Origin of the sequence: Micromonospora sp. NPDC048843, from assembly GCF_040649965.1 — a bacterium.
Lineage (GTDB): Bacteria > Actinomycetota > Actinomycetes > Mycobacteriales > Micromonosporaceae > Micromonospora > Micromonospora hortensis.
In genome coordinates, this window is record NZ_JBEZGJ010000004.1 from 1 (window position 1) to 57,045 (window position 57,045).

At 70.0% G+C, this 57,045-nt stretch carries 53 protein-coding genes and 1 pseudogene (1 of these 54 only partly in view); 19 read left to right on the plus strand and 35 right to left on the minus strand.

Features of this window, described 5'->3' with window-relative positions:
• Window positions 1-90: 90 nt before the first annotated feature.
• Window positions 91-486: an STAS domain-containing protein gene (locus tag AB0C20_RS01705; protein ID WP_357566994.1), complete on the minus strand. Its 396-nt coding sequence runs from the start codon at window positions 484-486 to the stop codon at window positions 91-93.
• 257 nt (window positions 487-743) lie between these two features.
• Here AB0C20_RS01705 and AB0C20_RS01710 point away from each other — a divergent pair, with 257 nt between their 5' ends.
• Both AB0C20_RS01710 and AB0C20_RS01715 read left to right on the plus strand, forming a co-directional pair.
• Window positions 744-1,301 (plus strand): HPP family protein, encoded by a 558-nt coding sequence (locus AB0C20_RS01710; RefSeq protein ID WP_357177438.1) that lies wholly within the window; start codon window positions 744-746, stop codon window positions 1,299-1,301.
• Between the two features lie 326 nt (window positions 1,302-1,627).
• Window positions 1,628-2,342: pseudogene (locus tag AB0C20_RS01715) on the plus strand (GAF and ANTAR domain-containing protein).
• Window positions 2,343-2,367: 25 nt separating this feature from the next.
• Here AB0C20_RS01715 and AB0C20_RS01720 read toward each other — a convergent pair.
• From AB0C20_RS01720 to AB0C20_RS01740, 5 genes are all read right to left on the minus strand, one after another.
• Entirely contained in the window at window positions 2,368-2,583 is a 216-nt protein-coding gene (locus AB0C20_RS01720) for a hypothetical protein (RefSeq protein WP_357566995.1), read from the minus strand.
• Window positions 2,584-2,929: 346 nt separating this feature from the next.
• Window positions 2,930-3,313 (minus strand): VOC family protein, encoded by a 384-nt coding sequence (locus AB0C20_RS01725; protein ID WP_357177444.1) that lies wholly within the window; start codon window positions 3,311-3,313, stop codon window positions 2,930-2,932.
• A gap of 88 nt (window positions 3,314-3,401) precedes the next feature.
• Window positions 3,402-5,048 carry a thiamine pyrophosphate-binding protein gene (locus tag AB0C20_RS01730; protein ID WP_357566996.1) on the minus strand — a complete coding sequence of 549 codons (1,647 nt, stop codon included), beginning with the start codon at window positions 5,046-5,048 and terminating at the stop codon, window positions 3,402-3,404.
• Between the two features lie 12 nt (window positions 5,049-5,060).
• Complete coding sequence (locus AB0C20_RS01735) at window positions 5,061-5,822, minus strand: cyclase family protein (RefSeq protein ID WP_357177448.1); 762 nt, start codon at window positions 5,820-5,822, stop codon at window positions 5,061-5,063.
• Between the two features lie 47 nt (window positions 5,823-5,869).
• On the minus strand, window positions 5,870-6,307 hold the full coding sequence (locus AB0C20_RS01740) for an ATP-binding protein (RefSeq protein WP_357566997.1): 438 nt from the start codon (window positions 6,305-6,307) through the stop codon (window positions 5,870-5,872).
• 117 nt (window positions 6,308-6,424) lie between these two features.
• Between AB0C20_RS01740 and AB0C20_RS01745 the strand changes: the two genes are divergently transcribed.
• The 3 genes from AB0C20_RS01745 (at window position 6,425) to AB0C20_RS01755 (ending at window position 10,934) form a co-directional block, all read left to right on the plus strand.
• Window positions 6,425-7,681, plus strand: a complete 1,257-nt coding sequence (locus AB0C20_RS01745) for a GAF domain-containing SpoIIE family protein phosphatase (protein WP_357566998.1) — start codon at window positions 6,425-6,427, stop codon at window positions 7,679-7,681.
• A gap of 100 nt (window positions 7,682-7,781) precedes the next feature.
• Window positions 7,782-9,074: a protein kinase gene (locus tag AB0C20_RS01750; protein WP_357177454.1), complete on the plus strand. Its 1,293-nt coding sequence runs from the start codon at window positions 7,782-7,784 to the stop codon at window positions 9,072-9,074.
• Window positions 9,075-9,158: 84 nt separating this feature from the next.
• Entirely contained in the window at window positions 9,159-10,934 is a 1,776-nt protein-coding gene (locus tag AB0C20_RS01755; RefSeq protein WP_357177456.1) for a substrate-binding and VWA domain-containing protein, read from the plus strand.
• A gap of 68 nt (window positions 10,935-11,002) precedes the next feature.
• On the opposite strand, the gene AB0C20_RS01760 is transcribed toward AB0C20_RS01755, so the two are convergent.
• The 10 genes from AB0C20_RS01760 to AB0C20_RS01805 all read right to left on the minus strand — a co-directional run bounded on the left by AB0C20_RS01760 (window position 11,003) and on the right by AB0C20_RS01805 (window position 21,425).
• Complete coding sequence (locus AB0C20_RS01760; protein ID WP_357177458.1) at window positions 11,003-12,019, minus strand: hypothetical protein; 1,017 nt, start codon at window positions 12,017-12,019, stop codon at window positions 11,003-11,005.
• A complete protein-coding gene (locus AB0C20_RS01765; RefSeq protein WP_357177460.1) occupies window positions 12,016-12,897 on the minus strand; it encodes an ABC transporter ATP-binding protein in 882 nt (293 codons plus the stop codon). Before AB0C20_RS01765 ends, AB0C20_RS01760 begins: the two co-directional genes overlap by 4 nt.
• Window positions 12,894-13,283, minus strand: coding sequence for a GntR family transcriptional regulator (locus AB0C20_RS01770; RefSeq protein WP_357177462.1), 390 nt, complete (start codon window positions 13,281-13,283; stop codon window positions 12,894-12,896). Before AB0C20_RS01770 ends, AB0C20_RS01765 begins: the two co-directional genes overlap by 4 nt.
• Window positions 13,284-13,372: 89 nt before the next feature.
• Complete coding sequence (gene iolB, locus AB0C20_RS01775; protein WP_357177464.1) at window positions 13,373-14,197, minus strand: 5-deoxy-glucuronate isomerase; 825 nt, start codon at window positions 14,195-14,197, stop codon at window positions 13,373-13,375.
• 45 nt (window positions 14,198-14,242) lie between these two features.
• Complete coding sequence (locus AB0C20_RS01780) at window positions 14,243-15,430, minus strand: glycoside hydrolase family 88 protein (protein WP_357177466.1); 1,188 nt, start codon at window positions 15,428-15,430, stop codon at window positions 14,243-14,245.
• A gap of 84 nt (window positions 15,431-15,514) precedes the next feature.
• A complete protein-coding gene (locus AB0C20_RS01785; RefSeq protein ID WP_357566999.1) occupies window positions 15,515-16,198 on the minus strand; it encodes a hypothetical protein in 684 nt (227 codons plus the stop codon).
• 3 nt (window positions 16,199-16,201) lie between these two features.
• A complete protein-coding gene (locus AB0C20_RS01790) occupies window positions 16,202-17,098 on the minus strand; it encodes a carbohydrate ABC transporter permease (RefSeq protein ID WP_357177470.1) in 897 nt (298 codons plus the stop codon).
• Window positions 17,098-17,961 (minus strand): sugar ABC transporter permease, encoded by an 864-nt coding sequence (locus AB0C20_RS01795; RefSeq protein ID WP_357177472.1) that lies wholly within the window; start codon window positions 17,959-17,961, stop codon window positions 17,098-17,100. Before AB0C20_RS01795 ends, AB0C20_RS01790 begins: the two co-directional genes overlap by 1 nt.
• Before the next feature lie 116 nt (window positions 17,962-18,077).
• On the minus strand, window positions 18,078-19,280 hold the full coding sequence (locus tag AB0C20_RS01800; protein ID WP_357567000.1) for an extracellular solute-binding protein: 1,203 nt from the start codon (window positions 19,278-19,280) through the stop codon (window positions 18,078-18,080).
• Between the two features lie 144 nt (window positions 19,281-19,424).
• Entirely contained in the window at window positions 19,425-21,425 is a 2,001-nt protein-coding gene (locus AB0C20_RS01805) for a DUF2264 domain-containing protein (protein ID WP_357567002.1), read from the minus strand.
• A 400-nt stretch (window positions 21,426-21,825) separates the two neighbouring features.
• On the opposite strand from AB0C20_RS01805, the gene AB0C20_RS01810 reads away from it, so the two are divergent.
• The gene (locus tag AB0C20_RS01810; protein WP_357567004.1) at window positions 21,826-22,965 is read left to right on the plus strand and encodes a substrate-binding domain-containing protein; all 1,140 of its coding nucleotides are present in this window, start codon (window positions 21,826-21,828) and stop codon (window positions 22,963-22,965) included.
• A gap of 659 nt (window positions 22,966-23,624) precedes the next feature.
• Here AB0C20_RS01810 and AB0C20_RS01815 read toward each other — a convergent pair.
• Complete coding sequence (locus AB0C20_RS01815; protein WP_357177480.1) at window positions 23,625-23,801, minus strand: hypothetical protein; 177 nt, start codon at window positions 23,799-23,801, stop codon at window positions 23,625-23,627.
• Window positions 23,802-24,493: 692 nt separating this feature from the next.
• On the opposite strand from AB0C20_RS01815, the gene AB0C20_RS01820 reads away from it, so the two are divergent.
• A complete protein-coding gene (locus tag AB0C20_RS01820) occupies window positions 24,494-25,102 on the plus strand; it encodes a response regulator transcription factor (protein WP_357177482.1) in 609 nt (202 codons plus the stop codon).
• 119 nt (window positions 25,103-25,221) lie between these two features.
• Window positions 25,222-25,806 carry a response regulator transcription factor gene (locus AB0C20_RS01825; RefSeq protein ID WP_357177484.1) on the plus strand — a complete coding sequence of 195 codons (585 nt, stop codon included), beginning with the start codon at window positions 25,222-25,224 and terminating at the stop codon, window positions 25,804-25,806.
• 29 nt (window positions 25,807-25,835) lie between these two features.
• Here the strand turns inward: AB0C20_RS01825 and AB0C20_RS01830 are convergent, their stop codons facing one another.
• The 5 genes from AB0C20_RS01830 to AB0C20_RS01850 form a co-directional block, all read right to left on the minus strand.
• Window positions 25,836-27,608 (minus strand): ABC transporter ATP-binding protein, encoded by a 1,773-nt coding sequence (locus tag AB0C20_RS01830; protein ID WP_357177486.1) that lies wholly within the window; start codon window positions 27,606-27,608, stop codon window positions 25,836-25,838.
• Window positions 27,605-29,329 carry an ABC transporter ATP-binding protein gene (locus AB0C20_RS01835; RefSeq protein ID WP_357177488.1) on the minus strand — a complete coding sequence of 575 codons (1,725 nt, stop codon included), beginning with the start codon at window positions 29,327-29,329 and terminating at the stop codon, window positions 27,605-27,607. Before AB0C20_RS01835 ends, AB0C20_RS01830 begins: the two co-directional genes overlap by 4 nt.
• 72 nt (window positions 29,330-29,401) lie before the next feature.
• Complete coding sequence (locus AB0C20_RS01840) at window positions 29,402-29,521, minus strand: SapB/AmfS family lanthipeptide (protein ID WP_013734295.1); 120 nt, start codon at window positions 29,519-29,521, stop codon at window positions 29,402-29,404.
• A gap of 5 nt (window positions 29,522-29,526) precedes the next feature.
• Entirely contained in the window at window positions 29,527-32,124 is a 2,598-nt protein-coding gene (lanKC, locus tag AB0C20_RS01845) for a class III lanthionine synthetase LanKC (protein WP_357177490.1), read from the minus strand.
• Between the two features lie 133 nt (window positions 32,125-32,257).
• Window positions 32,258-32,803: a carboxymuconolactone decarboxylase family protein gene (locus AB0C20_RS01850; protein ID WP_357177492.1), complete on the minus strand. Its 546-nt coding sequence runs from the start codon at window positions 32,801-32,803 to the stop codon at window positions 32,258-32,260.
• Between the two features lie 473 nt (window positions 32,804-33,276).
• On the opposite strand from AB0C20_RS01850, the gene AB0C20_RS01855 reads away from it, so the two are divergent.
• The 3 genes from AB0C20_RS01855 (at window position 33,277) to AB0C20_RS01865 (ending at window position 35,958) form a co-directional block, all read left to right on the plus strand.
• Window positions 33,277-33,852 (plus strand): hypothetical protein, encoded by a 576-nt coding sequence (locus AB0C20_RS01855; RefSeq protein ID WP_357567005.1) that lies wholly within the window; start codon window positions 33,277-33,279, stop codon window positions 33,850-33,852.
• 268 nt (window positions 33,853-34,120) lie between these two features.
• A complete protein-coding gene (locus AB0C20_RS01860; protein ID WP_238680842.1) occupies window positions 34,121-34,726 on the plus strand; it encodes a lytic polysaccharide monooxygenase in 606 nt (201 codons plus the stop codon).
• Window positions 34,727-35,022: 296 nt separating this feature from the next.
• The gene (locus AB0C20_RS01865) at window positions 35,023-35,958 is read left to right on the plus strand and encodes a DUF4394 domain-containing protein (RefSeq protein WP_357177497.1); all 936 of its coding nucleotides are present in this window, start codon (window positions 35,023-35,025) and stop codon (window positions 35,956-35,958) included.
• Between the two features lie 9 nt (window positions 35,959-35,967).
• Here the strand turns inward: AB0C20_RS01865 and AB0C20_RS01870 are convergent, their stop codons facing one another.
• From AB0C20_RS01870 to AB0C20_RS01890, 5 genes are all read right to left on the minus strand, one after another.
• On the minus strand, window positions 35,968-37,623 hold the full coding sequence (locus tag AB0C20_RS01870) for a serine/threonine-protein kinase (RefSeq protein ID WP_357567006.1): 1,656 nt from the start codon (window positions 37,621-37,623) through the stop codon (window positions 35,968-35,970).
• Window positions 37,624-37,742: 119 nt separating this feature from the next.
• The gene (locus tag AB0C20_RS01875; protein ID WP_357567007.1) at window positions 37,743-38,471 is read right to left on the minus strand and encodes an anti-sigma factor; all 729 of its coding nucleotides are present in this window, start codon (window positions 38,469-38,471) and stop codon (window positions 37,743-37,745) included.
• Window positions 38,468-39,094: a sigma-70 family RNA polymerase sigma factor gene (locus AB0C20_RS01880; protein WP_357567009.1), complete on the minus strand. Its 627-nt coding sequence runs from the start codon at window positions 39,092-39,094 to the stop codon at window positions 38,468-38,470. Before AB0C20_RS01880 ends, AB0C20_RS01875 begins: the two co-directional genes overlap by 4 nt.
• A 47-nt stretch (window positions 39,095-39,141) precedes the next feature.
• Window positions 39,142-39,828, minus strand: coding sequence for a class F sortase (locus AB0C20_RS01885; protein WP_357567010.1), 687 nt, complete (start codon window positions 39,826-39,828; stop codon window positions 39,142-39,144).
• A 16-nt stretch (window positions 39,829-39,844) separates the two neighbouring features.
• Window positions 39,845-40,633, minus strand: a complete 789-nt coding sequence (locus AB0C20_RS01890) for a hypothetical protein (RefSeq protein WP_357567011.1) — start codon at window positions 40,631-40,633, stop codon at window positions 39,845-39,847.
• A 210-nt stretch (window positions 40,634-40,843) separates the two neighbouring features.
• Here AB0C20_RS01890 and AB0C20_RS01895 point away from each other — a divergent pair, with 210 nt between their 5' ends.
• Together AB0C20_RS01895 and AB0C20_RS01900 are read left to right on the plus strand one after the other, a co-directional pair.
• A complete protein-coding gene (locus AB0C20_RS01895) occupies window positions 40,844-41,167 on the plus strand; it encodes a metalloregulator ArsR/SmtB family transcription factor (RefSeq protein WP_357177509.1) in 324 nt (107 codons plus the stop codon).
• Window positions 41,164-41,646 (plus strand): SRPBCC family protein, encoded by a 483-nt coding sequence (locus AB0C20_RS01900; protein ID WP_357177511.1) that lies wholly within the window; start codon window positions 41,164-41,166, stop codon window positions 41,644-41,646. Before AB0C20_RS01895 ends, AB0C20_RS01900 begins: the two co-directional genes overlap by 4 nt.
• A 52-nt stretch (window positions 41,647-41,698) precedes the next feature.
• Here the strand turns inward: AB0C20_RS01900 and AB0C20_RS01905 are convergent, their stop codons facing one another.
• The 5 genes from AB0C20_RS01905 to AB0C20_RS01925 form a co-directional block, all read right to left on the minus strand.
• The gene (locus tag AB0C20_RS01905; RefSeq protein WP_357567012.1) at window positions 41,699-44,170 is read right to left on the minus strand and encodes a caspase family protein; all 2,472 of its coding nucleotides are present in this window, start codon (window positions 44,168-44,170) and stop codon (window positions 41,699-41,701) included.
• 164 nt (window positions 44,171-44,334) lie between these two features.
• Complete coding sequence (locus AB0C20_RS01910) at window positions 44,335-45,246, minus strand: serine hydrolase (RefSeq protein ID WP_357177515.1); 912 nt, start codon at window positions 45,244-45,246, stop codon at window positions 44,335-44,337.
• Window positions 45,239-45,853: a hypothetical protein gene (locus tag AB0C20_RS01915; protein WP_357177518.1), complete on the minus strand. Its 615-nt coding sequence runs from the start codon at window positions 45,851-45,853 to the stop codon at window positions 45,239-45,241. Before AB0C20_RS01915 ends, AB0C20_RS01910 begins: the two co-directional genes overlap by 8 nt.
• A gap of 230 nt (window positions 45,854-46,083) precedes the next feature.
• Window positions 46,084-46,584 (minus strand): SigE family RNA polymerase sigma factor, encoded by a 501-nt coding sequence (locus tag AB0C20_RS01920; RefSeq protein WP_112639157.1) that lies wholly within the window; start codon window positions 46,582-46,584, stop codon window positions 46,084-46,086.
• Window positions 46,577-47,455, minus strand: coding sequence for a hypothetical protein (locus AB0C20_RS01925; RefSeq protein ID WP_357567014.1), 879 nt, complete (start codon window positions 47,453-47,455; stop codon window positions 46,577-46,579). Before AB0C20_RS01925 ends, AB0C20_RS01920 begins: the two co-directional genes overlap by 8 nt.
• A gap of 460 nt (window positions 47,456-47,915) precedes the next feature.
• Between AB0C20_RS01925 and AB0C20_RS01930 the strand changes: the two genes are divergently transcribed.
• From AB0C20_RS01930 to AB0C20_RS01940, 3 genes are all read left to right on the plus strand, one after another.
• Complete coding sequence (locus AB0C20_RS01930) at window positions 47,916-48,899, plus strand: GNAT family N-acetyltransferase (RefSeq protein WP_357177523.1); 984 nt, start codon at window positions 47,916-47,918, stop codon at window positions 48,897-48,899.
• 647 nt (window positions 48,900-49,546) lie between these two features.
• Window positions 49,547-51,892, plus strand: a complete 2,346-nt coding sequence (locus AB0C20_RS01935; protein ID WP_357567015.1) for a non-reducing end alpha-L-arabinofuranosidase family hydrolase — start codon at window positions 49,547-49,549, stop codon at window positions 51,890-51,892.
• A gap of 143 nt (window positions 51,893-52,035) precedes the next feature.
• Complete coding sequence (locus tag AB0C20_RS01940) at window positions 52,036-53,373, plus strand: ricin-type beta-trefoil lectin domain protein (protein WP_357177527.1); 1,338 nt, start codon at window positions 52,036-52,038, stop codon at window positions 53,371-53,373.
• Window positions 53,374-53,487: 114 nt separating this feature from the next.
• Here the strand turns inward: AB0C20_RS01940 and AB0C20_RS01945 are convergent, their stop codons facing one another.
• The 3 genes from AB0C20_RS01945 to AB0C20_RS01955 form a co-directional block, all read right to left on the minus strand.
• A complete protein-coding gene (locus AB0C20_RS01945) occupies window positions 53,488-53,973 on the minus strand; it encodes a hypothetical protein (protein ID WP_357177529.1) in 486 nt (161 codons plus the stop codon).
• A complete protein-coding gene (locus AB0C20_RS01950) occupies window positions 53,970-54,737 on the minus strand; it encodes an SDR family oxidoreductase (RefSeq protein ID WP_357177531.1) in 768 nt (255 codons plus the stop codon). The genes AB0C20_RS01945 and AB0C20_RS01950 overlap by 4 nt, the downstream gene beginning before the upstream one ends.
• Before the next feature lie 149 nt (window positions 54,738-54,886).
• Complete coding sequence (locus AB0C20_RS01955) at window positions 54,887-55,420, minus strand: copper resistance CopC family protein (RefSeq protein ID WP_357177533.1); 534 nt, start codon at window positions 55,418-55,420, stop codon at window positions 54,887-54,889.
• Between the two features lie 252 nt (window positions 55,421-55,672).
• Here AB0C20_RS01955 and AB0C20_RS01960 point away from each other — a divergent pair, with 252 nt between their 5' ends.
• The 3 genes from AB0C20_RS01960 to sigJ all read left to right on the plus strand — a co-directional run.
• On the plus strand, window positions 55,673-56,107 hold the full coding sequence (locus AB0C20_RS01960; RefSeq protein ID WP_357567016.1) for a hypothetical protein: 435 nt from the start codon (window positions 55,673-55,675) through the stop codon (window positions 56,105-56,107).
• A 29-nt stretch (window positions 56,108-56,136) separates the two neighbouring features.
• Window positions 56,137-56,436 carry a hypothetical protein gene (locus tag AB0C20_RS01965; RefSeq protein ID WP_357177537.1) on the plus strand — a complete coding sequence of 100 codons (300 nt, stop codon included), beginning with the start codon at window positions 56,137-56,139 and terminating at the stop codon, window positions 56,434-56,436.
• 97 nt (window positions 56,437-56,533) lie between these two features.
• On the plus strand, window positions 56,534-57,045 hold the 5' portion of the coding sequence (gene sigJ, locus AB0C20_RS01970; protein WP_357567017.1) for an RNA polymerase sigma factor SigJ. Its footprint extends 373 nt past the window's final position; 512 of the gene's 885 nt are visible here — the first part of the coding sequence; its start codon is at window positions 56,534-56,536; its stop codon lies beyond the right edge, outside the window.

The following is a 57,045-nucleotide window of genomic DNA, read 5'->3' on the forward strand; positions in this document are numbered from 1 at the left end:
GCCCGGGTCCTGTCCCGGGCGGCGCGTCGCCGTAAGGCGGGATGGCGGAGACCGACACGTGCGCGGTCAAAGATCCACCAGCCGGCGGGATCATCGACTCGCGTTGGTCGCCGGCATGTCCAGGTCTATCCCGGTGCCGGTCACTGCCAGCAGGTAGGTGACGCACGGAGCGGTGGCATGCAGGGTCAACGTGACCTCGGCGGTCTCGGCCGCGTGCTGGGTTCGCAGCAGGGCGCTGATGCCGTGAGCGCTGAAGAAGGTCACCCCGGAGAGATCGAGCGCCAAACGTGCGGGTCGCCGGGTGATCACGTGTTCGGCCAACTCACTGATGAGATGAGCGGTGCTCATGTCGACCTCGCCGGAAACGGTGATCATTGGCGCATGCCGGTCGTTGCGCAGGTCGAGCGTCATGATCGGCTTGGCGGGCTGAGCGAGGCGCCGAGTCGGTTGAGCGTGCTGGCGGGTGGGTTGTTCGAGGATCGACATGACGCCTCCCGATCTGGTGCATCGGTGAGTCGGACCCTCCCGCGGCGATGAGACGCGGGCGGCGGACCTGGGCGCATGTCTTGACCCGCGAACCACCCTACCCACGGCGTTCGCCGTTGACACCATTCGTGAGCGGTGGCGAGTCTCGAAGAGGTGTTGCCTATCCGGTTCGGTCCGCCGGCCCGGGGTAGGGCACATGCTGAAGGGCGGACGTCCCCAATCAGACGCGGAGCGGCACGAGCGACAGGGGGAACGTGATGGGCCGAGCGGTGCGCTCCGCGCACGCCTTCGCGGGCGGCGCGCTGGCGGTGGTGCTCGCCGGGCTGGTCGCACTCGTCACGCATCAGCCGTGGCTGTTTCCCAGTCTGGGTCCGGCGGTGATGTTGCACGTGGAGAAGCCGGCGTCGCCCGAGTCCTCGCCGCGCAACACGTTCATCGGGCACGGGGTGGCCCTGCTGGCCGGATACCTGTTCCTGGTGGCCTGCGGGCTTGCCGACGAACCCTCGGCGCTCCAGGAGGGGGTGACCGGGTTGAGGATCGTGGCGGTGGCCGGGTCACTGGCGGTGACTGCATCGGTGCTGGTGTTGCTGAAGGCGTCGCACGCCCCGGCGGGTGCGACGACACTGATCGTGAGCCTGGGCCTGCTCCGTACCCCTACCGAGTTGCTCGTCGTGGCCGGCGCGGTGGTGCTGGTCACGGTCGTCGACTGGCTGTACGGACGGGTGTCGGGCCGGCCGATGCCGCTGTGGGCGGCGCCCGCGTCGTCACCGGAAGGAGGACATCGTGGTGGACCGGATCGCCGACGCGTGGAGTGAGCCCGCGATACAGAACTGCTCGCGGTCGTACGGCGCCGCGAGGGAGAAACCGCGATCCAGCTCAAGTGGCTGCCTACCCGGATGAAGGCTGCCGCGCCCCAGCCGCTCGTCGTCGCCGACTGACAATCCGGGTATCCTGGCGGGCCTGTAGTCCACGTCCGCGTATCGGATGTGACGAATCGGCGTCGAGCAACCGGCGTTGGTCCCGGCTCCGCTCGGTAGGGGGTCCGTGCAGCGGTCCGCGTCACGCGGGCTGCCATCCCCGCGCCCAGGCCACCTCGATCTTCGACTTCCCGCGGGCGTACCGGCCATCAGGACTCGGTGCCATGACCCACTCGCCGACGGACCCCGCCGAGGCTTTCGCCGAACTCGGCCGCATCAAGCTCGCTGAGACCCAGCCTCGACGACGTTCTGCAGCGAGTCGCGGAGCTGGCCAAACGGGTGCTGCCCGTGCCGGTCGAGGTGTCGGTCACGCTGGTTCGCGGTGGGACCGGGTACACCGCGGCGTTCACCGACGAACTGGCTCTCGACATGGACGAGCGGCAGTACGCCCAGGGAAGCGGTCCGTGTCTGGCCGCCGCCACCGCCGGCGACATCCTCTCCGTGCCCGAACTCACCGCCGAGGATCGCTGGCCCGACTGGGCCGAACGCGGCCGTAAGGCGGGAGTCGGCAGTTCCGTCTCGGTCGGCATGCCGATCCAGGAGGCGGTCGTCGGCGCGCTCAACGTCTACGCCCGCATCCCGCACGCCTTCGACGACGACACGGTCGCCGCGCTGGAGACCTTCGCCGCGTACGCCGCCGTCGCCCTGGCCAACGCCCAACTCTACGAGAGCACCGCGAACCTCGCCCGCCAGATGCAGGACGCGATGGCCAGCCGCGCGGTCATCGAGCAGGCGAAGGGCATCATCATGGCTGAGCGCCGGTGCAGCGCCACCGAAGCGTTCAACATCCTGGCGAAGGCCTCGCAGGACTCCAACCGCAAGCTCCGCGACGTGGCTCAGACACTGGTGGACCGGGCAGCCGGAAAGCCTCGGCGCTGACCAGGGCCGGGCACGGGCCGCGGGCTTACCGCTCGGCCTCGGTGTCCGTCGCGCCGGTCGGGGTGCCGTCGCCGTCGCGGGTCGCGTGCGACAGGTCCACCTCGGCACCGGTCCGGGCGGCGTCCGCCTTCGCGTCGTCGGCGCCGACGATCTCCCCGACAGGACCGGCATCCGCGCCGTCGTCGTCGATCAGCCGCCCGGCGTCGGCCACACCGATTGGTACGTACCTGGGATCGGTCATCTCGTCCTCCTTGGGGGTTTTGCCTCGCCCCTACCGCTACCCCCAGATGTTTCCCACACACCCCCGCCCGCTACTCCTCCGGGACGCGCGGCCCGACCTCTCCCCGCCTCAGGTGTTCCGCGTTGCGGTCGGCCTCGCTGTCGGCGTGCGCGGCCCCGGAGCCGGGATCCGTCGTCCGGCGCCCCTCGGCGTCCTGATACACCGCCCCGGTCTCGAGGGCCCTCTCCTGCTGGCTCTGCTCAGGCGTCGTCATGAATTCCCACTACCCTCCGGCTCCCCCAGCAAACGGTCCCGCCGGAGCTGCCCGATCAGCCGGCCGCAGGGCTACCGGGGCCGTGATCATGCATCACGCGACGCAGAACTCGTTGCCCTCGGGGTCGAGCATGACGACGTGGCCGAGGACATCGCCGTACCACTCCTCGCGGACCACAGTCGCGCCGGCGGCAACCAGATCGGGCACCTTCTGCCGGATCAACCGGGCGCGCTCGGCCAGGTCCCCGGAGCCTGGACCGGCCACCCGGATGTCGATGTGCATGCGGTTCTTGGCGGACTTTCCCTCGGGGACCTTGAGGAAGCTGATGGCAGGACCCCTGCCGTCCGGGTCGACGATGGACGCGTTGTCGGGTTCGTCGAAACCGGGCTCCTTGACATAGCCGAGGGCCAACGCCCAGAAGGCAGCGATCCGCTGGGGATCGTCGGCATCGCATCCCAGGGTCCAGAGAGTGGCCACCGCGTCAACGTACGTCAGCTATGACGCCCTGTCACCGACCCGGCTGACGCCCGGGAGCGCTGGGGACCTTGGGCACGGCGGTGGTGGCTCAGTGGCCACGGAACGCCTCCTCCAACCACCAGGAGCCGCGCGCGGCGCTGACCTTGGCGTCGATCACCAACGGCCGGGTACGGGGACCGGCGAGCCAGTGGCGTACCGGTTCGAGATCGTCGACGGTCCGGACGGTCAACCCATCGCAGCCGTAGCCACTGGCGATCGCGGCCAGGTCGGTCTCGGGGAAGGTGACAGCCTCCAACGGGTGCCCGTCCGGGCCGAAGTGGTGCACCTCGGCCCCGTACGCCGCGTCGTCGTAGATCACCACGAGCAGGGGTAACGCCAGCCGGACGGCGGTGACCAGCTCGGTCGCGGACATGACGAAGCCACCGTCGCCGACCGCGGCGACGGTGAGCCGGTCCGGCCGGGCGACCGCCGCGCCGAGCGCACTGGCCAGACCGAGCCCGACCGACTGGAACGCCTGGGTGAAACAGAATCCAGCCACGTCCGGTACGTCGAGCCACATCGACGGGTAGCCCATGAAGTTGCCCGAGTCGACCACCACCGTCCGGTCGGCCGGCAGCAGGTCGTCCAGGGCGGTCGAGAGCGTCCTCGGGTCGATCGTCGCCGAGGCACCGCCGCCCTCATCCTGGTATGGAACCGACCGCCACCGGCCGTGGTCGCGGATCCGCTGTGCCAGCTCCGGCGTACGCCACCCGCCGGTTCCGGCGCCCGCGGGCCCGGTGGAGCCGACGCTCAGCCGCGCGAGCAGCGCCTCGGCGACCGTCGACACCTCACCGGCCACCGTCAGGTCGACCGGACGGTTCACCCCGAACGCGGCCGGGTCGTGGTCCACCTGGACGACGACGGCGGAGGGCGGGATCAGTTCGCCGTGCCGGGTGGTCCACATGTTCAGCGTGCTGCCCCACGCCACGACCAGGTCCGCCGTGCCGATCAGCTCGGCGGTGAGCGGGGTGGCGAAGCCACCGGCCACGTCGAGGTTCCACGGGTTGCCGGCGAACAGTCCCTTCGCGGCGGCCGAGACCGCGAGCAGCGCGCCGCACGCGTCGGCGAGCCGGGTCAGCGGTTCCCGGGCCGACCGAGCGCCCCGACCGGCGATGAAGACCGGTCGGCGGGCGGCGTGGAGCGCGGCCAGCAACGGCTCGACCTGCGGGGCGGTGGCCGGGGTCGGCGCGACCGTAGGGACCGGGCCGGACCACGGTTCGGTCACGGCTTGCTGCACCTCCAACGGGAGACCCAGCACCACTGTCGCGCCCCGGGCGGCGGCCCGGTACGCCCGGCCCGTGTCCTCGGCCGCGTGCGTTACGCGTACCCGGTGGAAGTCAGCCCCGACCGCGGCGGCGAGCGCCGGCAGGTCGATGAAGAAGTTCGACAGCGGCGCTGTCGCCTCCGGGGCCAGGACCACCATCGGGGTACGGCTCTTCGCGGCCTCGGTGAGGCCGGTCAGCGCGTTGGTGACGCCTGGGCCCTGGTGCACCGAGAGCAGTCCGACCGTCCCGGCGGTGCGGGCGTACCCGTCGGCCATGCTGGCCGCGCCGCCCTCGTGGGCCGCCGCCACGAACCGGGCACCGGCCGCGACGAGCGCGTTCGTGACATGGAAGTTGCCACTGCCGACCACCCCGAAGACGTGCCGTGCGCCGTGTCCGTACAGGACCCGCCCGACCACCTCGGCTACCCGCATCGGTGGCCCGGCCTACCGTTCGACGAGAGCGAGGACCCGACACGGGCTGCCGGAGCCGGAGACGATCGGCAGTGGCCCGGCGATCACCACCGCGCCGGTCGCCGGCAACTGCCCCAGGTTACGGAGCTGGGTCAGGCCGTACTTGTCCTGGCCGAGCAGGTACGAGTGGCACGGGAACGGCGGGTCGAACGAGTGGGCGGCGCCGGCGTCGGTCCCGACCGTCTCCACCCCGACGCCCTGGATCGGTGAATCCTCGGCCAGCCAGCGGGCGCACTCCACGGAGATGCCCGGGGTACGCCCCGCGTTGGCGTACCGTTCCGGGTCGTCGCCGTACGTGTCCCAGCCGGTGCGGTAGAGCAGCCAGCCACCGGTGGGCAGGGTGCCATGTTCCGCCTCCCATGCCTTGACGTGCTCGACCTCTAGCAGGAAGTCAGGGTCGGCGGCGGCGTCGGAGGCGTGGTCGATCACCACTGCCGGGGCGATCAGCTGGCTCACCGGGACCTGCGACACGTCGGCGCCCTGTTGACCGGTGACCCAGTGCACCGGAGCGTCGAAATGGGTGCCGGTGTGTTCGCCGGTGGAGAAGTTGTTCCAGTACCAGGCCGGACCGCTGTCGTCGTACCGGCTGATCTCGCTGAGCTGAAACGGCCAGGTCTGGCCGAACTGCTCGGGCAGGCCCAGGATCGGGGTCTGGTCCGAGAGCGGAGCGGTGAGGTCGACAACCTGGATCCGGCCGCTGGAGAGAGCGGCGACAAACTCCTGGAGCACCGTCATGCGGCGACGGTACACCCGCTCATGCTCCAGATTGGACCGTGCAACAGTTATCCGAGAGTACTGCGGGTGCGTGCCGCGATGCGGATGGTGGTGCCTGCGGGTCCGCTGTCGACGAGGAGGTAGTCGGCCATGTTCCCGACCACCCAGAGGCCCATTCCTCCGGTGTCGGACAGCGGCGGTCGCTCGGCGCACGGAACGTAGCGAGGGGCGTGGAAGCCCCGTCCCTGGTCAGTGACTTCACAGGTGAGCTGACCGTTCAGGAGCAGGCGTAGGTCACCTTCGCCGCCCCCGTGCCGAATCACGTTGATCATCAGTTCGTTGACCGCGATGACCCAGTTCTCGATCTCGTCGTGGTCGAGGCCGCACCGGCGACTGACGGCCTCGACCTCGTGTCGGACGCGGTTGAGGTCGGCGAGGGTGAACGACGTCGAGAGCAGGGGCTCCCGAGCGGTGGGGGCATGGTGGTCGAGCGGCGGGTTCACCATCAACTCCCCTCCCTGTCGGACATGGAGCCTGGGAAGATACCCCACATCGAAGGCACAACACTGTTGATCTCGCTCCTGACGTGCCATCGGCGGCGTGCCGGCGTCTAGGCTGCCTGGGTGGCCGATGCCGAGGTGGTGACGAACGAGGAACGGCTGCGTCGTATCGAGGCGATCACCGATGCTGCCCTCTCAGGGCTGAACGTCGCCGACCTGCTCGACGAGCTCCTCGAACGGGTCCGGGATCTGCTCAAGGTCGATACCGCCACCATCCTCCTGCTCGACGACCACACTGGCGAGCTCGTCGCGACCGCGGCCAAGGGCCTGGAGGAGGAGGTACGCCGCGGATTCCGCATCCGGGTCGGACGCGGCTTCGCCGGGCGGGTGGCGGCGACACGCGCGCCGGTCACGATCCATGACGTCACGCCCGACGACGTGGTCAATCCGATCCTGCTCGCCACTGGCATACGTGCCCTGCTGGGTGTGCCCATGCTCGCCAACGGCAACCTCGTCGGCGTGCTGCACGTCGGCTCCCTGGCCCTGCGGCGGTTCGGCTCCGAAGACGTGAAGCTGTTGCAGCTCGTCGCCGATCGTGCCAGCCTCGCAGGTCAGGCCCGAGCACAGGTCCTCGACCGGCAGGCAGCGCTGGCCCTGCAACACAGCCTGCTACCTGGCCGGCTACCCGACATTCCCGGCCTGGACCTGGCCGCCCGGTACGTGCCCGGCCATCACCTGGGCATCGGCGGCGACTGGTACGACGTGTTCACGTTGCCCTCGGGCTGGCTGGGCGCCGTCATCGGTGATGTCTCCGGCCACGGGCTGCCATCCGCCGTTGTCATGGGACGCATCCGCAGCGCGCTACGCGCCTACGCCCTCGATTCCGACGATCCCGCCGCGGCGCTGACCTCCCTCGACCGCAAGATCCACCACTTCGAAGCGGGCACTCTCACCACCGCCGTCTACGCCCTGATCACACCCGACCGGACGAGGGTGCATCTCTCCTCCGCGGGCCATCTGCCACCGCTGCTGGCCGTCCCCGGCCATCCCACCGCGCTCGTCAACCTGACGGTGGACCGGCCACTCGGGGTGGGCCGACCATCCACCAGTCGCCGCACCACCGTTCTGGACCTACCGCCGGGCGCGGCGCTCGTCTTCTACACCGACGGACTGGTCGAACGTCGCAGCGAACTGATCGACACTGGCATCGAGCGCCTCGCCGACGCCGTGCAGTCGGGGCCAGCCGAGGCGTTGTGCGACCACATCATGGCCACCAGCGCGGAGGAGCACCCTAACGACGACATCGCCCTGCTGGTCATCCGCCGCCAACCACCACCGGATCAAGCCGCTGTGGCAGCTGATTCGGATGTACTGCGATAACCGACGGCAATCGCGCCGTTCTCGGTCGTCGGCGGCCGACATGGCACGATGGCCGTGTCCTGCGCCGCCGGTGGCCGGGCACGACACTGATGGAGTCGGGATGTCAGAGCTGGCCGGCCCGCCGGTGCCAGGGTTGGCGAAACTGTGGACGCACGACCCGGTCACCGCCGGCCCGTATCGCCTGGTCGGGCGGTTGGGCGCGGGTGGGCAGGGGGTCGTCTATCTCGGCGAGGACGACGCCGGTGACCGGGTCGCGGTCAAGATGGTGAACGTCGATCTGAGTGATCCACGGGCGCGGTCGCAGTTCGTCAAGGAGATCGCCGCCGCCCGCCGGGTCGCCCCGTTCTGCACCGCGCAGGTGCTCTTCGCGGAGGTGGACGGCGAGCGGCCGTACGTGGTCAGTGAGTTCATCGAGGGCCTGACCCTGCACCGGCACGTCCGCGAGCGTGGTCCGGTGACGGGTAACGCCCTGCACCGGCTCGCGGTCGGCACCGTCACGGCGCTCGCGGCGATCCACAGTGCCGGGGTGGTGCACTGCGATCTGAAGCCGGACAACGTGGTGCTGGGCGAGGACGGTCCTCGGGTGATCGACTTCGGTATCGCCCGGGCGTTGGGCAACACGGAGACGGCGTCGAGCCGGGTCATGGGGACCACCGCGTACATGGCGCCGGAGCGGTTCCGCAACGACCCGATCGGTCCACCCTGCGACGTCTTCGCCTGGGCGGCCACTATCGCCTTCGCCGCCGGTGGTCGGCCGCCATTCGGCAACGACTCGCTGTTCGCCGTGATGCACCGGGTGCTGAACGAGTCGCCCGACCTGCCGGCGATGCCTCCCGTTCTGGACGAGCTGATCCGGGAGTGCCTGGCCAAGGATCCGGCGGACCGGCCGGCTGCCGAGCGGGTGTTGGTGCGGCTGCTTCGGCAGGACGGCAGGGTCACCGAGCCGCTACGTCGGGAGAGCCTGCTCGAGGTCGGCAACGAGACGGCGGGCGCGCCGACTCCCGACCAACCGCTCCCCCAGCTCACGCCGACGGCACCGCAACCGGGCGCGACGCAGCCGCAGGTGCCGGCCCGGCCGACGGTGCCGACCCAGGCCCAACCGATCCAGCCGGCGCACCTAACGGTGCCTACGCAGCCGGCGGACCTGCCGGCGACGGAACCGGGCGTTGGTGCTGAAGGCGGCGGCGCGTTGCGGCGGCTGCGTCGTGAGGCCCTTGACGCCTGGGGCATTTCGACAGCGCTCTTCCTCGGTTCGGTTGGCGCCGCCGCCGGCTACGTCGCGTCGAGCGCCGTTGGCCCGGCTGCCACGGTCGGTGCGGTCGCCTTCGTCGTGGTCTACCTGGTTCGGCTGCTGGTCGCGACGGCCCTCGGGAGACGGCCCGGCCGCGGGTGACCGGCGCGCCGGGGTCGGGGTCGCCGACTGGCGCCGCATCGATAGGTTGACTGCCACCAGTCGCCCGCCGAGGAGGACGTCCCGATGGCCCCACCCGCTACGCGCACGCGGCAGTGGTTGCCGTACACCGCCGCCGTCACCGCCGGGCTGGTGGTCATCGCCGGGGCGTTCGTGTTCGTCCGACAGCGCGAGGCGGGCAACGACTGCGCCATCATCCTCCAGGTCAACTCCTCGACGGAGAAGGCGGCTCTGCTGGTCGACCTGGCCGAGCGCTACAACAGCAGCGATCGGTCGATCAAGGGCGGTGGCTGCGCCCAGGTGCACGTCAGCGCGTTGAACTCGGGCAAGGCCACCGAGGCGCTGGCTTCCGGCTGGACCCACACCGGTCTGCCGCAACCACAGGTCTGGCTGCCGACGTCGAGCCTGTGGACCGGCCAGCTCCGGCTGCTCGACGAAGCCGCCGGGCGGGAGCTACAAACTCCGGACCGCTACCCGTCGATCGCCAACAGCCCGCTGGTGATCGCGATGCCGCAGCCCAAGGCCGAACTGGTACGCAAGCGCGGATCGTTGGGCTGGGGAGAGATCCTGGGCCTGTCCGGGCGGGACGGGTGGGCGGACTTCGGCAAGCCGGAGTGGGGTCGCTTCACCTTCGGCAAGGACAACCCGAACCTGTCCACCTCCGGGCTGGCGGCGACCATCGCCACCTACTACGCGGCGGTGCAACGGGCCAGCGACCTGACACGGTCCGACCTGGCCGACCCGGCGGTCACCCAGTTCGTCCGCCGGATCGAGGCCAACGTGTCGCACTACAGCGACGACTCGGTGGACCTGCTGCGCAGCCTCGCCGAGGCGGACCTGGCCGGCGGCGCGGGCAGCACTGACGACATGAGTGCCATCGTCCTGCAGGAGGAGCTGGTGGACCTCTACAACACGGGTGCGCTGAGCCCTCGGCAGGAAGGGCAGGAGCGGGGCCGCAGGCCGAACGTCCCGCTGGTCGCGGTCCATCCCAAGGAGGGCACGTTCAACCTGGACCACCCCTTCGTGGTGCTGCCCTCCGCCGACGAGCGCCAGCGCGCGGCAGCGGCCGACTTCCAGAAGTTCCTGACCGAGGACGCCCAGCAGGAGAGCTTCGCCCGCCTCGGCTTCCGGGACCATGAGCGGCGCGCCTCGGCGGAGTTGCTCGCCAGCGTCGGCGCCGAGCCCAGCGGCGGGCTGAACTACTTCGAGCCGCCGGCCCCGGAGGTGGTCGGCGCGATGTTGGACGGTTGGCGCACGCTCCGCAAGAAGGCCAACATCCTGATCGCCCTGGACACCTCGGGGTCCATGCTGGCGAAGGTCGGCACCCGTTCCCGATTCGAGGTCGCCGCGGCGGCGGCGGGCAAGGGTCTCGCACTGCTCAACAGCGAAGACCGGGTGGGGCTCTGGTCGTTCTCCTCGGAGACCAAGCAGCAGCCGAAGAGCCCTTATCGGCAAGAGGTCCCTCTCGGCGAGTTCGATCAGAAGCGGCTCAACAGCAAGATCGCCGGCCTGCAGGTCGCTGGCGATACCGCGCTCTACGCGACGGTCCGGGCCGCACACCGAGAGCTGCTCGAACGGTACGACCCGCAGCGGATCAACGCGATCGTCGTGCTGACCGACGGCAAGAACGAGTACAGCAAGGACAACGACCTGGCCCGGTTGCTCGCCGAGGTCGCCCTGGACCCGCGGCGTCCGGTGAAGGTGTTCTGCATCGCCTTCGACCGGGATTCGGACTTCGCCACCCTGGACCGGATCGCCAAGGCATCGTCGGGCAAGGCCTACGACGCCACCGACCCCACCAAGGTCGACGAGGCGTTCGTGAAGCTGGTCAGCAGCTTCTGACACTTCCCGCTGGGACAACCAGACCGGTGGGGGCCAGGCGCTCGGCCTGCCCCCCACCGGCTCTGCCGTCAGACCAGTCGGCGGCGGACCCACCAGAAGGAGAACAGGGACAGCACGACGGTCAACGCGATCAGCACGCCGAACTCCCGCCATTGCAGGCCCCAGAACTTCGAGCCGGGCACGTAGCTCACCTTCAGGCTGAGGTTCTGCTCCCCCAGCCACCTCTGGCACGCATCGCGCCCACCGGGCGCCCTCGGCCCGCACTGGGTCATGTCGGCCGGACCGGTGAACTCCGCTCCGGTCGAGGTGATCGTGGTGCTCGACACGACCCAGTCACCCCTGCGGTCGGGCTCGACGTGGACCGTCATCCGCCCGGTGTCGGGGCTCATCGAGATCCCGAAGTCACCGTCGAACGCCAGGGGGCTGACCGTGGTGACCGGCTGGGCCAGCCAGGGGCGCACCACGAACGGCGCGGCGATCTGGAGGCTGACCACCACCAGCAGGGTCACCGCCATCGCGGCGAGGGTCCGCCGCAGCAGCAGCCCGGTGGCGACACCCACCACGAAGGCCAGCGTCGCGTAGCCAATCGGCACGATGCCCCGGGCCGCGAACACCAGCGGGTTCATCCGGTCCGCCGAGGCCCCGTCGATCGGCTGCGCCCACTCGGTCAGCACCAGGCTGAGCAGGCCGGCACCGAGCGCGGCGGCGCCGCCCCCGACCGCGAGCTTGACCAGCAGCCAACGCCCGCGGCTGACGGATTGGCTGAAAACCATGCGGTACGTGCCAGACTCCAACTCCCGAGCCACCAACGGCGCGCCCCAGAAGATGCCCACCAGGGCAGGCAGTAGATAGAGGGAGCCGATGGCGGCGATGTGGACCTCACTCGCCCATCCCGGTTGCAGCGCCTGGAGGAACGTCTCGGCGGCGGCACGACAGGCATCGCCCTGGCAGCCGGTGTATCCGGTCTGCGTGGCCAGCTCGGTGACCTCCGACCAGGTCAGCGCCAGAGCGCCCAGCAGCGCAAGCAACAGGGTGCCGGTGGCCAGGGCCGGGGTGCGGAACTGCCGCCAGGTCATCCAGATCATCGCTGCCCCTCCAGAACCCGACCCGTACCGTCGCTGGTGGCACCGCTCATGTACGCCAGCACGATGTCCTCCAGGTCCAGCCGGTCGACCTGCCAGGACGGGTCGACGATCGGCGCGGTGCTGCGCACCACAAGTGTCGACTGCACCTCGGTGTGACTCTGCTCGACCAAGGCTCGCCCGACGCCCAGCTCGGTGGTGTCGCGCCGCCGCCCGACCAGACGGTGGTGGGTGGCGAGCAGGTCGTCCACGTCGCCGGCCACCCGTACCCGGGAGGCGACCAGCACGATCAGGTGGTCGCAGACCCGTTCCAGGTCGGCGACCAGGTGCGAGGACATCACGATGCTCATGCCCTGCTCGGCAGCCAGCTCCATCAGCCCCTGCAGGAAGTTGCGTCGGGCGAGCGGGTCGAGTGCCGCCACCGGCTCGTCGAGCAGCAGGAGATTGGGACGCTTCGCCGCTGCCACGGTCAGGGCCAGTTGGGCGCGCTGGCCGCCGGAGAGCTTGCCTGCCTTCTGTGCCGGGTCCAGGCCGACCTGGGCGATGCGCCGCTCGGCGAGCGCAGCGTCCCAGGACGGGTTGAGGTGCGCGCCCATCCGCAGGTGGTCCGCGACGGTCAGGCCGGCGTAGACCGGGGTGTCCTGCGCGACGAACCCGACCCGCGGCGACCCGCTGACCGGCAGTGCGCCGAGGACCTCGATCCGCCCCGCGGTCGGATCGAGCAGCCCACAGGCCAGTTGCAGCAGCGTGGACTTGCCGGCGCCGTTCGGCCCGACCAGGCCCACGACGTGGCCGGCCGGAATGTCCAGAGTGCAGTCCTTCAGTGCGGAGCGCCGACCGTACCGCTTGGTCAGACCGTCCGTGATCAGGGCGCTAGTCATCCTCGGGCCTCCGAAAATGTCCGAAAGCTGCTGAGGAAGAGCGCCTCGATGCTCTCGTCGTCCAGGCCCGCCTCCCGTGCCTCGGTCAGCCAGCGGGCCAGGCCCTGCCGCAGCGGCTCGTGCTTGCTCAGCGAGTCACCGACCAGCGTGCGGGTGACGAACGTGCCCAGCCCGGGCCGGGCGGTGACCAGGCCCTCGTACTCCAACTCGCGGTACGCCTTGGACACGGTGTTCGGGTTGATAGCGACCCGGGCGACCACCTCCTTCACTGTGGGCAGCTTGTCGCCCTCGTTGAGAACTCCGAGCCGGAGCGCGTGCCGTACCTGTCGGATGAGCTGCATGTACGGCGCGACCCCGGACCGTGAGTCCAGGTGAAACTCGATCACCTCGCCACCCCATTCCACTAGTTGCCTAGTAGAATAGGGCCACGGAGGGTCTGTCCGCTACCTCGTTGCGATGGGTCCGACCGACGTGATTACAGGCCCAGGCTCCGCAGGGTCGGTACGGTCTGGCCCACCCAGGCGAGGTCGGCGTCCTCGCGAGCGCCCTGGGTGCGTTGCGTGCCGGCCAGGAACCACAGGAAATAGGTGGTGTAGCCGGGCGCGCTGACGACTGTGTGGTACCCCTCGGGCATCATCTGCATGACGTGATCGCGGATGGTGACGTTCTCCTCGTACCCGTCGTCGGTGTAGACCCGGCTGATGCCGAACCCGTTCGCCGGGTTGACGCGGTAGTAGTACATCTCCTCGTGTGCGGCCTCGGCGGGCAGGTCGTCGACCTTGTGCCGGTGCGGCGGGTAGGTGCTCCAGTTGCCCGAGGGCGTGTAGGTCTCGCCGACGATGAGCCGGCGGGCGGGCAACTCCGGCTGGGAGATTTCGGTGAGGATCTGGTGGTAGGTACGGCCAAAGTTGGCCGCTCCCCAGCGGCCGGTAACGACCTGCTCCGGTGCGATGACATAGGGGTCCGTGGCCAGTTCGCTGGGCGCGCTGGGTAGGGCTATCTCCACGGCGGTGACCGCCTCGACTGTCACCGCCGAGCCGGCCGGGATGTAGACGGAGTGCGGCTTGCCGGAGAAGACGTCCGGACGCTGGCCGACCTGCGGGAAGTGGCGGCCGGCGACAGTGAAGCTGGCAGTGCCACCGAGGATGACGGCCAGGATCTCCCGGTCACCGGACTCGCCGGTCCAGGACTCGCCGGCCGACAGCCGCAGCAGCGTGAAGTCCAGCAGCCGGCAGGGATTGAAGGGCAGCGTGTTCCGGCCGTCGACGGCGGGAATGGAGCAGTGGTAGCGGTAGTCCATGGTCACCTTTCGGAATGCGGGGCGGGGCGGGTCGGGGCGCGGTGGTCACCAGGGGCTGGTCCAGCCCGGGATGGTGGCGCGGGTGAGGGCTTCCAGGTAGAAGTAGTCGCCCCACAGGGTTCCCTCGTCGACGCCGACGCTCTTGGGTTTGTCGTAGACGCCGTGCAGGATCAGCGCGTTCGAGAACGGATGACCGTCGGTGGAGTAGTGGCCGATGAGCGAACGCAGGATCTCGGCGGCGGCTTTCCGGTACCGGTCGGCGCTGGCCGTGTCGTCGGTGAGGCCGTCCGCCAGTTCGACAAGGCCGCAGGCGGCGATGGCCGCTGCCGAGCTGTCCCGCTCCTGTCCGCTGCCGTCGCCGAACTCCAGATCCCAGTACGCGACGTGGTCGTCCGGCAGGTGGGCGAGGAAGCGGTCGGCGCAGGTCCTCGCGGCGGCGAGCAGCGCGGGGTCGCCGATGTGCCGGTGGTTGAGGCTGAACCCGTAGATGCCCCATGCCTGCCCACGCGCCCAGCAGGAGTGGTCGGAGTGGCCCTGTTCGGTTTCGCCGCGTAGTGGCGCGCCGCTGGCCGGGTCCCAGTAGAAGGTGTGGAAGGTGGTTCCGTCCGGACGCAGGATGTGCTGGCGCAGCTGAGCGGTGTGCCGGCGGGCCGCTGCGGCGTAGCGGTCGTCGCCGGTGGTCTGGCTGGCCCAGAAGAGCAGCGGCGTGTTCATGAGGCTGTCGATGATCGTGCGCCCGCGTTGGCGGGGGTCGTTCAGGTCGCCCCAGGCCTGGATGATTCCGGCTGGTTCGAGGACGCGCGTCATCAGGTGGTCGGCGGCGGCGAGGGCCGCCTCTCGGGCCTGTGGGTCGCCGGTACGGCGGGCCGGGGTGACGCAGGCGAGGGTGTAGAGGAAACCGAGGTCGTGGGTGTCGAGGTCGATGCCGTCGGTCACCCGGGCCGCGAAGCTGTCCACGTGGGAGAGCGCGGCCCGCAGGTGGCGCTCGTCGCCGGTCAGGTCATGTGCGAGCCAGAGCATGCCGGGCCAGAAGCTGGTGGTCCAGCCGACGTTGGCGCCCTCGGGCTGGCCACCGCTCGCTGGCCGGAGCGGGTAGCGGTTGGCGTCGGTGGTGTCCGCCGGGTACCGGTCGCCGAAGGTGGCGATGTTCGCGTCAACGGTACGTATCGCGGCGGCCACCGCGGCCGCCGTGGCCTCTGCGTCGGAGCTGGGACGGACGTCGGTCGCCGTCATGGATGCTGTTCTCCCTCGTGGGTCCGGTCCGGTGCCGGGCAGGTGTGTCGTCGGCGTCCCGGCTCGATGGCCGGAACCTGATGCTCAGGTGGTCTGGGGTGCGGTCGTCGGTGGGTCGAGGGCGGCGCGCAGTGTGAAGCGGCTGTTTGCCCAGACGAAGTAGAGCAGTGGCGCCGCGGCGAGGCCGAGCGCGATCGCGGGACGGGCCGCCAGGATCTGGGCGAGCAGCACGAGGACGAGCAGAGACACGGCGCTGAGGTACCAGCGGCGCACCGCCAGGTACACGCAGGCGCGGGCCACCTCACGCAGCCGCGCTGTGGGTCGGTCGGCGAGGGTCACCAGCCCGAGCAGCGTGGTAGCGACGGTGAGGACGATCAGGGTCGCCAGCACCGGCAGGGCGAGCGCTCCAACCCGGTGGCCCCACGCGACGCGGGCGTCGACGGCGAGCACTACCAGGGCAGTCATGGCCGCCGCCGTCCAGAGCATCGCCGGTCGGGCGGTGGCTCGCCAGGCGCGGCAGTAGGTGCGCAGCACGCCGCCGGTGTCGCCTGCCGAGTAGGCGGACATGACAGCGAAGGCCGCACAGAGCCCTGGCGCGCAGAGCGGAGCGGTCAGCGCGTACAGCGGCCACGAGCGCGCCGCGTCGGTGGTGAACGCGAGCGTCACCAGTGGCAGGCAACCGAGCAGCAGCAGCAGGTTGGTGGCGAGCGCGGCGTAGATCCCGTCGAAGACGGCGGTGATGGTGTCGTGGCGCGGACGCGGCATCATCGGTCAGCCCTTCAGTCCGGTCGAGGCGACGCCCTCGATGAAGTAGCGCTGGCCGAGCAGGAAGATGACAGCGACGGGCAGCACTGACAGCACCGAGCCCGTCATGATCAGCGCGTACTCGGCGTTGTACTGGGAGATGAAGGTGTTCAGCCCCAGCTGGATGGTGCGCAGCTCCGGACTGCGCAGGTAGACGAGCGGGCCGAGGTAGTCGTTCCAGGTGGTCGTGAACATCAGCAGGGCCAGACTGGCCAGCGCCGGCCGGGACAACGGCAGGATGATCCGTCGGTAGATGCCGTATTCGCTGAGCCCGTCGACCCGCGCCGCTTCGCTGAGCTCCTCGGGGATCGTCTCGTAGAACTGCTTCATCAGGAACACGCCGATCGCGCCGAACGCCTGTATCGCGACGATCGACCACAGCGTGTTCGACAGGTGCAGCTTCGACATGAGGATGAACTGCGGGATCATGTACGACTGCCAGGGCACCGCGATCGTCCCGACGTACGCCAGGAAGAGCAGGTTGCGGCCGGGGAAGCGGACGCGGGCGAAGCCGTAGGCCGCGAAGCTGCCGGTGAACACCTGCAGGAAGGTGACCATCACCGACAGCAGCAGGGTGTTCCACAGCCACGTCGTCATGTCCGAGCGCTGCCAGATGTCGAGGTAGTTCCGCCACACCACGGGATCGGGGAGCCAGGTGATCGGGATGGTGAAGACGTCGTTGTTGGTCTTCAACGACGCCACCACCATCCAGAAGAACGGCAGCAGCAGCCCGGCCGCCGCGAGCACGAGAGCGGCGTACCCGAGGAGCCGCCCGCCCAGGGACCGGACCGGCCGGCGGGGCGCGCGGCGATTGCCGGGCGCGGCGACGGCCGGGGTGGGCAGGGAGAGGTCGGTAGCGGTCATCAGCTGTTCCTCCGCTTGTTGACCATGAACTGGATGACCGTGATGCCGAAGCAGATGGCGAACAGGACGATGGAGACCGCCGAGGCGTAGCCGAACTGGTTCTCCTCGAAGCCCTTCTGGTAGATGTACTGCGAGAGCACGAGTGTCGACTGGCCCGGTCCGCCGCCGGTCATCACGAGGATGAGGTCGAAGACCTTGAAGCTTTCGATGGTGAGCAGCACCGTGACGAAGAAGGTAGTGGTTCGTAACCCGGGGAGGGTCACGTGCACGAACCGCTGCCACGGTGAGGCGCCGTCGGTCTCGGCCGCCTCGTAGAGCTGGGCCGGGATGGTCTGCAGGCCGGCCAGGAACAGCAGCATGTAGTAGCCCATGTACCGCCAGGTGCCGACGATGATGACCGCCGGCATCGACCAGGTCGCCGACGCGGTCCAGCCCGGCGGATTGTCCACCCCGACGGCACCGAGAAGAGCGTTGATCGGGCCGTACTCAGGGCTGAACAGCTGGTTCCAGACGACCGCGATCGCCACGATCGAGGTGATGTAGGGGAAGAAGGCGATGGTACGGAAGAACCGCACGCCGCGCAGTTTGCGGTTGAGCAGCAGCGCCAGCCCGAGTGCTGCCGCGAGGGTCAGCGGAATGTGGAAGACGGCGTAGTAGACGGTGTTGCGCAGTGCGGTCCAGAAGCTCGAGTCATCCCACATCCGCCGGAAGTTGGCGGTGCCGGTCCACTCGGCCACCCCGAAGACGTTCCAGTTCGTGAAGGCCACGTAGAACAGCACGACGACGGGTAGCAGGGTGAGCACGGCGAAGCCGATGAAGTTGGGAAGGATGAACGACCAGCCGGCGACCGTGTTGCGCGACACCAGCCGCCGGTTCCTGGGTCTCGTGCGCGGCAGGGTTGCCATAGGGAGTCTCCGGAAGCGTTCGGCCTGGGGGCGGGACCGGCGTGCGGCGCAGGCGCGCCGGGCCCGCCATCGGCTCACTGGTTGAGGACTTCGTTCTTGGCGCGGTCCCGCGCCTTGCTCAGCTCCGCGTCGACGCCCTTGCTGTCGGAGAGGATCGCCGAGTGCGTCTCGTTGAGGAGGTTCTGCAGGCCGGCGGTGTGCTTCGACACGGGGTTCTCCGGCTTGATGGTGTGCTTGGAGTAGGCGAACTTCGACAGGTCGTCCTGCGGTACGCCGTCCAGCCCGAACAGCGTCGCGGTGACCGCGTCGGTGACCTGGGCCGGGGTGATGCCGATCCCGGCCAGCGCCTTGCCGGCCTCCGGGCCGGCCGCGTACTTGAGAAAGTCCTTGGCCGCGGCGGTCTTGGACTTGCTGATCTTCGGGTTGATCCCCAGGCCGGTCGGATCACCGAAGGTGACAGGCGTGGCGGAGGTGCCGGTGGTGGACTTGTCGAACTGCGGCGCCGGCGCCATGCCCCACTGGAACTTGTCGGCGTCACCGCTCTGTCGTTGGTTGAGCAGCGTGGCCACGTACCAGGTGCCCATCAGCAGCATCGCCGACTGCTGCTTGCCGAACTGCGCCTGATAGGTGAGCTTGTTGGTCTTCGCGGTGCCGAAGGTTGGCTGCGCGCCCGCCGCCTGCAGGTCAAGTGACCGCTCGTAGTACGGCTTCAGGTAGCCGTAGTCCCCGGAGAGCAGGTCCGCGTTGGGGGTCTGGGCGAGCGCGAATCCCTGCACTGTCGACTGGAAGGTGTGCTGGTACGCGCCGGTCGCCTTCGAACCGGCCCCCTTCAGCCCGGTGTGCAGTCGCTTCGTCGCGTCGGTGTAGTCGTCCCAGGTCCAACTGCCGTCCGGCGGCGCCACCTTCGCCTTCGCGAACAGGTCCTTGTTGTAGAACAGCACCCACGAGTCCTGCCGGTACGGCACCGCGTACGACTTGCCATCCACCTGGTACGACGCGAGCGCCGGGCTCGAGCCGAGACTGGAGGTGGCGTCCGAGACGTCGAGCAGCTGACCACCGCTCTGGTACGTGTAGAAGTTCTTGAGGTTCTTCATGACGTAGACGTCCGGGGCGGTGCCGGCGGCCAGGTCCGTGATCATCTGGGTGTCGTAGTCGTTGCCTGGGGCGTACTCCTTGAGCTCCACAGTCACGTTCGGGTGGGTCGCCTTGAAGCCGTCGGCGAGCGCCTTGAACTCCGGCGTGGACGACAGGCTCCAGCCAGCCAGGCTGATCGTCACCGGGGCATTTGGGTCGACTGGCTCGTCTCCGCCGCCGCAACCGGTAAGAACAAGCGTCAGGGCCATCGCAGCGCTGATGACGGCCGGTATCGCACGCTTCATCCCTCTCTCCTTAGGTCAAAGGGCCCGGACGGGCCCGCACTGCTACCAGGACGCCTGGGTGGGCCTGGCATGCTCCGTGTCCAGACGGGTCGACGTGCTGATCCCGTCGGGCCAGTCGACCGCCAGGTGGAGGCCGTGGCTGTCCTCGTCGACCACGGCCCGGCATGTCTGCCCGGCCGTGGCCACCGGCACCCTGGACAGTTCGGTGAAGGTGGCGACCCATGCGCCCGGCCGGACGGGGTGGTCCAGCCATGGCACGACCAGCCCGCCGGCCAGGGGCCCGCCGTGCGCAACGGCGGTGACGGCGGCCGTGCCGCCGCCGTGAACGCTCTCGAGCCGGCTGGTCAGGTCGACCCCGGTCACGACCGCCACACCGCCGCCGGCGGTCGCCGTCGCATCCCCGGCGATGGCCCAGCCGCCGATCCGTAGCCTCAGCGCAGCCGCCTCGACGCCGTCGGCGAGGCCGTCGACGCGGGTCAGACGTAGTTCCCAGGGGCCGCGGACCAGCGAGTACACGGTGAGGTGCCCGGCCGGTCGGGACCGGCCGGCGCGGCCACCGCCGTGATCGCGCTGACCGGGATCCGGGTCGAGGAAGTGGGCGAGAGCACGTGACCCGGCCACACCCACGCCGTCGGTGTCGACGTGAACGGTCAGCAGGCGCATGCCGGCGCGGTGGGTGACCCGGCCCGCGTCGTCGACGAGAGTGACGGACTGGTCGAGCGGAGCGGCCCAGCCGTTGTCGTCGAGGACCGGGGTGGTGGCGGTGGAGTAGCCCAGTCGGGCGTAGAGCGGGGAATCTGAGACGGTGGCACCCTCGACGGCGTGGTCGGTTCCGTGGTTGACGACGCGGACGATGCCATCGGCACGGGTGCCAGAGATCAGCCAGCCGGGTGCCTGCACCGCCCGCAGCGTGTCCCGCTCCTCGACAGGCAGCGGCTCCTCGCAGGCCATCCACACTGGATGGTCGGCGGGCAGCGCGATGCCGAGCAGGCCCTTGCTGGCCCAGTACGGCGAGCCCGGCCCGGAGTACGACTGCGCGAGTCGCGGCCACGGCCCGTGCCAGCCGAGGGTGAGTAGGCCTCGTTCGTCAAGGGCGCCGTTGGCGACGAAGTGACGCACGATGCGGGTGGCCGCGCCGCGCAACCGGCCGAGGCTGACCGAGGGCACGCCTGCGATGGCGCCAACCCAGAACGGCGCCGCCGCGGCGAAGCGGTAGGTCAGGCTCCGCCCCTGGATCAACGGCGATCCGTCGGCGCCCACCAGCGCGACCGCGTCGCTCAGGAACCGGTCGAGGCCGGCGACGTCCCGTTCGCGGCGCTGCTCGGCGAGGTCCGCGGCACCGGCCATCCGGGCCCACAGCGTCGGGTAGAGGTGCAGGGCCCAGCCCACGTAGTGGTCGTAGGCGCGGTCGGGCCCGTCGGACATCCAGCCGTCCCCGCGGGCGAAGCCGTCGTGCGTGCGCAGGTCCTCGGTCATCTCGTCGAGCGAATGCGGCCCGCCCACCGAACGCAGGAACGTCTGGACGACCAGCCGGAACCAGACCCAGTTGATCCGTGGGTACGTGTCGTCACCGACCGCCGGGCGCAGATAGTCCACTACCCGCTCACGCACCACGGACGGCAGTCGGTCCCAGATCCACGGGCGGGTCATGTCCAGGACCAATGCGATGGAGGCGGCCTCCACCTTCGCCTGGGGGTGCTCGTCCAAGCGCACCCAACGGTCTGGAGAGCTCGGGTCGGTGCCAGCGGTGATGCCTGCCGTGTACCGGTCCACGAGCTGGTCCACGCCCACTCCCCCAGCGCCCGCGATGCGGAACCCAGCCAGTAGAAAAGTGCGGGCGAAACCCTCCAGTCCGTCGACGGCCCGCCCGTAACCGCCCTCCGGCCCGGGGAAGGTGACGAGGGCGTGTCCGGACGACGCGAACGGTCGGGCGGCGGCGAGCATCCGGTCGGCGAGGGCCAACCAGTCATCCCGGCTCCAGGTCGCGGCGGCAGCGACAGCCGAGTCCGTCGCCGGTGCCTGGCCGGTCGTCCCGAACGTCATCCGTGGTCCTGTCGCATCAATCCGTCTCCGTCGACTGTGGCGAGCGGGGCGTTGCCCATGAATGTGACGTGCAGGCATCCGCAGGGTTTCCGAAGTAAAACGCTCACAAAGGAGCAAGTCAATGCCGTTCCCAAACCGATATGAGCACACCCGATCAAGGGAGCGCACAACACCGCCGTGAAACGCCAAACGCTCTGATACGATCACAATCGTTCATAGCCGCTCCACCGCCAGAGGAGTCATGACCGGCCCGGCGGAGCACGACTCCTATGCTCTTCGTCGGGTGGGGAGATCAGCCGATCCGGCTCGCGATCGACGTCACCGCGTTCGGCCCGGCCGGCGAGGTCGTCCGCACCATGCAAGAGCTCTCGCCGCACAAAGCGCTCCTCGGAGGTCACCCATGACCAAGGACAGCCCCGTCGTCACCACGACGGAGGCCCCCCGAGGGCCGCTCCAGGTCGCCCGCCGACAGCAGCTGTTGGCGGCCCTGCAACGCGACGGCTCGATGCGCATCTCTGACCTGTCCCACGCGCTTGGTGCCGCGCCGGTCACCATCCGGCGCGACATCGCGGAGCTCGCCGCCGAAGGGTTGGTCCGCCGGGTCCACGGCGGGGTCGCCCTGCTCCTGCCGGACGACGTCCCGGCAGCCGATGAGCCACCTGCCGCTGGTCGGGACCCGCTGGTCGGGCGCGCCCTCGGCATGCTCGTGCCCTCCCTTGACTACTACTGGCCGGACGTGGCTCGCGGCGTCGAGGGGGCCGCCCGTGAGCTGGACATGCGTGTGGTGTTGCGCGGCTCCTCCTACGACAGTGAGGACGACCAGCCGCAACTGGCCCGCATGGTGGGGCGGATGGACGTCGACGCCCTGATCATCGCGCCGAGCATGGACACACCGACCGCCGAGCGCACCATCGAGTGGCTCGACGAGGTCGGCGTCCCGGTCGTCCTGCTGGAACGCACCGCTACTGTAGGCAGCCACCACGCTGTCATGGAGTCGGTGGTCACCGACCACGCGCTCGGTGCGGCCATGGCGGTACGCCATCTCACCTCGCTCGGCCACCGCAAGGTCGGCCTGGTGCTCGACGCCAACAGCCCCACCAGTCAGCACGTACGGCGCGGCTGGCGCGACGCCACTACCGAGTGCGGCCTCGACTCGGACGCGACGGTGGTGGCTGTGGTACCCGACGCACGATCACCCGAGCGAGACACAGTGCTCAACGGCATCCTCGACCAGTGCCAGGCGACCGGGACGACGGCGCTGCTCGTGCACGCCGACGCCGAGGCGATCGCGCTGGTGCAGCACTGCGAGGAGCGGCACCTGTCCGTTCCCGGCGACCTCTCCATAGTGGCGTACGACGACGAGGTCGCCGGGCTCTTCAGCCCGCCGCTGACCGCGGTCCGACCGCCTCGACGCTCGATCGGACGAGCCGCCGTGCGTCTCGTCGCCGACCGGCTCGCCGACCCCGACCGCCCCACCCACCGGGTCGTCATCAGCCCGTCGCTGCGGATCCGAGGGACGACCGCGCCGCCACCCGCGTAGGCGGCCCCTCCCCGGTCCGGGACGTTCGCCATCAGCGACCAGCCGGGCAGCGGGACGCCCGGCTGGCAGATCAGACGTAGTGCTGCCGACGAGCGCGCATCCACCGGATGCGGCTACGTGAGCGCATCGCTACTATGGGTCAGCAACCCAGAGGGAAGGGGTCGTGCCCGCGTGCGAAGTCCCGTCAGCGGAACCGCGTCGGCGTCTGCGCCGGACCGGTCCGCGCCGCTTGCGGCCGGACGGCTGCGCAGGCTCGCCCGTTGGTTGGCGCTGATCTCGGCCGCCGTCGGGGCCGGTTTCGTCATGGCCGCCCTGTTGCAGGGGCCGGCCGCCGCCGACGGGGTGCGCAGCGGGTCCGGTGACGAGCCTCATCGGAGGATCGGCGGTCTGGTCGAGTCGGTCGCGCGGCTCACTGTCGCCGAGCGCCCCAGCCAGGACCGTCAGCGAGCGGCGGCTGCCGACGACCGCCCTCATGACCGGCCCCGTGCCCCGCTGGCAGTACCCACCGACTCGGTGGCCGCCCCCCGCGAGGATCCCCCCTCGACGGAGACCCGACGACCGGCGGGTGCGTCGAGGCTCGGCGCATCCGTCCCAGCCGGCGCGGCGGAGCGCGAAAGACTCCGACCGGCCTCCGTGACCCGCGCCGCTCATCGTTCGGCTCACCGGGTGGACCTGTCGCGGCCGGCCGCCGATCCGCCGCGACGGCCGACCACCGCCAGCCCCGATCCGTCGGCGGTGCGTACGCCGCCCGGTCCGCCAGTGGTCGGCTTGGTCACCGCTCCCCTACCGTACGTCGTCGACATCGTGCGCACGGTGCCGATCAGGCCCGTCGTCATGGCGCTCCTCCGTGTCGTCGATGCCGTTCTGCCGCCGGTTCCCGGCCCGGTGATCGTTCCGGCGGCGACACCCGCACTGCCCGTTCCCCCGGTGCTCGGGCCGGCCGTCCCGCCGGTGACCCAGCCGGCGCCCGTACTGACAGCTCCGACGTCACCGGCGGTTCCGGCAGTGGCATCAGTACGCGTCACGGCACCGCCGACCCGGGCCGCGCCACCGCCGGATTCCGCCGACGGCCCCGCGCGTGCCGCAGCCCCGGCGGGGCATTTCGCCGCACGCCCGGTACCGGTGGCCGCGCGGGGTGTGCTTCCTGTCCAGCCCGTCGCACCCACCGACCAGGACGCCGTTCGCGTCGACAATGGACCGACCCCCGGGTCAGGGCTGGTCCGACCGCTGGACCGGCAGTCGCACCTCGGCGCCGGGCCACGCTGCGATCTCGTGCCACTTCTGGTCGAGAGCCGAACCCCGTCTGCGATCGCCCGCCCAGGCTGAGGCGGGTCGACCGACCCCGGTGGCTGGCCCGAGCGGCCTGCCTGTTCCACCCGCTGGTCGGTCGATCAGTGCCCGCGCCCGTCCGCCTCGACGGTGCGGCGGGCCGACGCCCACCCGTCTGTAGCGCACGACCGCCCTGACCAACCCGTGGATGTTCCGGGATCGGTGGCCGTCGTGACGCGTACCGGAGATCGGAGAAAACGTGGTGATCCACGTTGTCGTCGCCGAGGACATGGGTTTGCTCCGCGGGGCGCTCTGCGCCGCGCTGTCAAGCGAGGAGGACATGGAGGTGGTCGCCGACGTCGAGGGTGTCGGTGAACTGTTGACTGTGGTTCGGCGGTGCCGGCCGCAGGTGGTGGTGCTGGCACTGACACCGGAGTTGCCCGACCCGGTGGAGGTGGTCGCCCGGGTCGACGTCGAGGCGCCGCACGCCGCAGTGCTGGCGATGAGCCCTCGGTGGAGCCCGGCGTTGGTGGAGGCGGCACTGGCAGCCGGCGCACGCGGCCTCGTCGGTAAGGACAGCTCGCTGGCCGAGTTGGTGCGGGCGATCCGCGCGCTCGCGGCCGGGGAACGGGCTATCGACCCGGCCGCGGCGATCGCGGTGCTGAGTCCCCCGGAGACGCCGTTGACGCCTCGGGAGATGGACGTGCTGCGGATGGCGGCCGAGGGTCTGCCCCTGAAGGAGATCGCCGTCCGCCTCTACCTGGCACACGGAACGGTGCGCAATCACCTGTCGGTGATCCTGCGCAAGACCGGGGCCCGCAACCGGTTGGAGGCGGTGTCGCGCGCGCGACGTAACGGCTGGCTGTGACCGTCGGGGGCGGGCTCGGTGGAGATGACCGGCCCGCCCCCGTCGCCGTGCGGCCCCACCGGATGCGTGTTTGAATGTTGACGTTGTGTGATCGTCGTCGGAGTGCGGGAAGGTTCATCGTGATCCGTACCCTGCTCGCCTTGGACGGTGCCCTGGTGCTGGGCGCGCTGTCGTTCGTCCTCGCCGCCGAGGACGACATCAGTGTCGTGGCGGAGGTGGATCGCGGAGACGCGGTCTCCGCTGCCGTCCGCGCCCAACGCCCCGACGTGCTGGTGGCCGACCTCGACTTCGTCGAGGGAGTCCATCCCGACCGTCTCGGCCGGTGCCCCGTCCTGGTGCTCACCCACCCGCATCGGGCCCGGCGGCTGCGAGGCATGTTGTGCCCGACCAGGGCGGTCGGCATCCTGCGCAGCGACGCCGCCCCCCAGCGGGTCATCGACGGGATCCGTCGGCTCGCCCGCCGGGAGCCAGTGCTCGACGCGGATCTCGTCGTCGCGGCACTGCACTCGGACAGCCCACTGACCAGCCGCGAGACGGAGGTGTTGAGGCTGACGGCCGCCGGCGCGCCGGTCGTGGAGGTGGCGGTGTCGCTCGGGCTCACCCGTGGCACCGTCCGCAACCATCTCGGTCGGATCGCCCGCAAGGTGGGCGCGCGTACCCGGGTGGAGGCCGTGCGGATGGCTGGCGAGGCGGGCTGGATCTGATCGGCACCGTCGGCCCGGATGGGCGGGGTTCAGTCCCGCCGTGCCGAGGCCACCGGGGACGGCACCCCCGGGTCGTCCCAGCAGCCGACGAGCACCCGGTAGGTGGTCGAGTGGGCCATCAACTGTTCGTGCGTCCCCACCGCGGGCTCGTCGCCGTCGAGAACCAGCACCCGCCGGGCCCGCAGCGCGGAACTGATCCGGTGTGCGATCACCACGAGGGTGCCGGGCCGCCGGGCGAAGGCGACCTCCACAGTCGCTTCCAGCACCGGGTCCAGATGGCAGGTCGCCTCGTCGAGGACCACCAGCGGGGCGGGTGCCAGCCAGGCCCGGACCGCCGCGATGAGCTGCCGCTCGCCGGCGGAGAGCAGGGCCGGCGCGACCGGTGCGCCCAGGCCGCCCAGGCGGGTCGCCAGGGGACGCGCGCCGAGCGTGTCGAGGGCGACCTCCAGCGTGTGGTCGTCAGCGTCCGGCCGGAGGTAGCGGAGGTTGTCGGCGAGACTGCCGGTGAAGACGTACGCCTCCTGGGGCACCAGCACTCGCATCCGGGCGAGAACCACCGGCTCCACCTCGGCGACCCTCGTGCCGGCCAGGTGGACGGTGCCTGCCTGCGGCGGCAACAGCCCGGTCATCAGGGCGGCCAGTGTGGACTTGCCCGCACCGCTCGGGCCCACCACTGCGAGATGGTCCCGCTCGGCCAGCGTCAGCGAGAAGTTCTGCAGGACGGGCCGGGCGCGCGGGCCGTAGCCGAAGGTCAGTCCCCGGACCTCGAGGGCTGGCGGGCGATCGGCAGGACCGACGGGTGGTCGACAGCGGGCTATCCGGAGGGCCGGCGGGCGCTGGTCGTCGGAGACCGGGTAGGTGCGCAGGATGTTCTCCAGGGTGACCGCGTAGCGGAGCCCGCCGCCGCCGAGGCCCTGCACCAGTGTGTGCAGGGCGGGTTGCAGCCCGGTGGAGACGTAGATCAGCGCGCCCAGCACCGCGCCGGCGGTGAGACCACGCTCGACCAGCCACGGAGCGGTCACCATCAGCACCAGTAGTGGCAGCCAGCCGCCGATGCCGAGGCTGAGGCTGCGGATCGCCGCCATCCGGGCGAGCATGCGTTCGGCCGCGGCCTGCGCCGACACCCAGCGGGCCACCTCCGCCGTCACGCGTGTCTGTGCGCCGCAGGCCAGCACGTCGCGGTGACCGGCCAGCGCGGTCGCCGCCGACTGGCCGAGCTGCTCACCGGCCCGGACGTAGGCGCGTTGGTGCGTGACCATCGCCGGCAGCGCGGCGAGAAACACGACAAGACCGGCGACCAGCGGCGCGACCGCCAGCGCCGCCACCACCGGCGCCAGGGCGAGCAGACCGAGCACTGCCGCGCCAGCGGAGAAGAGGAAACCGCGGGTCACCATCAGCAGACCGGCGAAGGTGTCGCGGACGATCTCCATCTGGTGGGTCAGCCGGGTCACGGCAGCGCTGTCCGGGCGGCCACCCGCCCTGGTGGCGTCGCGTAGCGCTCCCCGGATCACCTGAGCGGCCACCTCGTCGCGGAACGGCTCGACCACTGCGCCGAGGCTCCGGTACGTCCGACCGGTGGCCGCCGCGCCGACCAGTACGGCCACGGCGAGGACCCCCAGCCAGGCCAGGCCGTCGAGCAGACGTCCGGCCAGAAAACCCTCGTCGACGGCGCGCGCGACCAGATAGCCGGCGAGCAGCGCGGGCAGCGACTCGACGAGCGACCAGCCGGCGAGCCCGGCGAGTTCCCGCCGACGGGCCCGCAGCGCCCGCCAGGTCACCCGGCGCACGCCGGGACGGCTCACGACCCACCGCCGGCCGGCTGGAAGACGGCACGGTAGTCCGGGTCGACCCACAGTTGCCGGTGCGGTGCCAGGCCACGCAGCCGACCGCCGTCCAGCCAGGCGACGAGGTCGGCCGCCGCGGCCGCCGCGGTCCGGTGGGTGACCACCAGTCGGGTACGACCCCCGGCGGGCCTGAGAACCGCCTCGGTGATCCGGTGTTCGGTCGCTGTGTCGAGGCTGGACGTCGCGTCGTCCAGGATGAGCAGTCGTTCGGCGGCGAACGCGCGGGCCAGGCCGAGGCGTTGGGTCTCGCCACCGGAGAGCGGTGTGTCCACCAGCAGGGTGCGGTAACCGTCGGGCAGACGCTCGATCACGTCGGCGACCGCCGCCATCCGGGCCGCCCGCAGAACCGCCTGTGTGGCCGGGCTCCGATCGGCCGGTGGCGCCGAGTCGACCGGCAGCGCCAGGCCGATCGCGTCGTGGACGGTCGCGCCGATCAGCACCGGCCGGTCGAAGGCGTAGCCGACGGCCCGGCGCAGCGCCACAGGGTCGAGGTCCCGCAGCGGCACCCCGTCCAGTCGCACCTCACCACGGTCGGGGTCGTACAGCCGTCCCGCCACGGCCGCCAGGGTCGACTTGCCGGCACCGGACGCTCCGACGACGGCCACTGTAGCGCCGGTCGGCACGTCCAGGTCGACGCCGTCCAGGATGGGGCGGCCGTCGTCGGCGTGCACGCACACCCCACGCAGTCGCAGGGCACCGCCGCCGGGTGGAAGAGGCCGATCGCCTGCCGACGTGGCGGGCTGCGTCAGCAGCTCGGCGACCCGGTGTGCTCCCGCGCGGCTGCGGACCAGGTGGTTCAGGGTGGCGAGCACCGCACCGAGGCCGGCGCCCATGGCCGCGTACCGGACCGCCGCGACCAGTTCGCCAGGTGTGAGCCAGCCTGCGGTCAGGGCGTACCCACCGACCGCGATGACGCTCAGGTTCAGCAGCGGCGCCACTGCCGAGGTGCGCGCACTCGCCCGGGCCAGCAGCCCCCAGGTGCGCCGGCCGTGCCGGTTCAGCTCCGGTAGGGCCGCCAGCACCCGGTCCTCCTCGCGGCGGGTGGTGCCGGCGGCGGCGACGGTCCGGGCACCCGTCAGCGACTCCAAGAGTCGGCCGGCGATGCTGCCGAGCACCCGCTGATACCCGGCGGTCGCGGCCGAGGCGTCGGCCACGAAGGCGCGCATGAGGACGGCGAGCAGGCCGAGACCGACAAGCAGTGTGAGACCGAGGACCGGTTCCATGATGGCGAGCGCGACGACGCTGCCGAGCGGCGGAAGCACCGCCACGATGGTCAGGACCACCGCGTTGCCGGCCTGTCCCGCGTCGGCGGCCTGGCCGACCAACCGGCCGACGAGATCACCCACCGGGTGCCGGCGGGTGGCGCGAACGTCCACGGCGAACAGGTGACGCAGTAGCCGCCGACGCAGTGCGGCGGTGGCGCGCGCCGCGCCGAGACCGCCGGCCAGGTCCGTCAGGGTGTCGACGCAGATGAGGACGACGACCAGGGCGCCGGCGGACACCGCCCACCAGGCGGAGCCGCCATCGAGGGCGGCGTCGACGGCGCGGCCGAGGGCCGCGGGGAGCAACAGTTCGGCGGCCGCGCCGAGCAGCGCGACCGCCGCCAGTCCGGCCGTCCAGCCGCCACCCGCCAGGACCGTCTGCCGCAGCAGCCTGTCCCCCACGGCGAACGTCGGCATCGGTCCTCCCGTTGGTACGCGGTTGCCCTGGGTGGGCACGTCTGCCCACCCAGGGCCCCACGTGTGCGTGGATCAGTTGCAGGTCGTGACGGAGAGCGAGCTGTCGCCGCAGAGCAGCAGGCTCGCCCGGCTTCCGCCACCGGTGCGGTCGGCCGGAGCCATCTCCAGGCCCTGGAGGTCCAGAAGTGCCATGTCGTTCACCTCCCTTCCATCCGTTCGCCGATCGGGTCGCCCCCGCTGTCGCGAGGGAGTCTGTCCGCGCCCGGCAGGGGCGCGAGGAAGGGCAGTGCCGGCGGCTGGTCGTGCTGCGCGCTGGCCAGCACGTACAGCACCCCGGCGGTGCCGGTGCCGAAGTCCATGGAGAGCCGCAGCAACTGCTCACCGGGGAATGCGATCCCGTCCCGGTACGGCAGCGCGTGCCAGGCCAGCCGATCCACCTGCGCGCGAAGTTCGCGGCGGTCGGCGCCGTCGGTCGAGGCGGCGAGGTAGGCGATGATGCCGGCCCGACCGGCGAAGAGCCCGGACTGTGCGTAGAACGGTGAGCGCGCCGCACGGCGGACCCCCGCGCTCGCCTCGGCGAAGCTGTCGTCCGCCCGGTGGCGCAGGTACTGGTCGAGGACCAGCCCGATCCCGACACTGCCGTGCGCCAGGTAGGGCATGGTGCGCCAGCCCTCATTGACCTCCAGGGCACCGTCCGGGCGCAGCACACACCGGCGCAGATCCTGACGCAGCGCCGTGGCGGCGTGCCCCAACAGCTCGTCGTCGCCGCTGAGCTCGTAGAGCCGCAACAGCATCAGCGCCGGTCCGGTCCGGCCCCGCAACAGCCCGGCGTACGGGTTACGTCCGCCGCTGACGTCCGGGCCCGCGTCGTCGTCCAGTTGCCCGATCACACGCTCGGCGGCCCGCCACGCGGCGTCGTGCAGCGACACCTCCCCGGTACGCGCGGCCATCTCGGCCAGGTTGAGCGCGATCCCGGACAGTCCGCTGGCCAGGCTGTGGTCGAGCCCGTCCAAGGGTTCCCGCTGGCAGATGTCGAGAACGTCCAGCGCGTCCTGCCGCCGTCCGAGGTGTTCCAGAACGTACGCGACGCCGTGCAGCCCGTCGTAGAAGCCGCAGCGGGTGCCGGACGGGGGCGCTGTCGCCCGCCGCACCAGCCAGTCTTCGTGCTCGGGCCACCGTCCGGCACCGCTCTTGTCGAGCGCGTACAGCACTCCCGCCGCCCCGTGGGCGAGGTTGAGGCCGCCGCTGCGGAACTGCTCGATGTCACCGGGAAAGAGCCGGTCGTCGCGCTCGGGGGTGGCGCTGGCCACGATCGCTGTCGTCAGCCGTTCCCGCTTGGTGCGCCAGTCGTCGGCGCCGAGATTCCCTCGCTGTTCCGCGGTGACGCGCGGCTCGCCGGTGATCTCCTCGACCGCCGGATCGAGGAAGGACCTCGGCACGGGGAAGTTCGCGGCGATGATGTCGGCCAGGTGAGTCACCTTCGCCGGGGCGAGCCGGACCAGCTGGGTCAGTGGCAGGAACAGCGCCAACCGCAGGCACGCCAGGGCGTACCGGTCGACAGCCGGCCCGCTGCGGTCCCTCGGGGCCGCGAAGCCCTGGTTTCGAAGCCCGGGTCGGCGGTGCCCGGCGATCGGGGCGGCCACTTCGAAGTCGACGAGGGCGACGCGGTCGTCCGGCCGGATCATGATGTTGAACAGGTGCAGGTCCCCGTAGACCAGGCCGCGCTCGTGGATCGCCGCCACGACGGATTCGACCTGCTCGTAGATCTGGCGGGCCCACCGGGCGTACGCCGCCCGGTCGCCGTCGGTCGCGTCGGCGTCGATCAGGGGGTACCTGTCGACCAGGACCTTGTTCAGCGGTCGGCCCTCGATGAACTCGAGCGCGAGGAACCGGTGCTCGCCGAGGACGAACTCGTCGTGCACCCGAGGCACCTGCGGGAGGTCGGCGAGTTGCCGCAGGGCCTGCGCCTCGCGGGCCAGCCTGGCGACGGCGTCGGTGCCGTCGGCGTCCAGGCCGGCGTGCGGTCGGGCCTCCTTCAGCACCACAGCGGTGTCGGTACGCAGGTCCCTGCCCACGTACAGCCCGCCGCCGTTCGAGAAGTGGATCACCCGCTCGATCCGGTACGGCACCTGGTCAGTGCTGGTGCCGCTGCGGGCGGCCAGGTGCGGGCCGAGGAAGTCGGGCACTGTGACCCAGGAAGGTACGTGGAAGACGGGCTCCCGGCGGTCCGGCACCAGCGTGCCGGAGTCGTCCTCGATCGCCGGCACCACCTGGCCGTCGGGCGAGTGGCAGTAGCGGGCGGCGAAGCCGCCGTAGCGCACGTGGACCGGGCCGGCGCCGTAGCGCAGATCACTGAGGATGTACGGCCCGGTCTCGCCGGTCAGCAGTTCGTCGAGTTCCTTGCAGGCCAGCTCCAGCTCCGCGTCGTCACGGGGATAGACGGTGACGAACTTGCCGCTGGCGGCCCGGGCGGCGTACTTGGAATTGCGCAGCAGCAGCGTGCGCGGCCCGCGCAGGAACTTGAAGGACAGCCCGCGGGGGACGCAGTAGTTCCAGACCGCGTCCAGCACCCGCTCGGCGTTCGCCAGGCCGGCCGACACATGAATCTTCCAGCCCTGCTGCGGCAGCGATCCGCCGTCGGGCGCGTAGATCAGCCAGTCGTCGAGCGGCTCGCGGCGCCAGCCGGTCGGCGTCGGCCGGTCGGCGGCCGGAAAGACGGGCTGCGCGACGGCGCTGCCGAGCGAGTCGTAGAACAGCCGATCCGCGGCGCAGTAGCTGTCGTAGCGTTCGTCCACCGTCCCGCCGCCCCTCGAACTCGGCCGGCTGTTGTTCCGGCGTCGAGTCGAGTCTCATCGACGGGACGTGGTGGGCTCCAGTGCACTTAGTCACGACGTTCGATGCGGGGTGCACAGGTACTCATGACATTAGTCAGGCCCGCCCACCGTAGACGGCGGCGCCCATCGGCTTGTCGACGTCCAGGTCCGTTACCGCGGCGACCCGGGCGATCATCATGTACTGCCCGATCACCATCAGGAGTTCGACCACCTCGCGCGGGGAGAGCAGCCCGGTCAGTGCGGTGGTGGTGTCGTCGGGCGGGCGGACGTCGCGGACGACGTCGGTGGTGAAACGCAGGACGATCCGCTGGTCCGACGTGAAACAGTCGTCCCCGATCTCGTCGCGCCCGAGCGCGTGGATCATCTCGTCCGTGGCGCCGACGGAGCGGGCGATGGACTCGTGCTGAGCCCACTCGTATGGCACGTCGCTCAGCTGGGCGACTCGCAGGATCGCGATTTCGCGCAGCAGTGGGTCGAGGGCCAGGTCCTTGAGCAGCGTGCCGCCCCAGCGCATCCAGTCCGGAAACGCCGTCTCGGCGTGGGCCATGACGCGGAAGAAGCTCAGGGGAAGCGCGGCCTGCAAAGCGTCGCGGACCGGCGCCGGGGCCTCGGCCGGGTTCACGTACGGCAAGCGACTCATATTTCCCCTTGGAAGCGGCAAATCGGGTGTCACGCACCATATCCGATCCCGGTTGCGCTCGCTGCGGATCCGTTCGAGGAGACCGGCGGCGGTGCGGCGATGAGCACGCGTGCGCGACGAAGGCGCCGGTGGCCGGGTCAAATCCACGCTGATGCTCGTCGATGTTGCCAGAGCCGGCCCAGACGTGTTGGAATGGCTGATATCGCCGCAGCGCGGGGGCAACCGCGCTGGGAACGGCCAGCACGGGAGCATCGCAGCGCCGGCAGCGCGCCGCCTTGGCGGACCTTCGCCTGCCGGATCGCCGGGCCATCTCTACGACGACGGGCGCCTTGCCGGGCAATCATCCTCGCCCGCCGTAGGTAACCCCCCGGCACGTCCCCCCAACGGCTGACGCGCTCGACGCCTGACCCGCCGGGGGCGTCTGATTCGGCCTGCCAGCACCAGAACCGGCGACGAGGTGAGAAGCAATCGTGATGTCCCGAGAGAGTTTCGCGGGTTGGTACCGGAACCGCTTCGTGTGGGTAGCGGTGATCCTGCTGGTGGTGTCGGCCGGCGCGGTCGTACTGGTCAACCGGGCCGACCCGGAGGCGAAACCGGCGGATCTGCAATCGCAGATCATCGCCCGGATGCGTACCACGCTCGAACAGGCGGACCCGGGGCAGCACAACCACGCCGGGCACGGGGCCCAGCAGGCGGCCAGCACGGAGAAGCCGGCAGTGATCTGCGGGGTCCGCGTCTACGGCTACGAGCCGACCGAGGCCACCGCGCTCACCGAGGTGCAGACGGTCTACGGCTTCCACCTCTGCGGGGTCGCCGAACAGAAGCGCCCGTGGGACGTGGCGGTCAAACTGGCCGGTCCCGTGATCATGGATATGTCCAGCGACCCGCCGGGCATCCAGGTGGTCGAGGCGACCGCCGAGGTCATGTTCACCGACCGGGTGCGGCAGATGCTCCCGCCCAAGTACGCGGATCTGGCGCTCAAGGAGGCGCTGTCGGAGTCGGAGATGGCCGACCAGCGTCGCCGGTACGACGCCGCAGCCGGCCTGTGACAGTGCCGGGCGACCGGTGGCGCGGTCGTCACCCGCACCCGGATCCGAACCGGGCGGCTGCGGACACGCCGGTCAGCTCGATCCACATCCGACCATAGATAGATAACGATTGATATTTGAGTCGATAGATGCAACAGTTGGCTTGGGAGCGTTCCCAAGCTGATCTGTAGTCCCGAAGAGCGGAGGATGAACAGTGCGTTCACTCAAGTCCGATCGATCCGGCGGACGATCCCGGTCACCAGTCCGTCGGTCCCTGCGAGCATTCGTCATGGTGTTCGCCATCGTGGCCGGCATGCTGCCCTTCACCGGGGCAGCCCAGGCCCACGGCACGATCATCAACCCGATGAGTCGCGCCTACCAATGCTGGAAGGCGTGGGGCAACCAGCACATGAACCCCGCCATGCAGCAGCAAGACCCCATGTGTTGGCGGGCGTTCCAGGCCAATCCCGACACCATGTGGAACTGGATGAGCCAGCTGCGTGACGGCCTCGGCGGCCAGTACCAGGCTCGCACCCCGGACGGGCAGCTGTGCAGCAACGCCCTGTCCAGGAACGACAGCGTGAACCAGCCAGGGGCGTGGAAGACGACCACCGTCAGCCGCAACCTCACGGTCCAGCTGTACGACCAGGCCAGCCACGGCGCTGACTACTTCCAGGTCTACGTCACCAAGCAGGGGTTCAACCCATCCACCCAGAAGCTCGGATGGGGCAACCTCGACCTGATCACGACGACCGGGCGTTACGCGCCGGCGCAGAACATCTCGTTCAACGTCTCGCTCCCGTCGCGTAGCGGGAACCACATCCTGTTCGTGCTCTGGAGGGCGTCGCACCTGGACCAGACCTACATGTGGTGCAGCGACATCAACGTCACCTGATCGACAGAACCAACAGCTACAGAACCGTTCCGGCTCAGGGCGTTGGTGCCCTGAGCCGGATCGTTCTTCCGGCCCTGCCCTCCATCCCACCCCGCCGGATGGCGTACCGGCCGGCGGATCCCGACCGCACTGTGCAGAAGGTGCGAAAGTTGGAGGAGGGGCCAAATCCCGACAGATGCTGCGGATCGCCTCTACATAGGCTCTGAGCAGGGAGTTCATCCCTGCACCATCGCCGATAACGGCGTCGGACTCCGCCGAGGAGCCCGTCGGTGCATCTGATCAAGGAAGTGCCTCTCATGCACCGTACGCTTCGCCGAGGGCTGCTCGTGGCCGCCACAACGATGGTCGCCAGCATCGGGATCACCGCGACGCCGGTCACCGCCGCCCAACCAAGCCAACGCACAACAGCGACCGTCCCGTCCAGCGGCCTACCCTCGTTGGGCAATGGGACCTGCACCCTGCTGTGGGACCTGCTCAACGCCGGAGGCCGCAACGGGCTCGTCGCCATCGGCCTCACCGCCAACCAGCAGCTGATCAAGTTCGCCGCCAACCGCCCCGCGCTGGCCTGCACCATCGGCCCGGTCGACCTGCCCGGCACCGAAATCCTCATCGGCATCGACTTTCGCGTCCAGGACGGCCAGCTCTACGGCGTCGGCAACACCGGCGGCGTCTACGCGCTGAACACGCGCACCGCAGCGGCCACAAAGGTCAGTCAACTGACCGTCGCACTGAGCGGCACGTCGTTCGGCGTCGACTTCAACCCCGCCGCCGACCGACTCCGGATCATCAGCGACACCGGCCAGAACCTGCGCCACAACATCAACGCCGGCGGCACGACAGTTGTCGACGGCCCTCTCACCTACCCGCCCAGCACCGCAGCCGTCGGTGTCACCGGCGCGGCGTACACCAACAACGACCTCAACCCCGCCACCGCTACGACTCTGTTCGACATCGACACCACCCTCGACCAGGTTGCCCTGCAATCTCCCGCCAACTCCGGGCAACTGGTGGCCACCGGCGCACTGGGAGTGAACGCGAACCTCCACGCGGGCTTCGACATCCACAGTCCGCTGAGCGGAGACCGCGCCGTGGCGAACAACGCCTACGCCGTACTCAACGGCATCGCCGGCTCCCGGCTGTACCGGGTCGACCTGCTCACCGGCGCGGCTCAGACGACCGGCCTGTTCAACGGGCACGTGGTCGTCGATCTCGCCCTGCTCCTGCGGCAGTGACCTTCGGCGTCAGTCGAGGCGGATGCTTGCGAGGGCTAGTCGTTGGAAGGGTTCGGACTCGTTCCACTGGCTGTCCCGGGTGATCCAGGACAGGCTGTAAGCGCGGGTTCTGCTCTCGTTGACCAGCAGCCGGCGGGCGTGCAGCCGCACCCCGCCGGCCTGGTCGCAGGTGTACTCCCACTCCGCCGCGCCACCGGGGCGGATGACCGGCCCGATGCTGATCTTCTGGTAACCGGCCAGCGCCCCGGTGGTCAGCGCGTCGCGCTCGGCGGCCTCCCATCGCCTCGACGGTACGGAGGAAGCCGCGGCGGCGGGGTCGACGGCGATGGCCCGCACCTCGGCGGGGTCGCGGAAGCACACCAGTGCGCCCTCGGTGTGCCGGGTCCATCTCTCGGGCACCGCCAGCAGAAACCCGGCGGGGTCCTGGTGCCACGCCCACCCGTTGGGCAAGGCGTACGGCAGCGGCGCGTCGGCCTCCCGCAGCGGCTCGGCCTCGCTGGAGGCGGCATCGTCAAGGCAGGGGTGGGCCGGCGGTGCCGTCGCGGTCGGCACCACCACGCCGGCCGCCGCACCGCCAGGTTCGGCCGCCGGAGGGCTGTCCTGGCCGCGCCAGCCGCCGATCACAGCGCCGGTTGCCGTGACGACGACGGCCACGACCCCCAGCAGGCCCACCACGGCGCCAGCGAACGCCCAGCCGGTCGTCCGATCGCGGGTGGTGGGCGCCAGAACCGGAATGACCATTGTGGTGATCGCGTCCGCGGCGATCGGAACCGTCGGCGTGACGGCCGGGGGCCGACGGCGCGACGCGGCGCGTACCCGCGGCCAGCGGCGCGCTCGCGGCACCGTCGCCGGCGTCGCCGCGGCCACCTGCTCCAACTGGTCACGGGCCTCCTGCGCGGAGAGGCGTTGGCGGGGGTTGCGCAACAGGAGACCGGTGATCGCGGGTTCGAGCGGCGCGACGGTCATCCGGTCCGGCGCCTCGGTGGCCAGGGCGGCGAACATGGCCACTGTCGACGGCCGGCTCCAAGGCGGGCGACCCTCCGTGGCCAGGTAGAGCGTCGCGCCGAGGGCCCACAGGTCGGTGGCGGGGGTGGCCCTGCCGTCGCGGGCCCCCTCCGGCGCGGTGTACTGGACCGTCGACAGGCTCGCCGCGGTAACGGTCGCCGGATCCCGGGTGTCGAAGATCGACAGACCGAATCCGCCGAGCATGACCCGCCCATCGTCAACGAGCAGCACGTTCTGCGGCCGGACCTCCCGATGCGTCACCCCCCTCGCGTGGGCGGCACTCAGTGCGGCGATCAGGTGCAGCCCGACCCGCGCCACCTCCGCCGGTGCCAGCGGACCGTCGGTGGCAACCACCTCAGACAGGGACCGGGAGGGTACGTGCTCCATGACCAGCCATAGATATCCGTCGGTGCTCAGCACGTCCCACATCCCGAGCACGCCCGGATGATCCAGCGCGGCCAGGCCGCTTACCTCCGCGAGTGTTCTGTCCCGCAGCCGGGACCGCTCGGCGGCGCTCACCCATCCTGGGAGGGTGATCTGCTTGAGCGCAACGTGCCGGTCGAGCACCTCGTCGCGTGCCAGCCAGACGCGTCCCGGGGTCGCGGTGTCCCCGATCAGCAGGAGCCTGCGGTACCGGCCGGCGAGCAACTCGTCATCCATGAGAGTGATTCGGAGCGGTCCGCCGTCCGGATGGGTGGGGTGACCGGGAGCACCAGGGCTCGGGCAGCGGACCGGGCTGGGCCGGGCGCCGATGTACCGGCGGCCAGCCCAGCCCGGTCTCAGCTCAGCTCGACCGTACCCACGATCCGGGTGGGGGTGGCCGAGCCACCGACGGGCTCGTTGGACACCCCGAACGTGCCCGCCTCGGCGACCGGGCCGATGACAGTGGTCGACGCCCTGTCCCCCTCGGCGAGCTGTCCCACCTTGCGGGGCTCGCTGCCCTGGATGAGCCATAGCTCGTAGATCCGCCCGGGACCGGGCGCGGGCAGGTCACGCAGCAGCACCACACCGCTGTCGCGGCCACGGGAGACCACCACGGTGGCGGCACCCCCGGGCGGAAGTGACCGTTCGAACACCCGGGCGTCCGGGGCGTCCAGGACGGCGGCGATCTGCCGGGCCTGATCGCTGCTGGCCTGCTCGTCGCTGATCCGATCGTTGCTGACGGTCCAGGTGACCGCGCTCGCGCCACCGGCCACGAGGACGGCCGCGGCGGCGGCCACTGTGAGCTGTCGCCACCTGCCTGCCGGCCGTCCGCCGCTGGCACCCGCGGCGCTGACGCGCAGCTGCGGGGTACGGGCCGCCTGGGCGAGGGTCCGCTCCCGCAGACCCGGCGGGGTCGCCTCGACGACGGTGTCGTCGGCGAGGCGTGCGACGGTCTCCCGCAACTCGGCCACCTCGACGCGACACGGCTCGCACTCGGCCAGGTGCCGCTCGAACGCAGCCCGCTCGACGTCGTCGACCGCGTCCAGGACGTACGCACCAGCGAGGGTGTGAACATCGGCGCTCATGCCCGTCCCTCCATCTCGATGCCCAGGCAGTCGCGCATCCGGATCAGTCCGTCGCGCATTCGCGTCTTCACCGTCGGCAGGGGCGTCTGCAACTTCTCGGCGACCTCTCGGTACGTGTGACCGCCGTAGTAGGCCAGGGTCACCGACTCCCGCTGCACCGGCGTCAACCGGCCCAGGCACCGGCGGACCTGCTCCCGCTCCAACCGGGCGGTCACATCCTCGACCACCTCGTCGTAGGGGACGTGGGTCTCGGTCGCGGCGACCTGCTGGGCGCGGTTGGTGTGGGCCTGTTCGGAGCGCACCCGGTCCACCGCGCGGCGGTGCGCCATGGTCAGGATCCATGCCGAGGCGGAGCCGCGGCCGGCGTCGAAGCGGCCGGCGGTGCGCCACACCTCGACCATCACCTCCTGCGTCACCTCCTCCGCCTGCGCCGGATCGCGTACGACCCGCCGGGCCATCCCGAGGACCCTGCCCGCCATGGCGTCGTACAGCGTGGCGAACGCCGCCTCGTCACCCCGCGCCACCCGCGGCAACAACTCGTCGGCGTTCGGTGGGGTCGCGGTGTCCGGCGGCACCGAACGCAACCGCCGCCCCTGTTCCGGGTCACCGCTCATTCTCGGCATGTCCTCTCCTGTGCTGGCGACGGCTCGGTGAGCCGCCGCACTCGTGCCTAGGCGGGATGAGCGTGGGCGAGGCGCGCGTAGACGATGACATTGTCGCGGTAGTGCTGGGTGGTGTCGTCGAACTCGCCGCCGCAGGTGATCAGGCGTAGCGCCGCGTGGTCGGTCGCCCCGTACACCTCAGCCGTGGGGAAGCGGTCCTTGGGCTGCTGCTCGACCTTGGTGACGGTGAACATCGCGGTGCTGCCGTCCTGACGGTCGACGGTGATCCCGGCGCCGACGGGCAGCTTGCCCAGGTCGAAGAACGTCCCGCGGCGGCCCTTCCAGTCGACGTGCCCGGCCAGCACGGCCGGGCCGAGAGCACCGGGCGTCGGCGCCCTGGTGAACCAGCCCACGTCGGTGGCGCTGTCAGGAACCTGCATCGCACCGTCCGCCTGCAGGCCGAGGGCGACGATCGCGGCGGTGGCCTTCAGCGACGGGATCGACACCCGCGTCGGCGGTGAGCCGGCCATCAGCGGTCCGGAGGTCAACTCACCCGGCCTGGTGGCGGGGGCAGGCGACGCGTTCGCGGCTGGTGTCGCAGCGGACGCGTCGGGTCGGGGTGGGTCGCCGCCCCGGTTGGCGACTGCGACACCGATCGTCAGGGCCGCCGTCACGGTGAGGATGCCGGCCGCCGCCAGGAGCGCGTAGCGCCCCCGGCGACGGGCGGCCGGCACTGGTGTGCCGCCGTTGTCCATCACGGTCGCCGTCGGTTCAGCGCTCGCCGGCGAGCCGGCGACGCGCGACGACGGCGCCGGCGGCGCCGAGCAGCGCGAGGCCACCCACGGCGTAGATCATCATCGGCGATCCGCCGGAGGCGCTGCCGTCGCCGGTGGCGACACCCCCAGCGGGTACGGAGCCGGCGGCCGCGCCGCTGACCATGCCGCACGTCGCGGGGTCGGTGGCCTCGGCGGGGATGCCGTTGACGCCGACGGACTTGGCGAACGTCGACTCCCCGAGCGCATCCATGTCGTACTCGCCGTTGTTGTTGGCGTCGATGCCGTGCTGCACGAGGTGCAGGTCCTTCAGGTGCGCGATCGTTCCCTGGGGCAGGTCGGCGGCGGGGATGGTGCGCTCGTAACTGAGGTTGCCCTTCGCGTCGGCCGTCGGCATCCGGTCCACCGCCAGGCCGCTGGCCTTGGTCGTGTCTCCGGTGGTGGTCAACGAGATGAAGATGTCCCCGTACATCTTGAGGCCCTCTTCGGTGCTGACGTAGCCGTTGCCGTTGGTGTCGGCGGACTTGTCCGGGCAGTGGAAGTCCATGCCGTTCGCCGCGCCGTGCACGTGCTGGGCGTGCGGCGAGTTCGGCGTCATGCCCTTCGAGCGGATCATGACCTTCAGGTCACCGCCGCTGGTGGCGGTCAACGTGGCGGTGCCGGTGGCGCCGGTCTCGTTGAGGTCCTGCAACTGGACCTGCACGCTCTCGTCGGCGTGCGCGACGCCCGGAAACGCGAGGACCAGCGCGGCGGCGGGCACGGCGAGCAGGGCTCGGGACACTCTCACAACAAATCTCCGTCTCCGCCTGGGTACGGCGTCGATGCTCAGGTGCTGTCGTGGGGGATTCGTCGCCTCCCGTTCAGCGGATTGGTCTCGGCCCGGATTCTTTTCCGGCCCGGACGGCGACCCGTCGGGCGCACCAGGGTCAGGTGACCTTGACGGTGGTCTGGCCGGGCACGCTTGACCCCGCCTTTGGTAAGTACTAGCTTACCGTTCGTGGCGACTTACCAAGCCGATGATGGATGGGACGCGCTCGGCGATCCAACGAGACGCGCCATCGTCGCGTGCCTGGCCGAGCGACCCCGCGCCGTCGGCGAACTCGCCGACGTCCTGCCGGTCAGCAGGCCGGCGGTCTCCCAACACCTCAAAGTGCTCAAGGACGCCGGCCTCGTCACCGACCGCGCCGCCGGCACCCGCAGGGTCTACCGGCTCAACCCGGCAGGCGTCGCCGCCCTTCGAGACCAGCTCGACACGTACTGGAACCGCGCCCTCACAGGATTTCAGGACGCCGCCGAACAACCCACCGAGGAGGAGTCATGACTGAAACCGCCGAAGTCGTCGTGCGCCGGCACATCATCGTGCAGGCGCCCATTGAGCGCGCCTTCACCGTGTTCACCGAACGGTTCGGCGACTTCAAACCGCGCGAGCACACCCTGCTCAGCGCCGGGACCGCCGAGACCGTCTTCGAGCCGAAGGTCGGCGGCCACATCTACGATCGCAGCGCCGACGGCGAAGAATGCCGATGGGCCCGGGTCTTGGCCTACGAACCCCCGAAACGCGTCGTGTTCAGCTGGGACATCAGCCCAACCTGGCAGGTCGAGACCGACCTCGCCAACACCAGCGAAGTGGAGGTCACCTTCACCGCCGAAACCCCACAGCGCACCCGCGTCGAACTGGAGCACCGCAACCTCGACCGGCACGGCCCCGGCTGGCCCGCGGTCCGCGACGGTGTCGCCCACGACGAAGGCTGGCCGCTCTACCTGGCCCGCTACGCCCACCTGTTCGTCGAGGACAACTGAACGTCGCCGGTCTGCCATGAGGAACTGGAGCATCGCCGATGGGTGAGCGCGGCTACTTCCCGCCGACGAGGCTCGCCGAGGGTTCCCGCCGAGCGCCGAACAGCGCGTACGCGAGCACACCGACACCAACGCTGACGGTCATCACCGCCAGGTACCGAGCGAGGAGGTACTGCGCCGACGGTCCGTAGCGGCCACCCGCGACGAGCCCGCCGGCGACCGAGGCAAGAACCCCGACGCCGACGACGACCGCCCAGCGGATCCGCCGCCCCCGGATCAGCGCCACGAGCGTGAGAGCCGCGGTGACCATCAGCGCCAACCAACCGGCGCACCACAGTGCGGTCGCCCAGTTGTGGCCGGTCTGGGCGTACGTCGATGACACATTGCCCAGGCCGACGACGGCGCTCGGCCGGTAGGAAGCGCCGTGCTGAGGCCGGATGAGGCCGAACGCACTTGCGCTGCCATCGGATACGGGATCGAGTATCGCCGCCCCGGTCAGCGACACGGCAAGGGCGACGACGACGGTCGACAGCAGGCCGGGCTGGCGCAGCCGGCGCCACGCCCGCGGCCGGGGCGACCACGCCGGGCCAACCAGCGCGAACCAGAGCATCGGCGGCACGCTGACCGCCAGCCGGAGCAGAAATCCGTTGGGACCCTCGGCGCTGGCGTTGCCGTCGAACCACAGGACACCGCTACGCACCACACCGTGGTCGTAGACGGTGTCGCTGAACAATGTGAGAAGCGCCTGGCCCAGCGTGAGAGCCAGGACCGCGGCCATCCCGGCCGCCCAGCGCCACTCCTGGGCCCGCGCAGACGCAACCAGGGCGAACGCAGCGACGACCGGGACGACGGCGAGCACGTTGATGCCGGTGAAGTTGCGGGCATCATGGCCGACGATCACCATCTCGACGGCTTGAACGACAGCGATCAGTCCGACGGCCACAAGAACGGCGAACAACGTCGGATGCGCCACCGTCGCGGGCCACCGCCCAGCCGTCGAGGACGTCTCCCCCCGCAGCTCATCTCGAACACGCGGTGCGACGGCCGCTGGCTTCGGCGTGGGCTCTCTCCTGAGCGTCGGCGTCGACGCTGGGGTGGATGCCGGTTCCGAGATGGCCGCCGGCTCCGCTGCCAGAGTGCGCGCCCGAGCCGGCCGTTGACTCGGCACCCGGTCAAGGCCCGGCGCGGGGGCTGGGACGGGCGGCGGGACCGGACTGGCCGTGCCATCCAGTGCGGTCGTCGCGGCCACCCGCACGCGCGCGCTGTCGTCCTCGTCGCGCAGGCGACGCAGCTCGGTCGAGGCCCGCTCGGCGAGGCTCGCGTTCGGCCCGCGGCAAAGCCGACGCAGCGCGGTGACGGCCTCCAGTCGCAGGGCTACCCGCTCACTGGCCAGGTCGGCGAGCACCGCCTCGGGCAGAGCCGCTGGCCGGACGCTGCGGGCGACGGTCAGGCTGCCCTCGACGCCGAACGTCCACTTCATCGGCGTCTGGCCCGGGGTCCGCTCACGGACCTGCCGGTAGGTGTAGTCGTAGAGTTCGTCGACCGAGATCTCGCCGTCGCCGCCAAGGTCCGCCTCGCCGGTTGCCAGCCCGTCGACCAGTGCCGTGGTGAAGACCGATGTGCCAGCTTCGGCACGGGTCAGGTCGCCGCCCTCGAACGCGTACTCGGTCGCACTGGAAGCGGTGAGCACGATCCGGCCGGTGCCGGTGTTGAACTCGTCGCCGATGTGCACGCTCCGGTCGGCGCGAGCCGCCACGCCTCGGTTGAAGGCGCCGCTGTAGCAGCAGTCCAATACCAGGATCACGCGCTTGGACTGGGTCTGCGCGAGCTGATCGTTGACGAACGCGGCGGCAACCCCGGTGGCGCCCAGTGACGTCAGGTCGGTGTCGCGCGCGGCCAGATAGAGCCGGCCGTGCGGATCCTTGACGCCGTGGCAGGAGAAATGCAGCAGCAGCAGGTCGTCGCGGTCGCGGTCGGCGAAAAATCCAGCGACCCGCCGCCGGACGGTGCGCTCGTCGGCGTCCATCAGCAGCTCGACGTCGAAGCCGCCGATCGCCGGGTCGCCGAGAACCCGGGCGAGCGCGTCCGCGTCGTGGGTCGGGGCGCGCAGGGCGGCGAGCGCCGGGTCGTCGTACCGGGCGTTCGCGACCACGAGTGCCCGCCGTAGCCCGGTCACGGGCCGGCCGGGTTGCGCCAGGAGCGCGGCCACGATCGGCGCGACGTCGCTGTCGGCGGCGACCTCCACGTCGACCCCGGCCACTGTCAGCCGCACTCGTTGGCGGCGGCCGGCGACGCGGGCGAGGCAGCCGCGGATTGCCTCCACCACAGTGGTCAGGGCCTCGACGGTCTGCACGGCGGTGACGATGAACGCGATTGCGCCGAGCAGCTCGATTCCGCGGGTGCCGTCGGGCGCGGTACCTGTCGTCGTCTGGTCGATCCGAGTGGCACCCGCCTCGACCAGCGCGAACCGCAGCATCTCGGCCAACTCGTCGACGCCGTCGCCGCCCGTGCCGTCGTCAGCGGACACGACCAGAGAAAAGTCGGAAATGCGGGAGGCAGTCATGCGGACCTCGCCTGGAGACGGGTGGGAGCGCGTGAAGACAACGCGAAGCGGCGCCCGACAGAGCGTAGATCTCACCCGGTGGACGACGTACCGCTGCTGCTGAATTCCGACAGGTTCGGGACGACGGATCAGAAGCCATCCTCCGCGGTGGCGGCGCGCAGCTCCTTGAGCACGTACGTGGCGGCCTTCTCGACGACGCGGATGCCCTCTTTCTGGCTCACGTGATGATCGGAGAGCACAGCGATCAGCCAGTCATGACGGGCCTCGACGATCCGCCCGATGCTGTTGACGAGCCAGCGACCCCCGTCGACATCAGCGGTGTCCCAGCCGTTCTTGACGTACTCGGAGCGATTGCCCGGCTCCCGCGCGGCGGTGACTCCCCACCGCTGCTCGGGGACCACCTTCTTCATGAGGCCCATGACGAAGGTACGGTCCTGCGGGGTCAGCGGCCCCGTCGGTGACGTCAGCGCGGTCAGCAGACGGAGCTGGTCGGCGACAGTGGTCGTGGTGAGTCCCCAGTGCGAGTTGGGCTTGGTCTCGCGCAGACCGAGCGCGCGGTTCGCGGCGTTGAGGCCGCGCGAGCCCTCGATCCGCTGCCACAGGGCGACCGCCGCGTCGTTGTCACTGGACACGATCATGGCCTCGGCCAACCGCCGGGTGTCAGAACCCAGGGCCTTGCCCGGCGGGTTCTGGCGCAGCAGGAGGGCCGCGAGGATGTTGACCTTGACGATGCTGGCGGTCTCGAACCGCTTGGCGCCGACAGTCACCGCAGCAGTTCCTTGCCGATCCAGTGCCGCGACCGCCAGGTGGCCGTCGTACCGCTGCACGTAGGCATTGATGCGCGTTCTCGCCTCCTCGATCCGGTCGACGGCCGGCGTCGTGGGGACCGGACTGGTAGGCGATGGGCCGTGCGATGGTCCGACTCCGTGGCCGTCGCGACCGCGCGTGGCACCGAAGGCGGCCGTCCCGACGCCGGCCAGCGACATGGCGACCGCGGAGATGACCCAGCGGCGCGGCAGTTGCCGACTCCACTCAGCCAAGGCGGGCCACCGCCCTCGCCGCGATCGAGTCCACCATGTCCCGGCTGCCCGGATCGGGCAGGCGGATCGTCGAGACCGTCTCGCCTCGTTTCAGCATCACGAAGTACGTGATGGTGTTCGGGGTGTCCGCATGCGCGATGCGACCTCGAACGAGCATGCCGGTGCCCTCCAGATAGTGCGGATCCACGACGTCGAACGAGACCTGCGATCCGAGGACCGGGTAGCTGGCGCACCGCAGGAGGACCCGACGGACGTCATCGACATTCCGCTCGGCCCACCCAGGTTCGTACGTCTCCACGACGTGGTGGGCCGACGGCGAGCCGTCAGACGGCCGGTAGTAGCGCTGCACGGCAGCGCGCCGGTGCGACTTGGCCGGGTAGTCGCTGCTCTTGTAGTTGGGGCAGCTGTCCTGCTCCCACGGCCAGGACGCCAGACCGGTTCGCGCCTCGTCCTCATGCCAGTCCGCTCCCAGATCGCCCGCCCCCAGCAGCGGGCTCGGGTCACCCCGTTCCGCGTTTGCGGTGTGCAGCTCGTCGGGGCCGACACCGGGCTCCCCCCGCTGGCACCCTGCGGCCATCAGCAGCAACGCCGTCAGGACCGCCGGCACGACCGCGACCGAACCCCGGCCTCTGCCGCGTATCCGGCCCCGGCTCGTCCTGTTGCTCGATGCGGACACCGAAAACCTCCCCCAACACAGATACTTGCCACAGCAGGTGGCGCTTCAGCCGATGACGCGCGGCGGCACGTTCGTCGCCGCCGCAGCACAGACGCGGCGGTTGCCGGCCGACGGTCCGACCCCTTCGAGATCCGCCGCACCCAGGCCGCAGACGGGACCGGTCAATGGCGTTCCTCGGCGAACAGCTCGGAACGGGTCTCGCCGAGCAACTCGCGCAGGCGGTTGAGGGAGCGCATGCTCTGGCTCTTGACGACGGCGGTGGAGACGCCCACCACCTCGGCGGTTGTCTCCACGCTCAGGTCGTCCCAGTACCGCAGGACGATGATCGCCCGATCCCGCAACGGCAAGGTCGCGACCGCGTCCAGCAACGTCATACGCAGCTCGGCCGGATGTTCCTCGCCCCGCTCCGGCGGCGCCGACATCGCCAACTCGCGGCTGGAACGACGCCGCTGCTGATCGATCATGCAACGCAGCAGTATCTTGCGGGCGTACGCGTGGGGGTCGTCGGCCCGACGGACCCGCCTCCAGTTGGCGTACACCTTGGCCAGCGTCGTCTGCGTGAGATCCTGAGCGAGATGCCAGTCACGGCACATCAGGAACGCCGCGTCGCGCAGGCGGCCAACTGTCGCCTGCGCGAACTCCACGAAGTCTTCGTCAGCCATTCGACCGGGCCAGCTTCGGGAACCTCTTGGCACCATTGATGACGTACTCGGCCGGCAGTCTCGTCTCCCAGATCGGGTTGGCGGCAACCTCGATCGCCTCCTTCACGGAGAGGACGGGCGGTGCCGGCGAGGTTCCCTTGGCGTCCCAGGCCAGACAGGTAGCGATCATGACATCGACCTGGAGGCCAGCGCGGTGGTGCACGGTGACCATCTGGCGCTGCACGCAGTTGTCGGGTACTTCGGTCAGCTCCACAGTCCCCGGGACAGGGTCGCCGCCGAGGCGGTCCCGGTAGATGGAGAGCCGCAGCATGCCCGGTCCGTCGCCTCGGTCCAGGTAGAGCTGGACGGACGGCATGCCGGAGCCCGCCCTACTGCTCTCCAGACTCGCAAAGCCGCTGGTCTTCCCCTTGGGTAGCAGCCGGGTCAGCAGTTCCAGCGCGCCCTGCGGTGTGGTGGTCAGCAGCTCACCGTCCGGCCCCGCCCCGATCCTCACGGTGTCGATCACAGTGGTCGAGGGAGTCGGCGGCACTGACCGAGAGGGGTCTTCGTCGGTGCCGTCTTCGAACCCGCCCGGGGCGCCATCCGAGGGCTCTGCCGGGGACGGCGTCGCGGTGTCCGCCGACCCACCCGGTAAAACCACGTTCGGCCCGCCGGGCTGAACGGCGTCATCCGCTCCGACGCCGAGCGGCCCGGCGGCCAGGCCGATCACGAGCAGCATCGCCAACGCCGATCCGCCGACGCCGAACTGCGCCCGGCGGCGCTGGCGGCGCAGTCGGCGGCCCTGCGTCACCGACTGTTGGACCAGGTCACCCAACGGCGGGGCGGGATGTTGGGCCAGGTCGTCCCTCAAACGCCCACGCACGTCGCCCATGTCCTTTATTCCTCCTCGGCCGACCGCCCCCAGTGGCGATCCGTCATTGACCTGACGGCTTGGCCAGCCGATTTGGTTACCGAATATCGGCGCGAACTTTCAGCCATCCGCGTCGACCGAACACGGTGCTCTCAGTACGTGTACGGCCACCTCCGTAGCGTCACGCCCCCCTTGCCAGGTGCGTTACTCGGGGCGGTCCGAGCAGCTGAAGCCGCCTGCGGCCTTGGCCCCCGCCGCACGGGCGACTCAGTCGGTTGAGGCACAACCCGCAGAGCATCCTAGGAGGTTAGGTCGTCGACGTCGAGACGGCTGACGTCGACCGGTCGCGCCACGTCGGCAGGAATCGCAGGCCTGACCGAAAGCCGCGGTATCCGGGCAGCCCAGAATCCGGATGGTCGAGCTCTTCGACGATCCGGCGTGCGATTGACCATCATCGAACCGGTCCATAGGATGACCATTGATGAGGATCGCAGGCTGGAGTCGCGCCACGGCCGCCGAGGCGGCGGCGCTGGCAGCACTCTTCCAGCGCGCCGAGGGGGTCGCCCCGGTCGGCATGGAGCAGCGCGCTGAGGACGTCCGGAATCGACTGGCAACTCTCGGGCCGGACAGCGCCGGACGCACCCGAGTTGGCCGCGATGACACCGGCAGCGTCGCCGCATACGGCGAGGTCGCCGACATGGGAACAGCGGATGATGTGCTCCGGATTCGCCTGACCAACGTGTTTCATCCCGACATTGCCGACGACGTCCGCGCAGAGCTGCACCACTGGCTCGTCGACCAGGCGAAGCAGTTACGGGACAACCGAGGATCGGCACAGGCCGTCCTCGGCATCCGGTGTGCCGAGAACGACCGGGCCGGCCGCGAGCTGCTGATCCATGGCGGCTTCGCGTTGGTCCGGCACGAACGGGACCTCGTCCTGACGGTGCCAGATGAGCCGCCGGCTCCCGTGCTGCCGCCCGGTCTGGTGCTGACACCTGTCGACGAGCGCTACGACGAACTGGCCCGGCTGGCCCACAATGAGGCCTACGCCGACAGCCCGGCAGCGGTTCGACCAGACCAGCGCGCCTGGCCCCAGCACGCGACCGGACATCCGCGGTTCCTGCCCGACCTCTCCTGCCTGGTGCTCGCCGAGGTCGACCGAAGTGACAACCCGGTGGCAGCCTTCCTCTTCGCGCTCGACGACGGCAGCACGGACACGCCGACGGCGATTCTGCACTGTCTGGGCACCCGTGCACCCTGGCGCCGCAGTGGCTTGGCCACAGCGATGATCTCGCGGGTACTGCACCGTGCGCACTCAGCCGGCGTCAGACAACTACGACTCAAGGTCACCGACAGCAACCACCCCGCTCTGACGCTCTACCGGAAGCTGGGCTTTGTGGAGTCGGGGCAAGGGTTCGCGGTGCTGATGCGGCAGCTCACCCCCGAGGCCGACGAGCAGCCGTAAGCCCAACGGTTCGTCGAGCCGCGCTCTGCGCCGCGTACGCGGAATGTTCCGCGATTCGCCACAGCGCGTGGAGCCACCGAGGCGTACGTCCAGCTTGACGCATCCGAAGCTGGTTCACCGCGTAACGCGGGTCGACCAGCCACTGTGCGCCTGGACTCCAACCCCACCGCCCTGACCCGTAACAGGTCCGAAACTACCGGTTGAAAACTCTGGAATTTTCTGCCAGCCTGAGAGCCATCGACAAGTGTGAACGTTAACAAGATCCCTTAGCACTGGAGGCGCTCCACGCGACCGTCGGGCCCACCCACCTGCCAGGTGACCACGTCCACCACCGAAAGAGCCCAACGCCCGCAACCACCCCCCGACGGGCGACCGGGCCTACCTGTCACCGCCCCTTGATCCGCTGGTCAGGTAGCCCGAGCCGATTCGCATCCGGGGCTGACGCCTGACCTGAGCTCCGGCCCGCTCGGGCGGACTCACCATCGTCCCCGCCGCCATCCGGCGGGGCCTCCCAATGGAACAGCGACAGGAATCTCTTACCCCACCACAGGAGGATCAGCATGGTTCCCCGGACCCGTCCCATCGGGCGCACCCGACTGCGAACGCTCACTTTTTCCGGAACGGCCGCGATAATTCTGGCCCTGGTCGTGTCACTGCTGCCCAACCTGGCCCAGGCCGCCGAGACGACCCTCGGTGCTGCCGCGGCGCAGTCCGGCCGGTACTTCGGTGCCGCCGTCGCCGCCAACAAGCTCAACGACAGCGCCTACACGACGATCCTGAACCGCGAGTTCAACAGCATCACTCCCGAGAACGAAATGAAGATCGACGCGACCGAGCCGCAGCAGAACAACTTCACCTTCGGCAACGCGGACCGGATCGTGAACCACGCCATCTCCCGGGGTTGGAAGGTCCGGGGCCACACCCTGGCCTGGTACTCGCAGCAACCGGGCTGGATGCAGAGCATGGAGGGCACCGCGCTGCGCAACGCGATGCTGAACCACGTCACCCGAGTGGCCACCTACTACCGAGGCAAGATCGACTCTTGGGATGTGGTGAACGAGGCGTTCGAGGACGGCAACAGCGGCGCCCGCCGCAACTCGAACCTCCAGCGCACCGGCAACGACTGGATCGAGGCCGCGTTCCGCGCCGCCGACGCGGCGGACCCGAACGCGAAGCTCTGCTACAACGACTACAACACCGACAACTGGACCTGGGCCAAGACACAGGCCGTCTACAACATGGTGCGCGACTTCAAGTCTCGTGGGGTGCCGATCGACTGCGTCGGCTTCCAGTCGCACTTCAACGCCAACTCGCCGTACAACAGCAACTACCGCACCACCCTGTCCAGCTTCGCCGCCCTCGGGGTGGACGTGCAGGTCACCGAGTTGGACATTGAGGGATCCGGCACGACGCAGGCCAACACCTACCGCAGTGTGGTCAACGACTGCCTTGCCGTGGCTCGCTGCAACGGGCTCACCGTGTGGGGGGTGCGCGACTGCGACTCGTGGCGCTCCGGGGGCACTCCGCTGCTCTTCGAGTGCAACGGCACCAAGAAGGCCGCCTACACCTCCACCCTGGAGGCGCTGAACAGCGCGGGCCCCACCAACCCGCCCACCGACCCACCCACCAACCCGCCCACCAACCCGCCCGGCTCCGCCAGCGAGATCGTCGGCACGCAGTCGGGCCGGTGTGTCGATGTGCCCAACGCCTCGACCAGCAACGGCACCCGGGTGCAGCTCTACGACTGCAACAAGCAGACCAACCAGGCATGGACCTACACCTCGGGCAAACAGCTACAGGTGTACGGGAACATGTGCCTCGACGCCGCCGGGACCGGCAACGGTGCGGCGGTGCAGATCTACAGCTGTCACAGCCAGACCAACCAGCAGTGGAACGTCAACTCCAACGGCACCATCAGCAATGTGCAGTCCGGACGATGCCTGGACGCCTGGAGCACCGCCAACGGTGCCCAGATCCAGCTCTACGACTGCCACGGACAGACCAACCAGCAGTTCCGGCTCGCCGCCTCGGGCGGCGGCTCGACCCCGACGCCGACCCCGACGACGCCGCCGCCGACCGGCGGCACGTGTGATCTTCCCTCGTCGTACCGCTGGTCGTCGTCGGGTGCGCTGGCGCAGCCGAGGTCCGGGTGGGTGTCGCTGAAGGACTTCACCGTCGCGCCGTACAACGGCCAGCAGCTCGTCTACGCCACCACCCACGACACCGGCACCACGTGGGGTTCGATGAACTTTGGCCTCTTCAGCAACTACTCACAGATGGGCTCGGCCAGCCAGAACGCGATGAACTCGGGGACCGTCGCACCGTCGCTGTTCTACTTCGCGCCGCGCAACATCTGGGTGCTGGCCTACCAGTGGGGCGGCCCGGCCTTCTCGTACCGGACGTCCAGCGACCCGACCAACCCGAACGGGTGGTCGTCGCCGCAGACGCTGTTCAGCGGCAGCATCTCCAACTCGAGCACCGGTCCGATCGACCAGGCACTCATCGGTGACGACCAGAACATGTACCTGTTCTTCGCCGGTGACAACGGCAAGATCTACCGGGCCAGCATGCCCATCGGGAACTTCCCGGGCAGCTTCGGCTCCAATTACACGACCATCATGACCGACACGACGAACAACCTCTTCGAGGCCGTTCAGGTCTACAAGCTCCAGGGCCTGAACAAGTACCTGATGATCGTCGAGGCGATCGGTTCGCAGGGCCGGTACTTCCGTTCCTTCACAGCCACCAGCCTGGGTGGTACGTGGACGCCGCAGGCGACGTCCGAGAGCAACCCCTTCGCTGGCAAGGCGAACAGCGGCGCCACCTGGACCAACGACATCAGTCACGGCGAACTGATCCGCAGCAACGCCGATCAGACCATGACCGTTGACGCCTGCAACCTGCAACTGCTCTACCAGGGGCGTTCGCCCAGCTCCGGCGGCGACTACGGCCTCCTGCCGTACCGGCCGGGTCTGCTGACGCTGCAGCGCTGACGACCGGACAACGCCGGGGCGGGCAGGCTCGACACCACACCGAGCCCGCCCGCCCCGCATCCATCCACCACCACCAGGAGGTAGCGATAGTGCGAGGACACGGACACCACCCCCCGCCCGCGGGCAACACCCACACCGAGCGAGTGTCCCCCCGTTTTCGAGGACGGCTGTTCAAGCTCGCCGCGGCCGGGATCGCCGCCGCGGTCGGGTTGCTCACCATCACCGTGGCGACCGGCTCGGCGTCGGCCGCCGACAACCCGTACCAGCGGGGCCCGGACCCCACCCGGACCAGCGTCACCGCCGTGAACGGCCCCTTCGCCAACACGTCGGTCAGCGTCCCGACCGGGTACGGCTTCAACGGCGGCCGGATCTACTACCCGACCGACACCAGCCAGGGCACCTTCGGGGCCATCGCGATCTCGCCGGGTTACACGGCGTTGTTCTCCGCCGAGTTGGCCTGGATGGGACCGTGGCTGGCGTCGCACGGCTTCGTCGTGATCGGCATCGAGACCAACAGCCGCAACGACTTCGACACTGCCCGAGGCACCCAGTTGCTCGCCGCACTGGACTACCTCACGCAGCAGAGCCCCGTACGGGACCGGGTCGACCCCAACCGGTTGGCGGTCGCCGGTCACTCGATGGGCGGCGGTGGCGCTCTGAGCGCGGCCACCCGACGCTCGTCATTGAAGGCAGTGGTCGGCATCGCGCCGTACTCGCCGTCGTCGAACCTGGCCAACGACCGGGTGCCCACCATGATCTTCTCGGGGCAGGCGGACACTGTGGTCACCCCGTCCTACGCCACCGGCCTGTACAACAGCCTCCCGGCCACGACGGAAAGCGTCTACCTGGAGGTCGCCGGCGCGGATCATGGCTTCATGGTCGGACGGTCGAACCCGGTGATGGTCCGGACCATGCTGCCGTTCGTCAAGATGTTCATCGACAACGACACCCGGTACAGCCAGTTCCTCTGCCCCCTGCTGGACTCCAGTGGCGTGGTCACCTACCGCAGCACCTGCCCGTTGCTGCCCTCGACGCCGACCGATCCGCCGACCGATCCGCCGACGCCCACCGATCCACCGACCGTTCCGCCCGGCTCCGCCAGTGAGATCGTCGGCACGCAGTCCGGCCGGTGCGTCGACGTACCCAACGCCTCACGGAACAACGGCACCCGGGTCCAGCTCTACGGCTGCAACAAACAAACCAACCAGGCATGGACCTACACCTCGAACAAACAACTGCAGGTGTACGGCACCATGTGCCTCGACGCGGCAGGCACCGCCAACGGCGCCGCAGTGCAGATCTACAGCTGCCACAGCCAGACCAACCAACAGTGGAACGTCAACTCCAACGGCACCATCAGCAACGTCCAGTCCGGACGATGCCTCGACGCCTGGAGCACCGCCAACGGAGCCCAGATCCAGCTCTACGACTGCCACGGACAGACCAACCAGCAGTTCCGGCTCGCGCCGCTCGCAGGCTGATCGCGGCCGAGCTCGCACAGCACCTGATCGAGGGTCTGCAGATGGACCAGCGGCAGGGCGAGATCCCGCACACCTGAAACGGGCGGACCCGGCGTCGTGCCGGGTCCGCCCGCATCATGTGGCCGGAGGGCGGCGACGCCTGGCGTCTCGCACCAGCGTCAGGGCGATGACGAGAAGGCCGAGCAGGGCGACGACGGCATTGGCGGTTGTGAGGAACACCTTCTCACCAGGGGTGGCGTGGTGCAGGTGGGTCAGGTGGAAGAAGAAGTGGGGTATGGCGAAGGTGGAGAACGCCGCCGCGGCGGGGATGGTGAAAACGGCCCGAGGTGCGACGAGCGCTATGCCGAGGACGACGGCCAGGCCGAGGGTGGCTCCGCCGAAGTCTCGCGCGTAGTGGTCGCTGAACGGCGGGGTGAGGCTGACGGTCGGGAAGTTGTTGTAGAAGCTTTCGGGGAAGACCTGGTTCCAGAACCCGACTACGAGTTCGTCGAGGAAGAGGACGGCCAGGGCGATCCGGATCAACGCGGTCAGCGCGGCGTCCCGCCCGTCTGTCGACCTTGGCTGCGCTGCGGCGGGGGTGGGTGGTCGGCCTTCGTTCATCGGGTCCGCCCGGCGTCGTCCTGCGCTGCCGGGCTGGCCAGCCACTGGTCGAAGGTCTGTCTGCCGCGCGGGCCGGGGCCGGTGGGCAGCAGGCCGTCTCCGGCCATGGCTCGACCGGTCGCTCCCGGAAGGCGGACGGGCAGGACAAGGCGGTGACTCCCGCGGGCGCGGAGCAGGCGGCGGGCCATGGCAGACATGCGCAACTGTTGCGGGCCGGCGATGTCGGGCGCCCGGCCGGCCGGTTCTGCCAGGGCGAGGTCGACGAGACAGTTGGCGACTTCGTGGGCCGCGATCGGCTGCACGAGCATCTGGGGCACCACCGCGATCGGGCCGGGAATGGTGGCGAGCATCTGCGCGGCCAACTCGTAGAACTGCGTCGAGCGGAGCACCGTAGCGGGTACCGCACCGCCCAGGACGAGGCTCTCCTGGCGTCGTTTGCCCGCGTAGTAACCCCAATTGACCCGGTCGGCGCCGACGACCGACAGTGCGACGTGGTGCCGCACCCCGACGCGCTGGCCTGCGGCGAGCAGGTTCGTCGTCGCCGCGCCGAAGAAGCTTTCCGACTTCTTCCGGTTGATCGTCGACACGTTGCTGACGTCGATCACGACCGGCACGCCGGTCAGCGCCTCGTCCAGCCCGGAACCGCGGATCAGGTCCACGCCCGTGGAGCGGGCGAGGATGACCGGCTCGTGGCCGGCGGACCGTACGGCGTGAACGACGAGACGTCCGACGCCGCCGGTCCCGCCGGCTACCGCGATACGCACTGAGCTACCTCCCGATCCGCGTTTGCCGTAACGCCGCAGTGGCGGGTGGCCCGGACCGGGGGCCGGGGTGCAAGGGGGATGAGCCGCTGTGATGTCACCGTTCTACCTTTCCGAGACTTCTTGTTCACGACATAGACCGCGCAATAGCCCTAAAGGGTGGAACCCTCGCCTGGGTCGGTGCGCTTGCTGGCGGCGTAGACACCACGGGAGAGCGTCATGATCGCGAGGAGGAGAGCCAGTACCGCTACACCCGAGGCGGCGTACAACGCGACGACGCCGCCGTGCGTGAGACGGGCCCGAAGCGGATTCGCCGCTGCGGCCGCCGCAGCCTCCGCTCCCACTGTGAACTCCGCCGTGCCGGCCACCGGGTGTCCGTCGGTGAAGGTCGCTCGCCAACTGATCTCGTACCAGCCGTCAGGCATATCCGCTCTCACCTGATGGCGCAGCGTCGCCCCGTGGACAACCGGACGACCGCCTGTCCAGTCCGTCCCCGTGTGGTCCGTCACCGTGACACTGCTGTCGGACGTGATCTCGCCAGCGAACACCACCTCGACCCGTTGCGGGGCCTTCGCGAGCCTGGCACCGGCGGTCGGCGTGATCGAGTGCGTCGCGCCGTGCGCGAACGCGGGCGCGGGTGTGACCGCCAGCGGGAAACCGGCAGCGAGCGCGACCGTGACGATCAATCCAACGCTAGGACGAATGCGAGACGCCCGACCGGTGTCTGACGTGTCGGTCACGCGAGCCGCAGTGCTTCTCTTCATGGCGTGCTCCCCTCCGCCGCGAACGACCGCGGCGTCTGCGAACAGGACCGAGCAGCCCCCCGATTCGTGACAGCAGAGGTCGCGGCCGGGCCTGTGTGTCACGAATCGGAGACCTGCTCGGTCCGTACCTGGTGACACTCGCCCACCACCGGTACAGCGCAAGGAGCGACGATCATGACCGCCATCATCCGCATCGCACTGGCAATCTTGTTTCTCGACAATTTCGTGGTCGGGGCCTGGAACGCGATCTGGCCGGCCAGCTTCTACGCGAACTTCCCGACAGTGGATCTCACGCCGCCGTTCAGCGAGCACTACGCGCGGGACTTCGGTACGGCATCACTGGCAATCGCCCTGCTGCTGGGCATCGCGGCGGTCAAACCCAAGGCCCACTTCGTCATCCCCGCCGCGGCTGCCTATTCGGTCTTCGCGCTCCCCCATTTCTTCTATCACCTCACGAACATGCAGGGGGCGACAGTCGGTGAGGCGATCCTCCTCACCACCGCAAACGCGGCAGTGGCGCTCATCGGCCTGGTGATCATCTTGCTGACAGCGCTACGCGACCGATCGGCCGCTCGGCGCGACCTCGCCTCGGCTCGGGCCGCCCGCTGAACCTGCTGCGTCAACCACTGGGAGAGCCAATGTTTCCCGAACCCCTCCGGCCACTTCGGCCAAACGCGCTACCCAGCGCGTTCTGCGTCGTCGTCGCCGAACGACGCCTCCTCAAGAACCTCGCGTACCAGCTGCTGGGTTCGGTCGACGCCGCTGAACACGCGGTAAAAGCGATGTACACCGTCTGGTACACGATGCCGGACGACGAACAGGACGGCATCGACAGTCCCTTTACCTGGCTCGTCGGCACGCTCGTGCAGGTCTGTGTCGGTCTGCTCACATCGTCGCCGACCCAAGCCGCTGGCCATAACACCGCTCAAGTGCTGTAGTACGGCCCCGCAAGGGGTATCTGTGTGGCTGGCGCTCAACAGACAGCAGCGATATCGGCGGCAGTTCGAATTCAGGGATAGGGGCGACGAGGCGGCCATGGCAGGGCGAGGAAGAGGCGGGGCACTGGTCGACGCGTTGGCGGTGTTCGACGCGGTCCGTCCACGGCTCTTCGGCATCGCCTACCGGATGCTCGGCAGTGTCGCGGAGGCGGAGGACATCGTGCAGGAAGCCTGGCTCCGGTGGCAGCAGACCGAACGCAGCCAGGTACGGGACCCGATCGGGTTCATGGTCACGACGACTTCTCGGCTCGCTCTGAACGCCGCGACGTCGGCTCGCGCCCGCCGCGAGCTGTATCCCGGACCGTGGCTGCCCGAGCCCGTCGACACCTCCGCCGACCCGACACTCCAGGCCGAGCGCAACGAGTCACTCGAACTCGCCGTGCTACTCCTGTTGGAACGGCTCACCCCGGCCGAGCGGGCGGTGTACGTGCTGCGGGAGGCGTTCGACTACCCATTCCGGCGGATCGGCGAGGTACTCGACGTCAGCGAGGCGTACGCACGACAGCTCGGCCACCGCGCCCGCACGCACCTGGCCCGGCAGCGGCGCGA

Coding starts and splice junctions, on each gene's coding strand:
- AB0C20_RS01705 (WP_357566994.1), bottom strand. CDS start 486: ATGTCGATCCTCGAACAACCCACCCGCCAGCACGCTCAACCGACTCGG.
- AB0C20_RS01710 (WP_357177438.1), top strand. CDS start 744: ATGGGCCGAGCGGTGCGCTCCGCGCACGCCTTCGCGGGCGGCGCGCTG.
- AB0C20_RS01720 (WP_357566995.1), bottom strand. CDS start 2,583: ATGACCGATCCCAGGTACGTACCAATCGGTGTGGCCGACGCCGGGCGG.
- AB0C20_RS01730 (WP_357566996.1), bottom strand. CDS start 5,048: ATGCGGGTAGCCGAGGTGGTCGGGCGGGTCCTGTACGGACACGGCGCA.
- AB0C20_RS01735 (WP_357177448.1), bottom strand. CDS start 5,822: ATGACGGTGCTCCAGGAGTTTGTCGCCGCTCTCTCCAGCGGCCGGATC.
- AB0C20_RS01740 (WP_357566997.1), bottom strand. CDS start 6,307: ATGGTGAACCCGCCGCTCGACCACCATGCCCCCACCGCTCGGGAGCCC.
- AB0C20_RS01750 (WP_357177454.1), top strand. CDS start 7,782: ATGTCAGAGCTGGCCGGCCCGCCGGTGCCAGGGTTGGCGAAACTGTGG.
- AB0C20_RS01755 (WP_357177456.1), top strand. CDS start 9,159: ATGGCCCCACCCGCTACGCGCACGCGGCAGTGGTTGCCGTACACCGCC.
- AB0C20_RS01760 (WP_357177458.1), bottom strand. CDS start 12,019: ATGATCTGGATGACCTGGCGGCAGTTCCGCACCCCGGCCCTGGCCACC.
- AB0C20_RS01765 (WP_357177460.1), bottom strand. CDS start 12,897: ATGACTAGCGCCCTGATCACGGACGGTCTGACCAAGCGGTACGGTCGG.
- iolB (WP_357177464.1), bottom strand. CDS start 14,197: ATGGACTACCGCTACCACTGCTCCATTCCCGCCGTCGACGGCCGGAAC.
- AB0C20_RS01780 (WP_357177466.1), bottom strand. CDS start 15,430: ATGACGGCGACCGACGTCCGTCCCAGCTCCGACGCAGAGGCCACGGCG.
- AB0C20_RS01785 (WP_357566999.1), bottom strand. CDS start 16,198: ATGATGCCGCGTCCGCGCCACGACACCATCACCGCCGTCTTCGACGGG.
- AB0C20_RS01790 (WP_357177470.1), bottom strand. CDS start 17,098: ATGACCGCTACCGACCTCTCCCTGCCCACCCCGGCCGTCGCCGCGCCC.
- AB0C20_RS01805 (WP_357567002.1), bottom strand. CDS start 21,425: ATGACGTTCGGGACGACCGGCCAGGCACCGGCGACGGACTCGGCTGTC.
- AB0C20_RS01810 (WP_357567004.1), top strand. CDS start 21,826: ATGACCAAGGACAGCCCCGTCGTCACCACGACGGAGGCCCCCCGAGGG.
- AB0C20_RS01815 (WP_357177480.1), bottom strand. CDS start 23,801: ATGACGACGGGCCTGATCGGCACCGTGCGCACGATGTCGACGACGTAC.
- AB0C20_RS01835 (WP_357177488.1), bottom strand. CDS start 29,329: ATGCCGACGTTCGCCGTGGGGGACAGGCTGCTGCGGCAGACGGTCCTG.
- AB0C20_RS01840 (WP_013734295.1), bottom strand. CDS start 29,521: ATGGCACTTCTGGACCTCCAGGGCCTGGAGATGGCTCCGGCCGACCGC.
- AB0C20_RS01850 (WP_357177492.1), bottom strand. CDS start 32,803: ATGAGTCGCTTGCCGTACGTGAACCCGGCCGAGGCCCCGGCGCCGGTC.
- AB0C20_RS01855 (WP_357567005.1), top strand. CDS start 33,277: ATGTCCCGAGAGAGTTTCGCGGGTTGGTACCGGAACCGCTTCGTGTGG.
- AB0C20_RS01860 (WP_238680842.1), top strand. CDS start 34,121: ATGGTGTTCGCCATCGTGGCCGGCATGCTGCCCTTCACCGGGGCAGCC.
- AB0C20_RS01865 (WP_357177497.1), top strand. CDS start 35,023: ATGCACCGTACGCTTCGCCGAGGGCTGCTCGTGGCCGCCACAACGATG.
- AB0C20_RS01870 (WP_357567006.1), bottom strand. CDS start 37,623: ATGGATGACGAGTTGCTCGCCGGCCGGTACCGCAGGCTCCTGCTGATC.
- AB0C20_RS01875 (WP_357567007.1), bottom strand. CDS start 38,471: ATGAGCGCCGATGTTCACACCCTCGCTGGTGCGTACGTCCTGGACGCG.
- AB0C20_RS01880 (WP_357567009.1), bottom strand. CDS start 39,094: ATGCCGAGAATGAGCGGTGACCCGGAACAGGGGCGGCGGTTGCGTTCG.
- AB0C20_RS01885 (WP_357567010.1), bottom strand. CDS start 39,828: ATGGACAACGGCGGCACACCAGTGCCGGCCGCCCGTCGCCGGGGGCGC.
- AB0C20_RS01900 (WP_357177511.1), top strand. CDS start 41,164: ATGACTGAAACCGCCGAAGTCGTCGTGCGCCGGCACATCATCGTGCAG.
- AB0C20_RS01920 (WP_112639157.1), bottom strand. CDS start 46,584: ATGGCTGACGAAGACTTCGTGGAGTTCGCGCAGGCGACAGTTGGCCGC.
- AB0C20_RS01925 (WP_357567014.1), bottom strand. CDS start 47,455: ATGGGCGACGTGCGTGGGCGTTTGAGGGACGACCTGGCCCAACATCCC.
- AB0C20_RS01930 (WP_357177523.1), top strand. CDS start 47,916: ATGAGGATCGCAGGCTGGAGTCGCGCCACGGCCGCCGAGGCGGCGGCG.
- AB0C20_RS01945 (WP_357177529.1), bottom strand. CDS start 53,973: ATGAACGAAGGCCGACCACCCACCCCCGCCGCAGCGCAGCCAAGGTCG.
- AB0C20_RS01960 (WP_357567016.1), top strand. CDS start 55,673: ATGACCGCCATCATCCGCATCGCACTGGCAATCTTGTTTCTCGACAAT.
- AB0C20_RS01965 (WP_357177537.1), top strand. CDS start 56,137: ATGTTTCCCGAACCCCTCCGGCCACTTCGGCCAAACGCGCTACCCAGC.